Source organism: Calothrix sp. CBUCES-K 9914, from assembly GCF_059640475.1.
In genome coordinates this window covers 1-57,671 of record NZ_JBXXZH010000026.1, presented here as the reverse complement: position 1 = coordinate 57,671, position 57,671 = coordinate 1, and the positions used below count along the sequence as shown (strand labels likewise).

The window sequence follows — 57,671 nt, the reverse complement described above, 5'->3', positions numbered from 1 at the left end:
AATCGCGCGGTCAATACACATCGAAAGCGTGCGAACAAAATCTTCCAACCGCGTATTCAAACCAGTTTCCCCATTAATGCGCCCGTGGGAAAACCCACTGCCCATATGAACATCAGAAAGATGAAGAATTTTAATCATAAGTTAGGACGTAGGGTGTGTGACGCTATAAAAATTATGAAATAAAACTAACGATTTAGTAGCGTCACGTACCGAAACAAGATAAAAATCGTAGGTTGGGTTCCGAAGCAAAATAAATAGCCAAAAAGCATAGTAAAGAAATTTTAAGTGATTCTAGATATATAGTACGTCTTATAATAATATATCTATACCAAATTACTCTTATATGGAAATACGATTTAAATTTCATCCAGATAAAGCTGTTCAAGCTACAGCGATACTTTTAAAATCTCACGGAAAACCAATGCCATGCCTAAGCTTGCTTAAATTGCTTTACATAGCAGAGCGCACAGCATTGGAACGACTAGAGCAACCAATCATTGGTGACAGGTATATTTCCACACATAACGGGCCGATACTCAGCCATATTTACGACCTTATAAAAGGAAAAAAGGTTGGTGGGGCAAACGAAATATGGTCAAAATATATATCCTCTGTATCGTCATGCCATAAAACTCAGCAAATTTCTGATGATTATACAGTCTGCTTACTTAATGAACCAGGTGATGATGAATTATCAGAGGAAGAAACAGAAATTTTGAACGAAGTCTATACAAAATATGGACAAGTTAGCTTTGATGATTTAGGAGAGATAAAATATTTATTCCCAGAGTGGAGGAAACCACATAGTAGGGCTTTACCAATTAACATTGAAGAAATTCTCAAAAATCTAGGAAAAACAGATGAAGAAGTGATAGAAATACGCGAAAATTCAGAAAGAGAGCAATATCTAGACTGGGTGCTAAATGGACGATGAAACTTTTTCTATAAATCTTGGAGATGCATTTCTTATAGAAACACCACCAAATGGAATGCATTTATATATTGCGATTATGCCTTTAAGTGAGAATAGATATTTATTCGTTAATGTCACTAAAAGAAAACCAATATCTGATACATCTTGTATTATAAAGCCTGGGATGGCTGTTCCAAGCTTTATAATCCAAGAGTCAGTAGTTGCTTATAAGTTTGCAAGAGAATTTGAGTTAGAGGAAATTAGTAGCTTAATAGAATCAGGCACTTGTGAATACAAAGGTGTAGTATCACCCAATATCTTATATAAAATTCAAATTGGCGGCATATCATCAAAACAAATTAAAAACAAATATAAAAATAACCTTAAAAAATTCCTAGACATAAGTGAGTAATTCATATTTTTTATGTATAATTGCTACAAAAAGTAACCTAACTTATGTTTGCTCTGAATAAAATTTATGAAAACAGTTTAAGTAGGTGGGCGCCAAAAAAGTCAACTATGTTAAGATATATAAATACTGAGAATGCATCTACAAGGTGGTTTGTGTATGGGCGCGCGTTTAAGGGTATTCCTAACTCATGAGCAAGACAGGACTTTGCTAAACCGTAAGAATTCAGGATGTACCACAGAAAGTTAAAGACAGAGCAGAAGTAATCAGGCTAAATGCACACGGTTGGTATGTGGAGAACATAGCCAGCCACTTTGACTGGAACGAAAAAACAGTAAGAAAAGTTTTGAATCAATGGAATAATCAAGGTTTAGAGGGTATGAAGGGAATTACCTGGTCGAGGGGGAAAACCGAGGTGGAAAGAGGATGACATAGTATTTTTAGAAGAATGCCTACGAATAGAACCACGTACATACAACAGTTCCCAGTTAGCTCTCAGGTTAAAAACAGAACGTAACGTGCAATTGAGTCCTGACAGGTTAAGACGGGTACTCAAAAAAAGGGGAGCCAGTGCGTTGGGCGGCTCTGCCGACTTGAAGCAACTGGCGTGGTCGATTGGAAGCGTGCTTTGAAATTGTCATAAAGGAAAACAAGACCCGGTAGCGCGCGCGAACAAGCAAGCAGACCTGGATATGTTGGAATTAGCTGCTGCAAGTGGTGAAATCGATTTAAAGTATCTGGATGAATCAGGGTTTTGTGTGTGGAGCGAGCCTGGTTACACTTATTACTTTAGAGGTGAGCAAAAACGCTTAGAACAAACAAAACGTCGTGGTCGTAGATTAAGTATTATAGGGCTTCTTCAACCTTTAATTAGTTTTGTTTACGGATTAATTATTGGTGGCGTTAACCGTAAAACTTATATAGAAATGATGGAGCAAGAAGCCCAAGAAGCACAACAAACGGGGCGTACAAGGGTTATTGTCCAGGATAATCGACCAGTACACCGAAGCCAAGAGGTTCAACAATTGTGGAAAAAATGGGAGAGTCAGGGTTTATACATATTTTTTCTACCAAAGTACTGCTCAGTTCCGGAATCCAATTGAATTGGAATGGCAACACATAAAAAAAGATGAATTATCTGGTCAAGCATTTGATGATGAATTAGACCTTGCTTACGCTGTTATAAATGGCGTTCAAGCTAGAGGGGAAAAAAGCAATCACAGTACACGGCGTGTAAAATTTAACTCTAAGCCATCAGGTTAAGATTTTGTTACATAACGGAAAATTTTGGCGCCCACCTACTTACACAACTTACAAAATCAGAGGTAGAGTCTTGAGTAGAGACGCGAAATGTCGCGTCTCTACACCCCAGAATTAATGACACAGACCAGTAGTTATGCTCGTCAACTCCTTGTGGAAAAGCACACTTTATTAATTGGTAAGTGCTGACAAGATGTGATGGAATTGTTTTCTGCATAATTTAACCTGTTACTAACAGCCTTTGTGTACGAGTGCGGTTCGTTACATCAACACAACTTTTGACAAATCCGAAACAGAGTGGTACATATCAACCCTCACTTGTAACAATAACTCATCCGTTACATCCGTTGTATCCGTTGCAAGTTGGTTGTGTTGGGTTACGCTGTCGCTACACCCAACCTACAATTTACAATTTTAGAAGAATAATTCTTTTATACCTTGGCTGCCAATTTCTACTGCTAATGCGGCTAGTAGGAAGCCTAAAAGCTGTGTAATAATCACTTCACCTTCGGCGCCTATCCATTTATCGATATTGTTGGCAAGTCTTAAAATTAACCACGTGACAAACATTGCCGCAATAATACCAACAATAACGCTTACGTGTGGACTCGGTGACTCCGCCATTAATAACATAACAGTTGTCAGTGTTCCAGGGCCTGCCAGCAATGGTAAAGCTAGAGGAGTAATTGCAATGTCACGTTCCTTTTCAACTACAGGTGTATCTAAATCACCTTGGAGCATCTGTAGGGCAATCAACAGCAGCAGTAATCCTCCAGCTACCCGTAGTGATGCGAAGCTAATGTCCAGATAACTTAGTATAAACTTTCCACCAAACGCAAAAAGTAATAAGACAAAAATTGCGACTGTGACAGCTTTATCAATAATTTTACTTCTCTGCCCTGCCTCCATCCCCTTAGTCAGCACCAAAAGTATCGGAATATTACCTACAGCATCTGCCAGCACAAAAACAGCAACGAAGGTTTTGATTAAAATTGACGTATCCACTATATTTACCGATATTATCAGAGGCTCTATAACAAAATTAACTTAATTTTACCTGTTATAAATCCCCACTTTTCCATCTAGAGAGCGACTTTTTGAGTGATGATAGTAGTTTGATCACAACCACGTGTGTTATTTGACTGTTGTTAACTGAATCTATGAAGTCTTATTTAGCCGCCGCTATTCAAATGACCAGTGTGCCCGATGTTCAAGCAAATTTGGCACAAGCAGAGGAATTTATTGATTTAGCTGTAAATCAAGGCGCCCAACTGGTGGGTTTGCCTGAAAATTTCGCGTTTATGGGTGAAGAAAGTGACAAACTTCGAGCCAGTGATTATATCTGGCAAGAAACTGAGAAGTTCCTCAAAACGATGGCACAACGCTATCAAATCGCTATTCTGGGCGGCGGTTTCCCTGTTCCTACCGATACTGGTAAAGTTTACAACACAGCAGTGCTTATAGACTCCAACGGGCAAGAACTAAGCCGTTATCGTAAAGTTCATCTTTTCGACGTTAATGTACCTGACGGTAATACATATCGTGAGTCTAGTACAGTAATGGCTGGTAAGGAACTACCCGAAGTTTGTTCGACAGAGAAACTTGGTAGTATTGGGCTTTCAGTTTGCTACGACGTTCGTTTTCCTGAACTTTACCGCTACCTGTCCCACCAGGGGGCAGATATTTTGTTTGTACCTGCTGCGTTTACCGCGTTTACAGGAAAAGACCACTGGCAAGTTTTACTGCAAGCGCGCGCTATCGAAAATACCTGTTACATTATTGCCCCTGCTCAAACAGGTGTTAACTACGCGCGGCGCCAAACGCATGGACATGCAATGATTATTGACCCGTGGGGCAGCATCTTAGCTGATGCTGGTGAAAAACCAGGTGTTGCCATCGCAGAAATTAACCCATCTCGACTCGAACAAGTGCGGCGCCAAATGCCCAGTCTTCAACATCGAGTGTTCATGTAAGTAGGGTGTGTGACGCCACCAACAATTTTGAAACGAAGCTAAAATCTGGTAGCGTCACGCACAAAAAAAAACAAAAATATAAACATTAGTAACCCTCAATTATCAATCAAATAACAACTAATTAAAAATCTTTTAAAGAAATTGGAAAATTTTGCGCTGTTCTCAATCTTTTTAATCACAATAGAAGCATATAACCCTAATTTATTGCAAAAGGTACTATCAATTGAGGACTCGAATTATAGTCTTTTTTCTAACTGTAACTCAGTGCTTTCTTGTAGGCTGTAATCTCCGAAACCAACCTCAACGGCGCCCAGAAACCGACCCATTCTCCACGCAAGAACCGTTTCCAAGTCCAACCAGAACCGACACGGAACGTGATAGAGAGGGCACCAATACTGAACGCGGTACAGGAGATACAGAGCGCAACAGAGACAGCAATACAGAACGCAGTCGCTCTGGAGATAGTGAACGCGATAGAAACGGTACGGAACGTAATAGAGATGATAGAGAAAACAACAATACAGAACGCGAGAGAGGAGGGGAACGTACAAGACGAAAAAGAATTCACTGCGCTAGTTTTATTAATCAACCTGGAGCTTGTCAAGCAAATGAAATGAATTTACAGGCACCACAACCACAAGTAGAGAAAAAGTAATTTATATTACACATTTTGTAGAGACCGAATATATTCGGTCTTCTCTTGTTGACTACATTTCGTAACACTTAAGCTGTTCTTATGTTTGTTTTTGTTCATCCTTAACTGTAGAATCTTAGGGTATTAACGCCATGTTTATACATCAGAGTAATCGAGCTTACAAAGCCGAAATCCTCTGAAAAGGAAGTATGACGTTTTTTTCGCCTTCTTAGTAAAGAACGGTCAACCTAGTGATGCGAATAGCTTTAAAAATCTCTATGGTGCAGACGTTGCATGTCACCGAGCGTTTTGGGGTCTTAGTAAAACAGGAGTACCAAAAATTGGCGTTTCTACCAAACCCGTTGATTCTGCCAATTTAGCAATTATACTTACCAAAGCTGGATTTCAAGACGCTGTGATGTTAGACTCCGGCGCCAGTACTTCTTTAGCGATGGAAGGAAAGTCATTAGTAGGTTACACTCCCCGTCCAGTACCCCATGTAGTCGCATTAGTACCCACATCACTATCATTAACAAACTGTACAATAGTATTATTTTAATACATTTGTAGGGTGGGCATTGCCCACCCTACAAATGTTCAAAATCCTAAGCTCCCATTCCCGAATATCGTTTCAAACCCTGGCGCCACAAGATTCTATTTAAACCCAAAAATAATAGCGTCCAACCAATAGTCATAGAAAACCCTCTACCGATATCAGTAGGTAAACCCACTATAAGACTTACAGGAAAATCTATTAAATAAGGAAACGGAGTACACAAAACTGCTGCACGCACTGCGGGTGGAAAAACTTCTAAAGGAGCAATCATCCCAGATAAAAACAAAAAAAACAAATACCAGAAACTTTCCACAGAACTCGCACGTTCCGTCCAAAACGCCAGCATTGCAAAAGTATATTGAATTAAAAACCGCAAAGTAAACGTCAGCAGTATTGACAGTGTAAATAGCAGAAACTGTGACCAGCTAGGTATCCAAAAAGCCTGTGGATACAAAACAAAAAATAACAATAGCAAAAAAATAGCAAAAGGCATACGAGCCGCACGTTCAGAAATATGTGAAGTTACATGATGCCATACTGGGTCAATAGGTTGTAATAAGCGAGGTGAAAGTTTACCCTCCACAACTTCGCGCTCAAACTCCCACACGACCCAAACAACTGTAAACTGTCGAACAATGAACACCGCAATAAAATAACGGGCAAAATCAACAGGTGACAAACCAAATTGCCCACCTTGTGCAGCTTGCGTCCACACCCCCATTAATATAATGGGTAGTGAACCCGCTAACACCCACAATATCAACTCCGCGCGGTATTCCACCGTATAAGCGTAATACACCCAAAGAAAAGTTCTTATTTTTTTCCAAATCCAATTCATAAAAATATTGGGTAAAGGGTAAAAAAACTCTTAACTCATAACTTACAAGGTACTTAGAAGGTGCATGACGCTACTAGATTTACGCTTCGTTTTAGATTGTTGGTAGCGTCACGCACCCTACTATCGAATGGCACTTACTTAAGCATTTTGAGGCGCCAACGCGCATTGGGTAGGGTGCGTGAAAGCTATTACTATCAAGGAATGTAACGCCAAATACAGTGCTTTCACGCACCATTAATACGTTAAGTAAGCAACATTCCACCCTACTATCTTTTAACTCAGCACTCAGCACTCTATACGACTCCTGCTTGAAACACCCTACCTATAACTTCTTCTACAGGTGGCTCACTAACGGTCAAATCAATTACTTCTAAATCTGATAAGAGCCGCGATACTGTGCGCGTTAGCTTTTCCTGCTCAACAATAAAACAAGCTGAACGACCTTCAACAGTTTTGACATCGCCGTAAAATTTCAGCTTTTCCTTTGATATTTGGTGTGCTAATTCTACATGTACCTCGCGGTATGGTGCAAATCGTTCGAGTAGTCCATCCAAGCTACCATCGTACATTAAAGCACCTCGATGTATCATAATTACTCGTTCACACAAAGCAGTAATATCTGCCATATAGTGACTAGTTAATAGTACAGTAGCTTGATAGCGTCGATTGTACTCGCGTAAAAAGTCTCGCACTCCCACTTGTGCGTTAACATCAAGTCCTAAAGTCGGTTCATCTAGAAATAAGACTTGGGGACGATGTAACAGTGCAGCGAGCAACTCAGCTTTCATTCGCTCACCCAAAGACAACTTCCGCACGGGTTGAGTTAACTTCCCCTCTAACGACAGCATCTCAGTTAACTCTCCTACCCTTAGCAAAAACTCATGGTCAGAAATACCATAAACAGCAGCATTAATTTTTAACGAGTCGAGAGCAGGTAAGTCCCACAATAACTGCTGCTTTTGCCCCATTACAAGTGTAACTTTCTGCAAAAATTCTTCTTGGCGCCGAAACGGAACATATCCAGCAACTCTCACATTGCCACTAGTTGGGTGAACTAGTCCTGTAAGCATTTTCAGCGTCGTAGTTTTTCCCGCACCGTTAGGTCCCAAAAATCCGACAACTTCACCTGGGGTAATTTCAAACGAAACGTTTTTAACAGCTTGAATTTCCCGGTAAGTGCGTCGGAAAAAGTGGGATAATGTGCCTTTAATACCTGGTTCTTTGACTGCGACGGGGTAAAATTTGCTCAAACTATGAGCAATGATCATAGACATATATTTATAAAGTGTGGTAATGCACAAGCACCTAGGTCGTGTATAGGAAATACTAATATATTATTTAGGATTATTGATACAATTCTCTGAAATTCTTCCAATTTACATATTCTCTCTCAATATTTCTTCTGCTTTTGGGGAGAAGCAATATTACACGTAAGATGCTATCGTTACATCTTAATAATTTTTAACATTCACGGATTGTAGGTTGGGTGAAGCGTATAGTGTCCAACATAAACTTTCTTATAGCAATCCGTTTAAGATTTATAAAAAATTCTATCCGCGTAGAGGTCGTAATAAATGTGGCGGATATGGGAATAATAAATAATAAATACACTCTTAGGCTTAGTTAAAAATGTTTCATAAAGGCAATATGACACTTTTGTTTATACTGCTGTTAATATTTATCGGGTTCGGAGATAGCTTTTTGCCAAAACCTTTGAGTACAGCAAGTTATCAAACGCGAACAACGATAAATAACTTGGTTATCGGCATGTTTCCAGCATGGCGCCCAAAAACAAACCCATATAAAAATACACAAGAAGCTATCGAACAAACAAATAAGTAGAAAGTGCTGAGTGCTGAGTGCTGAGTGCTGAGTGCTGAGTGCTGAGTGTCAATTCTTAACTCCTAACTTTTAACTCCTAACTTTTAACTTGACTCAGCACTCAGCACTTTCGACTCAGCACTCAGCACTCTTTATTAGGCTTTTTTCAACCAGCTAAACATCGCGCGTAAGTCTTTACCAACTTCTTCAATGGGGTGTTCTGCTTCTCTACGACGCATTGAGGTGAAACCAGCTTTACCTGCTTGGTTTTCCAAAACGAACTCGCGCGCGAACTGCCCAGTTTGAATTTCGGTGAGAATTTTCTTCATCTCAGCTTTTGTTTGGTCGTTGACGATGCGCGGACCACGAGTATAGTCTCCATATTCCGCAGTATTCGAGATGCTATCACGCATCGTCGCTAAACCACCTTCGACTACTAAGTCAACAATAAGCTTAACTTCGTGCAAACACTCAAAGTACGCAAGTTCAGGTTGATAACCTGCTTCTACCAAAGTTTCAAAACCAGCTTTGATTAAAGCACTCAAACCACCGCAAAGTACAGCTTGTTCACCAAATAAGTCAGTTTCGGTTTCTTCACGGAATGTTGTTTCTAAAACTCCCGCACGTGTTCCACCTATACCTTTTGCATATGCCATTGCTTTATCGCGCGCTTGTCCGCTAGCGTTTTGGTACACCGCAAACAGTGCAGGTACACCTTGTCCCTGCTCATAGGTACGACGTACTAAATGTCCCGGTCCTTTAGGCGCCACCATTACAACATCTACATTGGATGGTGGTACAACTTGACCGAAGTGAATATTGAACCCGTGAGCAAAAGCTATAACATTTCCTTCCTTGAGGTTTGGTTCAATTTCTTGTTTGTAAACACTTTTTTGAACTTCATCGGGCAACAGTACCATAATAAAATCTGCTGCCGCCGCCGCATCCGAAACATTCTTAACCGTCAAACCTGCTGCTTCAGCCTTTGCCGCTGACTTACTACCCGGATACAGTCCAACAAGCACATCCATGCCACTGTCTTTCAAGTTTAAAGCGTGAGCATGACCTTGTGAACCATAACCGATTATCGCAATCGTTTTTCCAGCTAAAAGGTCTAAATTTGCATCTGTGTCATAATACATCCGAGCCATAGGTAGCGTCTCCAGTCAGCAAGCACCTGTTTATTTGCAGACCTTTCATCTTACCGCAAAACTATGACCAAAGAGTAATTATTTTCTTTCTTATAGACAGGACTTACGCAACTGGCACATAAAAATCGTAGGGTGTGTGACGCCACAAAAAAACTTCAACGTAGCTATAAGACCTGTAGCGTCACGCACCGACTCTCAATTGTGACAATATCGTAAGTCCTGATAGATACTTATTATTTTGTACTAATTCAAAGATTACCTACTATAAACCATCCTAGTGGTTCGTGTCATAAAATTTTGGGGGGTTTGTAGCATAGGTGTCTCGCCTGTGCGTAGGTTCAGGCAAGATGCCTAACCTACGGGTTATTTTATATACTACCAAAACTTATGACATAGACCACTAGTGATAAATGCAGCAAAATTCTAAGTTAACTTAGCTTATAACTATTGTGTTCCTTACTACAATAATTGCTTTATTCTATTTAAATCAAATACAGGTAGTCATTACTTATTCAATCAATATTTAGGTGCCAATTACGTCTGCAAAAAATCGTTCGGATGAACGAGTGAGTAATAAGAAGTAAAACTACTTAACTTGCACCTGCAACGGTTCTAGCTCTATTAACTTTGAGTGTATATCCCATCCACTCTGTACCTAATAACGCACTAATTGCTGCCATCTCTTGACTATCTGTCTCCATTTCTACAATCGCAAAGCCCCTCTTCTCTCCTGTTTTCTGGTTTGTAGATACTAAAATTCTCTTAACCACTCCATACTTTAAAAAAACTTGTCTAATATCATTATCTTCCACTTCATGGGATAGATTACCAATATAAACTGACATGAGATACCTCCCAAGTAAAATCAATTTTATTTAGGTAAATATTTACACTCTTGTCTTACTTAGATGTTGCTGACAAAAATGGTTTAATCCAAATTATTAACAAATATAAAAAAAACAAATTACTGTTTTTACCTAATTAATTAAATCTTATCAGTAAACTGACAAGTTAATTGTAAACAAATGTAAACATTTCTTGTTTATGGGCAAGGTAGTTGTAATACCTTCCCACTAGACGTTAAGAAGCGGTTTCTTGATCAAGAAGTTGAATTTCGGCTTCTGATAATTTAATATTACCCGCGCGCGCTGAGTCCTCAATACTAGAAACTTTACTGGCGCCAGGTATCGGTAAAATACATGGTGACTTGGAACGTAACCACGCCAAGACAATACCATATACTGATACGTTTTTATCTAAAGCAAGTTTACTGATAATAGAAATATCTTGCAAATCTGAATGTCGTCTCCGACCACCAAATGGACTCCACGGTAAAAAAGCCAAGTTTTCTTGTTGGCAATATTCTAAAACACCATCATACTCAGGTTGGCGATACCAAGGACTGTATTGATTTTGTACAGAAACAATATCTACAACATCGCGCGCTTGCTTAATTTGGTCAACGGAAAAGTTAGAAACTCCAACAAATTTAATTAAACCAGCATTAACCGCTTCTTTAGCTGGTTTTAATGACTCTTCTATCGAGTATTCAGGGTCAGGTGAGTGATATTGCCAAATATCAATAGGTTTATTACCACCCAACGCTTCAAAGCTAACGCGAATGGTTTCACGTAAATGTTGAGGGTTGCCATTACGAGTCCAGCTTTGGTTTGGACGCATTAACCCACCTTTTGTTGCAACAACAACACTACTCGTATCACCACTGTAGGTTTGTAATGCCTTACAAATAAGTCTTTCATTATGATGCTTATCAGATTCGTCTTTGCAGTATGAGTCCGCAGTATCAATAAAAGTAATGCCTAAATCTAAAGCGCGATGGATAACTTCTATTGATTGCGACTCATCCGGACGTTCGTATACTGACATCGGCATGGCGCCTAATCCAATTGCACTAACTGTAATACCTGTTTTGCCTAATTGTGTTGTTTGCATAAAGGGAAATAATTCACTTTTTCTAATCTCTACGACACATCATCATCAAAATCTTGAGATGGTGTACTAGTATAGTACTCGATTACTTTTTCAACAGGAAACTGATTTGATGGAACTTCGGAGCGCGCTTTCAAACCTAAAGCTACCTGTACTTCGTTCCAATCTCCTAGTAAGTAAGTAGAAACACATTCGGCAGCAAATGCTTGTTCAATAATAGGCGCCGCTTCAACTGCTTTCAAATCAACCAGTTCACCAACTAAAAAAGCATTCGTATCTTCGTCATTATCTGTAAATTTATTTAATAAATTTGTGATTATAGAAACACATTGTTCACGAGTTTCAGGATAATTTTGAGCAATACTAGTCAAAGCTGAAGCAGCATCCGCGCGTTCATAAGCATGGTGAGCGGAATCTATTATATACGCTTTGAGTGGTTCAATCGCAGCAGGTCCAATTGCTCCTAAGACACCAGGCAACTCAGAAATTATCAAATCATCTTCATCAAATGTTCCAAATAAATTAATTAACGGTTCAATGGCAGACTCCGCGCGCAGTTGACCCAAAGCTCTCATAGCATGTACTGGCGCCCAAAGAAGGAGATTTTCAGCATCGTCTGTGACTATTGATAATTCTTCGTCACATGCCATACGTATCAAGTCAGGAATATGCTGTGAAGTAAAGCCTAGTTCTTCTACATAGTTGGGTATTTGCTTACTTTCACAGCAATCACCATAACTAAGTAACTTGTCTACAGGAGAAGGATAAGTTTGTGTCATATTTCTTCTATCTTTTGCTCCTTGTTGTTTTCATTATATGGACAGGCAGGATGCCTGTTCCACAAGATAAGTATTAAATAAGCATTAAATATCAAGCTTTTTTGTTTCTTAAATGGTAACAACAACTATCTTAAGGTAGATAAACCGCCATACTAGCATCAGGTTTATCTATAATTAAAGGTTAAAATATGATTTATAGGAGTGGGATTTTAGCTACTGTATTGAGTGGAATCGTTATAAGTAGCTGCTCTGCTGATAATGCAGCTAGCGAGTCATCAGTGGCGATGCGTCAAAACGCAGCAAACGAAGTAGCAGCTACACCAGCAACACTAGCTAGTAATACAAATGATACAGCGCAAACGGTTAAGAAGGCGCCTGTAAAGGTAAAATCACAGCTAATCAAAAAAGCCACAATGAGTTTGGCTGTAGAGTCTGTTGATAAAAGTATTAATGAGATAACACAAATAATTGAAAAACGCCAGGGTGATTTAATTAAACTTGCTCAAAACCAGCCGCTGGACGAATTAGCGCGTTCAAGTGCATCAATACAGTTGAGAGTTCCGCAAAATGCCTTAGATGATACTCTATCTGAACTTGCTAAACTAGGAATTGTAAAAAATCGTAGCATTACCGCAGAAGATGTTGGGGATAGAATAGTCGATTTTCAGGCACAATTGGCAAATTTGAGAAGAACTGAAGCAAACCTTCAAAAAATTATGGATAAAGCTGGTTCAGTGCGTGATACCTTAAGCGTGTCACAGGAACTTAGCAATGTTCGTGACTCTATCGAACGAATTGATGCTCAGTTAAAGAATTTACAAAATTCAGTCAGCTATTCCACTATTTCCTTAAATATAGAAGCAGCTGTCTCAACCAAAAACCCACAGCGTGGTTTTGGGTTGCAGATGCAAGAAACTTGGAATAAATCAACTAACTCAATGAGTCGGTTTAGTATTGGGTTGGTGAAATTAGCTATTTGGCTGATGGTTTATAGTCCATATGTATTTATTATTGCTCTTGGTATTTACGGCTTTAAGCGTTGGCAAGCAGCAAGAACAGGAGCCAGAAGCTAATTTGAGTAATAACTCACCCTTGTATTAATATCGAGTTGACCATTTGTTATTAAACATATATTTTTCTCAACCGCAAATAATAGTAACCATTTTTAGCCTACGAAGGTAGGCTTTGTTCCTATAGCCCCACCCTTCTAGGGTGAGTGAGAGTATATCGTAATACAATGTAATTGGCGCCGTAAAGAGTGGAGGTTAAATTAGAGATATATAATTTGCCATTTTGCGCTCATTCATGAGTACGATGCCATTTGCTAACCAAGGATATAGAGTAATACGTGAACTCGGTTGTAACCTCAACGGAGGTCGTGTAACATACTTAGCTGAACGTATAAACACTGAGGGAAAAGTCGTTATCAAGGAATTTCAATTTGCACGTTCGCTTCTTCAAAGTTGGTCTGGTTTCAAAGCATACGAACGCGAGATACAAGTTTTACGGGGTTTAAACCATCCCGGAATACCTTGCTATCTAGACTCGTTTGAAACTCCATCAGGGTTTTGTATGGTGCAGGAGTATAAAAAGGCTCAGTCTTTATCGGCGCCGCGAAGTTTTGCTTTTGATGAGATTAAGCAAATAGCAGTTTCATTACTATCAATTCTTATATATTTACAAAACCGCATCCCACCTATCTTACATCGCGATATCAAGCCAGAAAATATTTTAGTTGATGAGTTGCTTAATGTTTATTTAATTGATTTTGGCTTTGCTCGCATTGGTAGTACTGATGTGACTATGAGTAGCGTTGCTATGGGAACTTTAGGTTTTATGGCGCCAGAGCAAATATACAACCGTAAATTAACTTTGTCTACCGACTTATATGGTTTAGGGGCAACATTAATTTGTTTACTGGCAGGCGCCAAATCAACGGCGATGCATACTTTAATAGATGAAGATGGGTGTATTGCTTTTAAACATTTAGTTCCTCAGTTGAGTTCAGGCCTTATTGAGTGGCTTGCAATAATGGTTCAGCCAAAACCTCAAAACCGTTATAAAGATGCCAGTGATGCACTTCTGGCACTAAAACCGCTTGATGTTGTTCCTTTCTGTGTAGCAAAAATTGATAAGACAGAACTAGAATTTACGGCTCGGCAAATTGGTGAAAAACTTACACAAACGATTACTATTATTAATACCAATCCAGAAACAACATTAGTAGCTTGGTGTGAAGTGGCGCCTCATACTAGTGACGCTCCCCACACACCTCATAGTCATGAATGGATTGATTTTGCGCTCAGACACTTTAATGGTGAGAAAATTCTGTGTAAAGTTACAGTTGATACAAGTAATTTAATGGCAGATAAAATATATCATCGTCAGCTATTATTACATACAAATTCAGCGGTTGAAACTGAAACTATTCAAATAAAAATAAAAACTGCGACCTTACCAATAATTGAATATAAACAACCATACGCCTCAATTTTATTATTATTTGTGACTTCGGGTGCAATGGCGTGGACTGGTGCGGCAGTTGCGGCTGTTATTGCGGCAGCATTAATGACGGTTATTGGTGCAGGTATTGTTGTTGTCGATGATATTGTGTTTGGGGCTGCGGTTGCGTCTTTAGTTGGTTGTTTTTTGGGTATTGCAGCAGGACCAATTTTTGGAACTTTTTTATCTGTAATGGTGGCAATTGAATTTTGGTGTATAACTAAATCTGGTGTAAAAAGTGTACCAGATATTGGTCAAATTATATTTATACCAAAGCTTAAGAAAGGATTTAGATTGCCAATAGGTCTTGTAATTGTCGTACTTACTGCTTTATTTGGTTCTTGTTCAGGTTTAGTATTAAAGACAGGCATAATCAATTTTTGGGTACTATTGACAATTGCGTCAACTGGTTCTAGTTTAGCTGCACTTTTAATTTACCTACCAATTTATCGGCGCCGACTCGTTGCCAAGTATCGAAAGTCACAAGATAGCCTAATAAAACCGTGAATTCAAGAACTTTTTGGCACTCTGAATTGTGTAGATTCCAAATTTTGTACTGGCGATGACGAAATGTTAGTGCATAGGGATGCCAAGATATGATGAGAAGCGTATTTAACTAAGACATGCCAGAACTACGCCATTCGATAACTCATCACTACCACGAACGAACTAAGTACGACCCCGATACTATAGCGTCCAAAAGCCACGAATTGGATTGGTCGAAGCAACCTGTACCATTTAAAGAATATAAAATTGGTACAGTTTTTGACCTAAAGCCGTATATCCAAGAATCTGGCGATTACTCCATTAATAATGCGTCGGACTTTGATACCCCTGATGCTTCCACTGTTGCATGGTGGCGCCGCTTATCACGGTTGCTATTTTGCAGCTACGGTTTAACAGCCAGAATGCCATCGATGGGGAGTGCAGTATTTTTACGGTCGGCGCCGAGTGCAGGCGGTTTATATCCAGCCGAAGTATATTTAGTTTCGCGAGGAACACCGTTATTACCTGCTGGTTTATATAACTACCAGTCACGAACGCATTCGCTGTTGCAATTTTGGGAAAGTGATGTATGGAAAACTTTGCAGGATGCTTGTTTTTGGCATCCTGCTTTAGAAGCTACTCAGTTTGCCATCGTCATCACAGCAGTTTTCTATCGTTCAGCTTGGCGTTATGAAGATAGAGCATACCGCCGAATATTTCTTGATACTGGACATTTATTGGGAAATATTGAACTATCTGCTGCGATGAATGACTTTCGACCCCACCTTATTGGTGGTTTTGTTGATCAAGCAGTCAACGATATGCTTTACGTTGACTCCTCGCAAGAAGGCGCCACGGTAGTTATTCCTCTAGCTGACTTACTCGATATCAAACAAAATTTACCAGCTGGACGCACAGCTTTACCATCTGCAACAGAAACCGACTATCCAAAAATTCCAGATGGAGAGCTGCTAAAGTATGTTCATACTGTTACCCAAATTCTGCCGGGTACAACAGGTAAATTAAATTTACCCGAAATCAGGCAAAAAAAATCTATCGAAGACAAATATAAGTTTCCCTTCTGTCAAAAAATTTCAACATTAACAACACAAATCGATTGGGGGGATAAACTTGATAAACTTTCTTCAACAATCCTCAAACGTCGTTCTACAAGGGCTTACAGTGGAGATGACTTAACTTTAGACGAATTAAAATCATTACTAGATTTTACATACCAACCCCAGCATTATATAGACCAAGAACTAGATATCTCTCCAGATTACTTCGACTTAAATTTAATACAAACATTTATCGCAACTTCTGGGGTAGAAGGACTTGAAGCTGGTTGTTATTACTACGCACCTGCTTCGCAAGAGTTACGACAAATTCGCTTTAAAAACTTCCGTAGAGAATTACATTTTCTCTGCTTAAGACAAGACTTAGGACGCGATGCATCTGCTGTAATTTTTCATACAGCCGATTTAAAAGCCGCGATATCTCAGTATGGCGATAGAGTTTACCGCTACTTACATATGGACGCTGGGCACTTAGGACAAAAACTAAATTTAGCAGCTGTCCGTTTAAATATAGGAGTTAGCGGTATTGGTGGATTCTTTGATGATAAAGTCAATGAAGTTTTGGGTATTCCTCAAGACGAAGCTGTATTGTATGTCACTACAATAGGGCGCCCAATGTAAACATTTTCCATTTTGTGGAATGGGCATCCTTGCCCATTCCATATTAAGACATTTTGATAAACATAGATTAAACTAGCGCATGTCAAACTAACGCGCGTTCCAAATGTCTCTAAGACGAATTTTCATCACTGCCTCAGTGCTATTAACCACAGCCTCAGTCACAACTAGCGCTTTTGCCCAAAGCAAAGGCACTCCCGGTAAATTTGATTTTTATGTACTAGCCTTATCTTGGTCTCCTGACTATTGTGCAGCCAAAGGAGACAGTGACCCATCTCAATGTAAACAAGGAAAAAAACTAGGTTTTGTTTTACACGGACTGTGGCCGCAATACCAAAAAGGATATCCCGCAAGCTGCACCACAGAACCATTACCAGAAGCAGTTCAACAGCAATTTCCCAATCTTTATCCTAGTGCCAAACTCTACACTCACGAATGGGAAAAACACGGAACATGTACAGGCTTAACCCCAGCACAGTACTTAACACTATCAAAACAAAAGAAAGATTCAGTAACAATTCCAACAGCCTACATCAAACCAAGTAAACCCTTCCGTACTACTATAAATCAACTACAAAACGACTTTGTTGGCGCCAACGGAGCATTCACAAGTCAAAGCATAGCCCCTTACTGTTCAGGTTCCGGACGCTTCCTACAAGAAATCTTTGTTTGCTTTACCAAAGACGGCAAACCAGGCCCTTGCAGCGCAGAAGTTCTCAAACGTTCACAAAAAAGTTGCGGTCAACCAGACTTCCTAGTACGCAGCGTTCGCTAGAATATAGACCGTAGGTTAGGCGTCTCGCCTGACCTCAAAAATATGGTATTGGGCGAGTTACCCCTCGCAGCAATGGCAAATTTGTCTTGACTTTATTCGATAAAAGTCAATTTGCAGTTCAACCCAAAGACTTCAAAGCTGTTTTCAGAAAAGATAGCTATGCTTATAAGTTTGGCTTAAGATAAATCCGGCATTTTAGAGAAATTGCCGGATAATTATTTGTCTAGTATTTACTGTATTTGATGGGTTGAAAACAGAGAACGAGAAATTTCCAGGCGCCGACCATACTTACACTATCGAGACAATGACGCAAGACCGTCGTGCAATTCAGCTAGGTACTAGCCATCACCTTGGAACAACATTCTCACAAGCTTTTGACGTTAAGTATTTATCTGCCCAAGGCAGTTTAGAATATCCATTTGCAACAAGTTGGGGTATAAGAACCCGTCTTATTGGCGCTATGATAATGGCTCATTCTGATGACCAAGGATTTATTTGCCCTCCTCGTGTTACTCCATTACAAGTTGTTGGCATCCCAATTTATAAAACAGACGATGATAAACAAACTGTTTTATCTAAATTTGAACAATTGCAACAAAAATTCAGATTAATTGATAAATTCTCATTCCGAGTAGACGCGCGTGATAACTTAAGTCCTGGCTTCAAGTTTAATGACTGGGAGTTAAAAGGCATTCCACTTCGTCTAGAGATTGAATCCAAGGATTTGGCAAATGAAAGTTGTATCTTAGCAAGACGCGATACAGGGGAAAAAATTAATGTACCACTTGACCAATTAGAAGAACAAATACCTGAAATATTGGATTCTATTCAAAACAGTTTGTTTAGAAAAGCTCAAGAATTTCAGCGTCAGCATACTAGGTGAAAACTCTTGTTTCAATGATAGTCGCCGTTCTATCGAACAGGTTGCAAAAACTTTGTATCGTACAGACCCTTTGAAAGAGAAAAAAATTATAGCTATTACTACAGCTTTTGAGAGTGTAGGAATAAAAGTTTGAAATATTAAGCCATGTAGGATAGGCATCTTGCCTGTCCTACAAATTAACGGACAGGCGAGACACCTATCCTACGACTAATTCTTCACCACGTCTATATAACTCCCGCGCGTACTCTGTCCATGTGCCTTGTCCCCAATATCGAAAACAGCTAGTTTGCAACAATAAGTTATAAAGTAGTGCTTTTTGGTAATCTTCGCGTTGTGTTACTGATGCATCTTGTTCAACTAACTTGTCATATTTTTGGTGAAACAACGCGCTAAGTTTATTCATTGGTTCGAGTACATTCTCATACCCCTTAACCCAACTTAAATCATTCGTCCATGAGGCGCCATCAATATGAAACTGATTATCATTTGCTTTTAATTCTTGAATTGCATTTGCTACAGTTTCCGGTGTTACACTATTCACGCGCTGCCATATTTTATGTTGTTGTACAGCTTGAATTTCTGGATAATTATCTGGGTTGGCGCCTGCTGCCTCAATTAATTCTAGATACTCAGTACCATTCATTGCCACAGTTCCGGCATGATTATTACCAGCATCCCTAATTTCGTGATAAATTCTGAATAAATCACGGGGATATTCATTCATCATCACACCCCCATTCTCACCATCGGCAATTTGTGTGACATTTGAAGGAATACTAATATTACCAACTTGCTGTTTACCACGTCCTTTCGCTTCAAAGTAAGGTTGCATTTGGGCAACCAGTTTTGTATCCGAACCTTGAGTTTTAATTAGTGCAGTAATACTAACTGTTTCACCGTGAGAATTACGCGCGACTAACTTATTGGGAATATACTTTTGGTCATGATGCAAACTGGCGCCATCTAAACGTTCGACTGAATGCTCTTGCACCATTACCCATTTATACCCGCATTCCTTCAAAGCTTTTACGTACTCATATAAAGTATCCGGATGATTAGGTAAATGCATTTCGGGAGGAGAAAATCCTTTTACCCGCTTCAAAGCATCGTACCCGAATATTGCGGCAAAATAATGCTGCCAAGCTTGAATATGTAATTTGATGTCAGGAATAGGAGTAGAAGGAATAACCGCATGACTCCACATCGTACCCAACCATTCCACGTAAGGTTGATACTGCACATCGCAGGTAATGCGCTTGAGAGTATCGATAATGTCGGTGTGCTGCTGTCGTAAACCCCAAAGTAAATTACCCGAATAGTCGAGCATAATACGGGGGTTACATCCTTGGGAAATTAATTCTGGAATAAAATCACCCATACGTTTATAACACCAAGCGAAAACACCCGCATTATGGTTGTCCCCATCATGGGGATGTTCAAACATATGTTGAAGATTACTGATTAATTCACCGTTGAAACCTGCGGGGATAGTGGGTTGGTGCATATGAAGCGCGCAGGCAAACCCAGCATTAATATTTTCGAGCCGTAAATTCGTTGTATTCAAAAATACAGGGTTATTGTGGGTTGTAACTAAATGAATTTCTGATTCCCAACCGCTAATGTTTGGTAAACCGAAACGAACATCATCAAGTTTAGGGAGGGGGGATGAAATAGTAGCAGTCATTCCATATGTCCTGTAGAAGCTTACTCATTTTGACCCCATGATTGCTGTTATACCAGAAAGTCACTAAATAAATTAATAACCAAACTTTGCTCCATATTATTAATTCTGGTGGGTTGTCTATATAATACGTCTTCCAACGGTGTCACTCCTGCAACCACTTCATGTGATTAAATTTGGGGGGTAGGCGCCTTCCTTGAAACTTTGTTAGCTCTTACCTCTGCGAACTCTGTGTATCTGTGGTAAAAAATATATCATCAAAATTAACTATATGAATTTTGAATCAAGCGAAAAGTAAAATTTTTATAAATTTACGAGGATTTTGTCACTACTATGTCACAACTTCACAATTATGCTGCATGGTATAATCCATAAGGAGACAAATCAATGGCGCCTCAAAAAGAATCAACTATTCCCGATACCTTACTTAATGAATTCAAAACTTGCACCCAGTTGCATTTCAATGGCAAGCTTGAAATTGAATTTTGTACAGGGCATAAGTTTTCTTTTTACTACCGTTTAGGACGCATTGTGTAGGCAAGTGGAGGCGCCCATCCACTTCGACGCTTTAGCCGAAACATGGCGCAATATTGCCCACAGATTAATCTTGATACAATCCAATCGCAAACGCACAATCAAGATATAGAACATTGGGATTATTTAATCCTAGAAGCTTTGTATAAAAACCAAAAAGTTAAATGTGAGCAAGTAATTCAAATTATTTATAGCACAATCGGTGAACTTCTATTTGATTTAACGCAGCAAACAAGCTGTCATATCAGTGCTTGTCAGCGCAGCAAAGAGGTAATTTTAGAGGCGCCAATGAGTCTTTCTAGCACAATGGTGTCACTCGAATATATATTTCAATCGTGGCATTCCTGGTCAGAAGCTGGTTTAGCAAGTGTTTCTCCTGACTTAGCACCTATACTACGACAAGCAGAACAACTTCAACACGTAGTTAATCCAGCAGTATACGATAAATTTGTCAAGTTGATGAAAGGTAAATATACACTGCGTGACTTAGCAGCAAAAGTGAAGAAGGATGTATTAGCTATCAGCCGTTTTTTACTTCCTTATATTTCGCGTGGGTTTGTCGAATTAATTAAAGTAGAAGATTTTCGTTTATTTACAAAAGAAACTAAAAATATTTCCATCCAAACACAATCATCAAAAACGCCATTAATTGCTTGCATCGATCATAGTCCTAGAGTTTGCTGGCTTATGGAACAGATTATTACTCATCACGGTATGAATTTTGTTGGTATTCACGACCCTTTGAAAATCACATCAACTTTAACTGAGCGTAAACCAGATTTAATATTATTAGATTTAAATATGCCAGTTATCGACGGTTATGAAGTTTGCGCTCAAATCCAACGTATTTCCAGTTTAGCTAAAACACCTGTCATCATCTTAACTGATAATGATAGTCTTTTTAACCGGATACGCACGAAAGTAGCTGGCGCCAATGATTTTATGAGTAAACCTGTGGAAGCTCAAAAAGTGATGGATATGTTACGCAAGCATTTATACTTTGAAAAGACATCACTTCATGATTCTCCAATAGTACCTAAATATGAAATAAGTTATGTTTAATCTTAATTTAAGATTCCCGACTTCTTTAAGAAGTCAGGAATCTAACCACCTGTAACGCAAAGGCAAAAATTTATTGGACGCGCGTCCTTAGCTGGTGCAAATGATTTTATAAGTAAACCCGTGGCAACCGACAAAGTTATTCATGTAGTACACAAATATTATATTATTCATGCAACATCACTTCATAACTCTCCAACAATACCTAAAGAGTGAAGTGAGTTATGTTTAAGTAGTATTTTAATTCTAGTTGCATAAACCATAAAAGCCAAACATGTAAACGTTTAGATAAGTAAGGATAAAAACTTACACAAAGATTAAACACATCATGTTTGTGAGATTTACTATGAAAAAGTTAGCTATTCTCGGTTCTGCTATTGCATTCTTCTTATTGTGTAACGTTGCTACCCATTCCAAAGCAATGGCTCAATCTACACAAAAACAAAATACTAATACGGAGCAAGTTGCTGAATCTACCAACACATCTGAATCTGAACAGGAGCAATCAACTGATACCGAACAAGAAACAGACTCATCCACCAAGAAACCTGAGTCTAAAAGTAATGGCGGGTGCTAAAACCATTCTTTCAACATTTCAATAATTTTAAACTCAGGATTTTCTCTATGATTCATCATATCTCGATTGCGGCAAATCAACCGCAACACGTTGCCCAAATTCTTGCTGAACTATGCCAAGGACATTTCTCGGAGTTTCCCAATCATCCCGGATGCTACATTGTTTTACCTTTAGATTCACATGGAACAATGATAGAAGTACTAACATCAGACTCTGAATTTACACCCCTTCAGGTCGATGGAGAAAATAGTTTGCATCAAAATCCCTATCCTTCTAAATATAACGCCTTTCATGCGGCAATTTCAGTTCCAACTTCTTCTGAGCAAATTCATGAAATTGCAAAGCGCGAAAGTTGGCATGTTAAAACATGCGACCGTCAAGGATACTTTAGTGTTATTGAGGTTTGGATTGAAAATAAACAGTTGCTGGAGTTTCTATCTCCAAAAGAAGCGGCTCAATATCTTGCTTTCATGCAACCGCAATCGTTAAAGCAGTTTTTATCAGAAGCAGCACCCTCTAGGAGCTAAAGAAGCTCGTTCAAACATTTCAGGACTTACGATATTGTCACAATTGAGAGTCGGTGCGTGACGCTACAGGTCTTATAGCTACGTTGAAGTTTTTTTGTGGCGTCACACACCCTACGATTTTTATGTGCCAGTTACGTAAGTCCTACATTTCAATCTTTACTTGAAAGCGCGCCCAAATATAGTTAGCATTTCGCCTGTATAAGGTCAGATTCCCGACTTTTTTAAGAAGTCGGGAATCTTTAGGTGTTTAATGGTTAAATCACTGATGGCTGTAAGGGGAAGACTGGGATATGCAGGCGCCAAAATACATTCTGGCATTGGATTTAGGTACAACAGGGAACCGCGCGTTCGTCTTCAACGCTGACGGTAATATAGCAGGTAGTGCTTATAAAGAACTTACGCAGCATTACCCACAACCTGGATGGCTAGAACATGAGCCATCAGAAATTTGGAATGATACCTGCTGGGTTATACAAACAGCAATAGCAAATTCCCAAGTTACCCCTGCACAAATTGGCGCTATCGGACTTACCGTCCAACGTGAAACTTGCTTGCTATGGAACAAAACCACGGGAGAACCGCTTCATAATGCCATTGTTTGGCAAGACCGACGCACAGCAAGTTTTTGTTACGAATTACAAGCACAGGGCTATACTCAAGAAATCTATGACCGTACTGGTTTAGTTATCGATGCTTATTTTTCGGCAACCAAGCTCAAATGGTTACTAGATAATGTTCAAAATATTGATATTCATAATACTCTAGCAGGCACTATTGATACATGGATACTATGGAAATTGACGAATGGGAAAGTCCATGCGACTGACCATAGTAACGCTAGTCGAACCATGTTGATGAACTTACCGACAGGCGCCTGGGATGAAACGTTATTAAACTTATTTCAAATTCCTGTAGACATATTACCTAAAATTCAACCCAGCTTAAGTCACTTCGGTGTTACTGATACTAATATATTGGGAGTTGAAATTCCCATCACAGCTATATTAGGCGACCAACAAGCTTCATTATTCGGTCATGGCTGTTCAAAACCAGGTTTAGTTAAATGTACTTATGGAACTGGTAGCTTTTTAGTAGCACACACAGGCTCACAAATCATTCGTACATCGCAGCAACTTATCTCTACAGTAGCTTGGACACAAAATAATTCCTATAATTCAAATCATTCATTTGATATAGGCTATGCCCTGGAAGGTAGTATGTTTACAAGCGGCGCCTGTATTCAATGGCTACGCGATAGTCTTAAACTCATTAAAACTGCCGCTCAAACTGAAACAATGGCAACGAGCGTTACAGATAATGGGGGTGTATATTTTGTCCCAGCATTAAGTGGGTTAGGGGCGCCTCACTGGAACATGAGCGCACGGGGAGCATTTTTTGGAATTACAGGTGCCGTAAAACCTGAACATATGGTGCGTGCTGTCTTAGAAGCAATAGCTTACCAAGTTAAAGAAGTTGTAGAAGCAATTAACGCATCATCTACTATACCTGTACAGAAATTAGCAGTAGATGGAGGCGCGTGTAATAATAATTTCTTAATGCAATTCCAAGCTGATATTTTGGGAATTCCGATAGAACGTCCGGTTGTTCGTGATACAACAGTGCAAGGTATTGCTTTTGCAGCTGGGTTATCTATAAGTTTGTGGGATAGCTACGAAGTGTTAATCCAAAAGCGTCAAATAGACCGTGTATTTGAACCAGGTGAAGGAAATTTAAATAATTTTGTAATATGGCAAAAAGCTGTTGAGCGTGCGAAGCATTGGGCAAACTAACTGACAACGGATGTAGCGGATGTAATGGATAAGCTTATAATTCATCCGTTACATCCGTTGTATCCGTTGCCAAGTTCACCACAAGTTTAATTGATTAGGTTGAGTATTTAATTGATTCCAAGGTAAAGCTGGAATTTTGACGTTACTTTCTTCTAATAGCTTTTGAAAATACTGCGCGTTACCAGGAGAGTGTTCTTCAATAGGACAGTGAACAAAAAAGTAAATTTGTTTTCCTTGCTGTAACCAATTTTGGATTTGCGCTACCCACTCTTCCATAAATTGCTGGTTCATTTCTAACTTCGGGTGTGAAATAAACCGAATTAAACTGAAAGGCGCCGTAATACTAAACTCTACGGGTAATTGAGGTTTGCGTCGTTCTGACTCCAACTGTGGGTCATCATCTCCAGTATAAATGGGGCGGGTATCTAATAATACTCTGCCAACTCCAAATCTTTCTAAAAGTGTATTTAATTCTATTTGATCAACTTCTCTAAACCAGTCGCGATGACGAACTTCAACAGCTAAGGGTAATTTTGTTTGCTGCCAAGCTTCTAAGAAAATTTCTAAATCATCAATAGACTTTGGCGCATAGCTTGGTGGTAGCTGTGCGAACATTGGTCCCAAACGGGCACCTAACGGTCGCATCCGTTCTGCAAAATCTAAAGCTTGATTAATATAAGGTTGTAATAATCCGTTATGAGTAACATCGCGCGGTAACTTCGGGCAAAATTTAAAACTAAGTGGTGTTTGTGTTACCCATCGGGAAACAGTTTCTTGACTAGGTACCGCGTAAAAAGTCGTATTACCTTCTACTGTAGTAAAACGCTGACTGTACAAGTTAAGAAAATCAGCATTGCGAGTACCTTCGGGATAAAATTCCCCTATCCAACCCTTATATGCCCAAACAGCGCATCCTAGAAAAAAACTCACGGCAAATATTTGTGAATAAATTACTAATATAATAGCGAGTAAGGTGGCAGCCTTTTCAATGCGAACTAGTGAACTAGTGCAAAAATTAGATAGTCTCCAAGAAAAACATAAATGGTTGACAGAACCGCTTTATTAAGTGAGTGATGCAGTTAAGAAGATGCCATTTTTTGATTGGCTGAGTCGGATAGAGAGTCCCTTAGATTTCAAACCCGCAGCAGTCCAGCTTTTTTATCAAGAGCAAGCACAATGTCAGAAAGACAACCCTTAACCGTTGACTTTACCCAAGAAGAGCAGGTTTTGCAGATTTTGCCGCGCCCATCGCTGCGATCTAGCGAGAACTTAGGGTGGAATGGTATTTATGTTCAGCAACATCAACAGCCTGCTTGGGAAACGCCCGAATATGTTCACACGAAGCATATGCTTCTGGTTCACAACCCTGCTCTCACTACCAAAGTAGAACGTTGGTTTGATGGACGTAGGCAACAAAAGCGATTTGGAGGCAGCAATAATATCGCGATTGTTCCCGCAACGGTTTTGCATCAAGCTAATTGGAATCAGGAAAGTTCCTTTTCTTTAATATTTATTGAACCCAATCGCATAATTCAGGTTGCACATGAATCAATTGTACACAGTCGCGTTGAGCTGATTCCTCATCATGCTATGCACGATCCCTTTATTGACCAAATTGGGCGATCTCTCACAGCAGAGCTAGAATCTAACAACCAGTTTAACAGCAGTTTATTCGCTGATTCGCTCGCAATCGCACTTTCGATTCATCTATTAAGGCACTATTCAAACTGGCAGCAACCCCTGCGCGAATATACTTCTGGACTGCCGCAGCGGAAATTACAGCAAGCCATAGAATACATCAATGAACATTTAGTAGAAAACCTGTCTATTGAAGCAATTTCTGATGAGTTAGAGATGAGTCAATACTATTTTTCTCGGTTATTTAAGCAATCAATGGGTATGTCACCATATCAATATGTCATGCAACAGCGAATTTTGCAAGCAGAATCGTTGTTAAGAAATACTTCGCTCTCGATAGCAGAGATTGCCTCTAAAGTTGGCTTTTATAATCAAAATCAACTTACAATTCAATTCCGCAAGTTCACAGGCACAACGCCCAGCAACTACCGCAAAAAACTTTGATAACAAGCGGAAGTTTAGAGCAAGATTCTGATAAATTTAGCAGGAATCGATGAACAATCTTAATTATTTATTTAGATGTTATAAATTAGGATACAGTATTGCTAAATTACACAAATGTTCTAGGAGCTTAAACTCAGATTGGGTGGTTACTTGTCTCCAGAAGTCTATTAATCCTTGCTCATACTCACATAGAGAACCCATGACAAAAGTATTAATTGTTACTACAAGTCACGATCATTTTGATGGAGCCAATCTCCATTCAACTGGCGTATGGATGGAAGAATTTGCCCTACCTTACTTGGAGCTATTGAGCAACAGCATTGAAATGACTATCGCAAGTCCCAAGGGCGGAGAAATGCCTGTTGACCCACGTAGTCTTCCCACTTCAGAGCAAGAAAAAGCTTGGCGAGGCGCCATCGAAGCTTCAAAGCACACGGTTAAGTTATCAGAGGTAACTTCTACAGACTTTGATGCCATTTTTCTGCCCGGTGGTCATGGTCCAATGTTTGACCTTCCAGACAATCCATATTTACAGCAATTACTCAGAGAGTTTCATGATGCCGGAAAAATAATTGCGGCTGTATGTCACGGGCCTGTTGGGCTGGTCGGTGTAACGCTGTCGGATGGAACGCCACTGGTTAAAGATAAAGTACTAACCTCTTATACCAACTCAGAAGAAATTGCAGCAAAGCTTGACAAAGAGATACCATTTATTTTGGAACAACGTTTGCGTGAGTTGGGTGCGATTTTTATTGCTCATGAAAACAAAGCAGATCATATTGAGCGAGATGGAAAACTGATTACGGGACAAAATCCCAACTCTAGTGCTAGTATCGCCCGTGCGATTGTTACTGCTCTCAATCATCAACTTCCCAGCATTTTTGATGGCATTCCAGAAGTAATTGTGCCAGCCCAAACAATCGCAGAATTTCAAGTCAACACCTTTTTGGAAAATATTGCCATCGACCCGCATGGAACAATATTTGTCACAAGCTATGAGGAAGGCAAAATCTATCGTATTACTTCAAGCGGTGAACGTAAGGAGTTTGCCAGCATTAATGGCAATGTTGCAGGTATCGTTGTTGATCGTACAGGAAATATAATTGTTGCTGCTTCTATCGAGAACAAAACACCTGCCATCTTACGCATTAATTCAGCTGGAGTTGTAGAAACCCTAGTGATGTTAAACGACGCGATTTTTTTGAATGGCATGACTCATTTAGAAGGTAATCGCTATCTAGTTGCCGATTCCTACAAAGGTGTAATTTGGGAGATAGATGCGAACACCAAGCTTGCCCATATTTGGTTACAAGACAATCTCTTAGCCCGTTCAGACACAAGCAACCCTGTTCCGGGCGTTAATGGAATAAAAATATACAACAACTCACTATTCGCTTCCAACACGCAGCGTCAATTGTTAATTCGCATTCCTTTGACAGAGAAAGTTACACCCGGAACGCCAGAAGTCTTTTTAACCAATATTAACCTAGATGATTTTGCGTTTGATACGTGTGGTAATCTTTACGGTGCAACGCATTTTTATAATAGCGTAATTCGCATATCCCCCGAAAAGCAAATCACAACAATTGCCTCTTCAGAACAAGGTATGGCTGGCAGCACAGCATTAGCATTTGGTCGAGGTAAGGACGATCTCACAAATATCTATGTCACCACAAATGGAGGGATGTCGCTGCCGCTTCCAACGGGAGTGGAACTAGCCAAGGTTGTGCGTTTAGATGTAGGTATTGAGGGACTTAATAACTTAATATAAGGAGAATCTAAAGATGCGCTTTGCAATTCAATGTGTCTTAGCAGAAAACGTCAATGAAAAGCGACTAGCTTTGAGACCGACTCATCTCAAATATCTGGAGGCAAACAAAAACAGAATTTTTTGTGGCGGTCCAACGGTAGATCGAAACGGTCAGCCCGAAATGATGCTGATTATTCTTAATGCTCTTGATTTATCATCAGCCGAAGCTTTTATCGAAGCAGAGCCTTATAACCAATCAGGAGTGTTTGAACAAGTAACCATTCGCGAATGGCGACAAGTATTACCAGAGGCTGAAGCAGGCGCCCTTTTGCAAGAAATTAATCGCTCCTAAAAATCAAACATTACTTAAAGTTGAAATTTTTTGAGAGTAATAGGGGTGTATTTGGGTGTAGTGATTGTTGGGGTGCGCCAGTTTGCCATACGCACACCCTTTGCATTGGCAACTGGTCTTACCACACGTGCGGTATCAAGCGCCGCCGAGTGGACTGCCGAGCCCGTAAGGCACCACCGTACTTTTAGAAGCGATAACCGACGCCAGCTTGTAAGCTTACTGCATCAGCAGAACTATTCTTGTACGCATCAATACCCCACTTGGTATCACCGTAAACAACGACGTTTTTAGCAACTTCAGATTCGGCACCAAGAGTTACAACAGGAGCGTTTTTATTTCCAAGTTGGCTGGCATAACCTTCGTTGGTTTGGAACGAGTAACCACCACCGACATAGACGTTAGTATTTTTGGCAACAGGTGCGTCGAGAGTTACCATTGGGATGAGTGCCGTTGAGTTACCACCAAACAATGCGGCGCCACGAACTGAAACTTGTGAATTAGGAATCGCGTAACGTCCTTGTACGTTACCACCAAATGTTGCCGCGTCATCTTGTTGACCACCATTGGTAACACCTGCCGAAACACCGACGCCAACATAGCTACCGTTCATTCCTTTTTGTTGAAGTTCTACTGGTTGAGCCGAAGCAATACCTGCTGAAACAAATATAGAAGAAAGTGCAAGGGCAGCAGTAGCAGTTAGTTTTGCGAATCTCATATAAATTATCCTCACGCTTGGAGAATGCTTAATCTTTATATATATAGGATCGCTTTTTTTACGAAACTTAACCTCACACTCATCGGTCATTCGAGCAGGTGAAAATAGCTTCACCCAGTTGGATGTGGCGCCGAAAAAATCTACAAGCTATAATATTAGTGAAACATTAAGATAAAAATCAAAATAAAAAAGAGCAAATGTAAATATTTACTCTCCTTGAATATATTAATTCAAGCTAAACTTATTGACTGCTTAGAAGCGATATCCAACGCCAGCTTGTATGCTTAATGCATCTCCAGAGCTTCTTTTGTATGCATCAATTGCGTACTTTAAGTCTCTGAACAAAACAACGTTTTTACTAAGAGCAGATTCTCCACCAAACCAAACAGCACCACGTACAGAAACAGGAGCATTAGGAATCGCGTAACGACCTTGAACGGCGCCACCTAACGAAAGCAGCATCATTGCTACGTGCACCATTGGTAAGACCTGCGGAGGCGCCTACACCGATATAGCTACCAGACATTCCTGTATCAGCAGAAGCAATCCTAGCCGATAGAAAAGCAGATGTAACGAAAGCTACAGATAACGCAGAAGCTACTAGTCTCATACTGACTCCTCGCTAGGGTTATTTGTCATCAATGCTTACGCATATAGTAATAAATTAAACCTAGGCATGGATTTATATACTGTTGCAAGAATATGAATTTTCAAAAAATCACCCGATTGGGTGAGCTAATAATATAGGACGGGCAAGGATGCCCGTTCCACAAGATGTTCCACAAGATATTAAGTGCATCCCATAAGAAGTTCATCTGAACTATTTTTTGAATATCCGTTGTCGCATTTTTACGACAAACCTATTGATTTCAGGTATTCTCATGACAGCAGCAATGGCGCCAAATACAAGGGTGCCAACTAAACCTGCTACCGATAGCTGAAATAGAAGAGTAAGTAAAGTTTGTTCACCGATTAGAAATCGCTGCGTAAGTTGGAGGGTGGCGAAACTTGAAATTCCACCAGCAACACTCGCAGCAGTTAAACCTAATATTGGTAAACTCCACTCTAACCACGGTAAACCACCAATTTTGCGGTCAAGTAAATACAACAGCATTAATGTTGAACTTAAGTTTACCCCTACGGTTGCTAGTACTAAGCCAGGGGCACCAAATGATCTGATGAAAATCAAATCAAGGGCAACATTTAGGACAATATTAAATAAGCTAATGCGAAATGGCGTATTCCCATCACCTAAAGCATAAAACACCCGTACTAAAACATCACGTCCAAGATAAACGAACATCCCGGCACCATAAGCAACCAGCAGTGAAGCAACTAAATCAGAAGCTTTCTGGTCGAATGCTCCTCGCTTATATACTAAATCTACTATGGGTTGGGATAAAGCAATCATCATTGCGCCTAAAGGCAACATTGTAAATGCCGAAAGAATCAGTCCTTGACGAATGCGCTGCTTTAATTCACCCCAGTCTTGAGGGTCAGTAAGACGAGAAAATATAGGTAGTAAAGGAACTAAAACAATATTAGATATTACTCCTAAAGGTGTTTGAACAAGTAAGTTGGCATAGTTCAATCCAGAAGCGGCGCCAGGAATATAAGAAGCAAATATAGAATTAATCTGCCAATTAATATAAAGCATTCCAGAGGAAAACGTTGCTGGGAGCATGATTTTCATAATTTCCCTTACCCCTGGTTGATTAAAGTCAAACCGCAGACGCAATCCACCCATTCCAACGCGCGCTTGTGCTACAAGTTGGACTGCCCATTGCAACACAGCACCCGCAGTTGTACCGACTGCTAAAATTGCACCACTATATATAACATTTTCTGCTGCGTAAATATTTTTTCCTAACTGCAATCCCAGAAATCCGACAGCAATGACAACCGTAATACTCGATAGTAAAGGGCTAATCGAAGGCAACCAGTATTGGTTAGCAACGTTAAGCGTACCAAAACCAATACCAATTAGCCCTGCTAGCACTGCTATCGGTGCCATAATTTGAAGCTGTCGGGTTGCAATTGCTTTAATTAATTCTCCATCTGAACGTTGGTCTAAACCAGGTGTTGTTAAATCAATTAGATTCCCGGCAAAAACTACCAGCAAAATCGTGACTGCCAAAAGCACGACACCTACAAGCGTCGTCATTGTTTCGACCAAAGGTGCTGCTTCTTCTTTCTTCCGCTTCGCTAAAACGCTGACAATTGCGCTATAAAACGGACCATTGATACCCCCCAGTAATATCAGTAGAAATCCGGGGACGATATAAGCGAAGTTATAAGCTTCAGCAATTGCGTCTGTACCAAATGCGGCGCCAATAGCGACTTGGCGCACTAATCCTACAACTTTGCTAATAATTGTAGCGGCTGCTACAATTCCAGCGATTCCAGCGAGGGAGCGAGTTACTTTTTTTTGTTCTTGTGACACAAATAATACCCGAATCTTCAAGAGACGGCGCTTATCTGTTGAACATTTAACATGAAAGTGACTATTCTGTCAGGCAAATTTTAATCAATTATTCAGCATTACCATCGCGCGATCCTTATCTACATCCTAAACTATCGCGCGTTGATATGCCTGTGACTGGGTTTACACCGTCTGCACGTTCGCACATCAAGTTTACCTGGTAACGGTCTATAAGCGCATTACTAAAGTCGGCGCCAGTAATATCAGCATCGAATAACCTGCTACGGGTCAGTGTTGCGTCGGTGAATATTGCGTTTTTAAGGTTAGCGCTGTCTAGAGTAACACGGTCTACCAAGGCGCCTGTCAGGTTTGCTCCTTCCAAATTAGCTTTGAGCATTACACCTTTAGTAAACATCGCATTCGTTAAGTTGGCACCTTTGAAATTAGTGCCACGCATTTCTGCTGCTACAAAGTTTACACCTACTAAATCAGTATTCGAGAAATCGCGGTTTTCTAAACTGGCGTTGTTGTAGTTAATTGTATTGATTTGTGCATATCCTGGCTTGGCATTAAATATTACTAATAAACATGCCAAACTCAGTATAGCGATGAGAGTGAGAATACCACGTAAAAGTTTTTTCATATCTGTAGGCGCGAAGTCCTTAGTACGAGCATCAAAATTAATGACGTACAGTAATAGTAATAAAAATCCCTCCTAAATACAAATTGGAGGGAGTTATTTTCATACTTTTGTAAATTAATATCGTTTTACATTTAAGATGTACGTTAATTGATGGTGCGTAACGCGCTAATCGTTCTTCGCTTCGTAGGAAGATTGTTGGCGCGCGTTACACACCCTACTTCCAATCTTTACCGACGCGAATTGTAATATCAGATTCGAGGTCACCTGTAGCAGCAACTTCGACGTGACCCAGACCGAGAGCTTTTTTAACTTGTTCGCCTAGCTCTCTGTCACCTCTTTGAACAATAATCTGTGTTTCGCGAAGGGTGTCTGACCAGTCGGTAGATGCGTAAGCTTTAGCAAAACCTTTTTGTTTAAGAGTACTAATAACTTTTTCGGTTACTCCGGGCTTCTTTGAAGCATTTTGAATAGCAACTTTTAGGTTTGGTATAGGTTTAACGATAGGTCGCATTCCCGCAATTCCAACACCTGCATAATCATTTAACAGTTTAACTTGTCCGGTTAAGTCAATCCAGTAGCTGTTAGGGTCAGCACTTAAACGGCTAAAAATACCGGGCAAAATCGTCATTTGAAAATTATCGCGCTCTAAGTTGGAGGTGAAATTGACTAATGCCATCATTTCTTCCAACTTTAAATTTGTATCGAAGTACTTTCGCATAACGCGGATGAGTTGCGGTAAACGAGGCGCTACTGTGGGACTCGATAATTTTTCGCGTAGTGCCATTAATAACGCTTGCTGACGCTGGACGCGCGGTAAGTCTCCGCTATTGGTTTCACGGAAACGCGCAAACTCTTCAGCTTGCTCTCCATTGAGGTTTTGCCAACCTTCGACCAAGTTTATTGTTAAGCGTGTGGAACTGTCTTTGTAGTTCATTGCTTGCGGTACAAATACCTCAACTCCACCTAACTGGTCAACTAGCTGACGCAAACCGCTTGTGGAAATACGAATATAACGGTCGATAGGAGCATTATTTAAAGTTCGGCTGATAACGCGGTTGGATAGTACTGGACCTCCTTGAGCATTTGCTTGCGATACTTTGTTCAAACCCTTTTCAGGAATGGAAATCATTGTATCTCTCGGTATTGACAGTACACGCGCGGTTTTATCTTCAGGGTTTAGCCGAACTAGCAGCATTGTATCGCTTTTTCCAGCAAAACTTTCCGGGGAACCATCCACGGTTCGCGGTACGGGCTCAATACCCATGACTAAGATGTTCATCGGACGAGTCAGCTTATATTGCGAAATATTGCTCCACAAATCTGCTGGCAACTGCGTTTTCTCTGATTCTTTACCAGACAGTTGTAACTCATCATCAGCATGGTCAACAGTACTCCATAAAGGAGTCCACAACGCTAATGCCGATACCATCAACCCAGATAAAGTCATTCCAACTGCAATGCTCAGTATCCAAAATAACCAACGAGGTATCGATAGACCTAGCCGCTGATAAAGCTGGCTAGGAATCGAGGCTGTTTTTCTCACCGGATTTTGAGTAACATTATCTGAATAATTTACCGTCCCATTACGGGATTGTTCTGAATCAGATGGTGCTTCTTGATTCTCTAACCAATCAGTATCTTGATTTTCTTGATTTTCTTTACGTTCTACTTTAATCACGACTTTCTCCCCACTCAACCAAACGCCGTTTACTACAACTGGAGGAAACCCCAGCTTTAGCAGTGGCCACTCCCTTAAGGCTATGTTAATGCAAGCTTTTAAACTTGCCAGTGGAAAAGCTTACAGTACACACTTGTAATGTTTTAAATTTAGGTTTGTTGAACAATATGAAGACAGCATTCTTTCCTGTAATCCTTGCTGGTGGTAAAGGTGAGCGTTTTTGGCCCCTAAGTCGCCTGAGCCGACCGAAGCAATTTTTGTGTCTCGATGGTACTGACCGAAGTCTTTTACAAGCTACTGCCGACCGACTGCTTAGTTTAGCTTCTGGTTGGGACAACCTGTGGGTTATTACTTCTAGTCTGTTGGCACAGGGTGTTCGTGACCAATTAAGCGAACTGCCATCAAGTAACTTACTTGTTGAGCCAGAGGGAAGAGACACAGCAGCAGCAGTTGCTTGGACTAGCTTAGAAATTGCGCGTCGCTACGGAGAAGACGCGATAATTGGCTTTTTTCCAGCAGACCACTGGATTGCTGACCACTCAGTGTTTTCACACACTATAAATGCAGCTTCCCAACTAGCAGCAACCACAGATGCAATTGTGACGTTGGGGATCAAGCCAACGTTCCCTTCAACTGGTTACGGTTACATTGAACAAGGCGAAAAAAGTGGTATCATAGATGACTTGCCAGCTTATCATGTGAACCGCTTTACTGAAAAGCCTAATCGTGAAACTGCAGCAAACTTTTTATCTACGGGTCGTTTTAGTTGGAACAGTGGCATGTTCATTTTTAGAGCTGGTGTTGTCCTTAAAGAACTACGCGCGTATGCTCCAGAAATTATCGAACCATTGGAAAAAAACGGCTCACAGATCTATCCCCAACTGCCTAAAAAGAGTATAGACTACGCTTTAATGGAAAAGACAGGTTTAGCATATGTATTACCTGTAGAATTTGGTTGGGACGACCTTGGTGACTGGAATGCGATCGAAAGGCTTCTTAAAAAAGCAGATGCACCGAATGTTGAACTTGCTACCCATGTCGGTTTAGATACGAAAGGTGCCGTTGTTTATGCATCAAATCCAGATGATGTAATTGTTACAATCGGACTTGAGGATGTAGTTATAGTACGTGATGGAAATGCTACCCTTATCGTCAAAAAAGACCGTACTCAGGAAATAAAACAAGTCCTCAATACTCTAAAAAGTGATTCTAAATTTAAAGAGTTACTTTAATTTAGTTATGAGTCCTGAGTGCTGAGTTATGAGTGCTAAGTTTTAAGTTGTAATTCGATACAGACACAATTAAAAGTGTTTCTACTCAGCACTCAGCACTCAGCACTTTTAAAACTGTTGGCAGAGGCAGAATGTACCTTTTTTTAGTATAACTTAACTATCTTGAGAAGTTAAAAGTTGAGATGCGCGGAGCCATGAGTCATAAGTTATGAGTAAGACTCAGCACTCAGCACTCAGTACTCAGCACTCCTAACTCTTAACTCCGCGCCTCCTAACTTTTAAAATTATGTTTATTACGCAAACAGTTCCTCGTCAACGTGAAATAGTCGAAGTTCTTCTCCGCAATGGTTGGGACTATATGCGGCGCCTGCTTACAGGTGGTAAACCAGAAGACCCGCAACTTCCGACACCAGCTGTATTAAAGAAAATTCTTATAGACCTAGGACCCGTTTACGTAAAACTCGGTCAACTAATGTCAACTCGTCCTGACATTTTAAGTGCTTCCTACATTGAAGAACTTTCAACTTTACAAGACGAGGTTCCACCTGTAGCTTGGTCAGAAGTAGAAATACTTATCCGTAAGCAACTAAAACGTCCTCTCGAAGAATCATTTAAATATATAAATCCTGTCCCAGTTGCCGCTGGTTCAATTGCTCAAACGCACCGTGCGACTCTTATTGATGGTCGCGAAGTTGCCATGAAAGTTCAGCGTCCTGGTATTGATGCTACTATCGCTCAAGATATCGCTTTGATTCAAGGTATTGCCGATTTAGTCGCGCGCACAGAATTTGGACAAAACTACGAAATTAAATCTATTGCTGAGGAATTTTGTAAAGCTCTTGAAGCTGAACTTGATTTTACGCGCGAAGCTAGCTTTACCGACGAACTACGTCGCAATTTGTCACAAAGTAAGTGGTTCGATACCACGAAACTTGTTGTTGCTGAAATTTACTGGGATTTAACGACACCCAAGATAATGGTGATGGAATGGCTCGATGGAGTTCCTTTACTATCAGCACAAATTGACACTGAGCATGAAGGTAAAGACCCTGTTACAGTACGTAAGGAAATAACAACTTTATTATTCCGCGCGTTTTTCCAACAGCTATATATAGATGGCTTTTTCCATGCTGATCCCCATCCGGGAAACTTATTTTATCTACGAGATGGTCGTGTTGCGATTTTGGATTGTGGCATGGTTGGGCGCCTTGATCCCCGCACTCAACAAATTCTTACAGAAATGTTACTTGCGACAGTTGACTTAGATGCACAAAGATGCGCGCAGTTAACTTTACAACTAGCCGACTCAACCCAGCCAGTAATTCTGTCGCGACTAGAAAGCGACTATGACCGGATGCTGCGGAAGTATCATAACCTGAACGTTGCCCAAATCAACTTCTCACAAATCATTTACGAAATTCTCCAAGTCGCACGAAATAACAAAATTCGCTTACCCCCGAATATGGGTTTGTATGCCAAAACCCTGGCAAACTTAGAAGGTGTCGCGCGTGGCTTTAATCCTGAACTTAACTTTTTCGATGAAATCAAACCTTTACTTACAGACTTATTCCGGCGCCAATTACTAGGAGACAGTCCATTTCGTTCGTTGTTACGTACAGCACTTGACCTCAAAAGTCTCTCTCTCCAATCGCCCCGTCAAATAGAACTACTATTAGACCGAGTAACATCAGAAACATTACAGTGGAATATCTCTTTACGCGGATTAGATGGCTTACGTCGCACAATGGACGATGCAGCCAATCGACTCTCATTAAGTATCCTCGTAGGTTCACTAATAATGGGCGCCGCAATTATTTCCACAAAAGCACAAACCGTACAGCTATCACTGCTAAATAATATTTTATTCGCTGCTGCCAGCTTATTAGGTTTATGGCTTGTTTTCAGTACATTGCGTGCTGGAAGAAGGAAGTGAGTATGGGACGGGCAAGGATGCCCATCCCACAAGATGTCTATTAGTCTATGTCATTAATTTTGATGAGTTGTAGCACAAAGTCACAGATGTGCAGTCAAAATGTCACCTTACAACAGGACACCATTTTGCTTGTGCTGCCAATTAAACGTTAATCAAGGGTACTTCTATTATAAAAGTTTCTCTACATAAGTAACGGGGGGCGAACGCCGCCAGTCGGAGGCTCCTAATAGACTCATCCGAACACCTGAAAGCATGAATGAAGATGGCTGTTTCATCTAAAAACTCCTACAACCTTTATTTGTAACAATAAATTATCCGTTACATCCGTTGTATCCGTTGCAAAGATTGAGATTGAGGAGAAGTAGTATTATTCCTCTGTGGCATAAATAAAGATACAAAGGCTAGTAAAATTGCTAATAAACTTCCAACACCAATGAAAAGTAACTTTTGATTTGTTTGTGCTTGATACTCATCTACTTTGGCAAGACGGTTTGGAATGTGTTCTAGTTGCTGCACTGTATTTTGCTTAACTTCATTGATTGAAGCTTTTGTGTTATTGAGTTCTGATTCGAGACGGTTTAAAGATTGCTGTATTTGTTTCTGATTATTAGCTACATCTTCTAAACGCTGCTCAAGTTTTGCTTCAAGTTCTTCTTGATAGCGTTTTGATTCGGTTTTTATATCGGTTTGAATATTTACTAAGTTTTGATGTGCTTGATTATTTAAATTTTCAACGTGATGATTCAATTCTTGTTGAAACTGAGTAAAATTTTCTAGAATTTCATGTTTTAACACAGTAAACTCTTGTTGAAGAGCTTCGTAGTTGCGAGTTACTTGTTCAACTGCATTTTTAGATTCGTCTTTTATGTCTATTGACAATTGACGTAATTCATACTCTGATTTTTTAAATTGCTGATTTAATTCTTTCTGGAATTGAGTAAAATTCTCTATAATTTCTTGCTGCAAATTAGTAAATTCTTCGTTAAAATGCTCATTTGCTGAATTTGCTTGCTTGATTACATTTTTTGATTGGTCTTGCAATTCTGTTGCAGTCGCGCGTGATTGTTCGATGAATTCAGTCAGCTGTTTATGTTCAACTTGTAATTCTTTATACTTTTGTGAAAATCCTTCAAAATCAGTTTGAATTTTAGCTAAATCGTTTAAAGCTTCAGATGATTCTTTAAATTTCACGCGATAGCCCGCTAACTCTTGCTCTAAGCTTTTTAAAAAATCTGTCATTTTTTTATCCTCCATTAAAATTAAAATTTTGACGCAAATGCTTGCCTGATGTCGCTTATTACTGGCTTCACGCGGACAACTTCATCACTAATTTCATTCAACTTTCTAATTTGCCATAATAGCATCAATGCATGGTATTGTATTGAATCAATACCAAATTTATTTTCTGCTTCTTGGAATAGAAACATAAATCCTTCTTTATTATCCCAGCGTCCGCCACGTTGAATTAGCCAATCAAAAGCTTGTTCTGGATATATTAAGGCAGCTTCTTGATAAAACATTAAAATATTATCGTTCTGATACCCTTGTTTTATACCTTCATGAAATCCAAAGTTTAAATAATCAAAAGCTATTGTTTCTCTACCTTTACGTTGTCGAGCTAAAGTACCAGCTAGATACAGTGCTGATAAGTTAGTGGGGGAGCGCTCTAAAACATTAGTAACGCGCGCAAATAGTCCGGCAACGGCGCCACGGTCTATAGTTTTATTCAAGACCTCAATAATATTCCGTCTATCAAATTCCTCTAAAATCTGATTAATTTGTTTACTAATATCATCAATTTCAGCTTCTTCTAGTAAAATATTTGCGGTATCTGCCTCAAACTTCAAATTAGGATTACAAACATCACAAAAACCACATCTATAATTTTTATTCACTAAATTTTCGACATAATCAAAAATACTTCTGATTACAATGCGACGACAAATATTTTCTTTATGGCTGTTTGCATACTCTAACTGGTTAAACAGCATTTGATAACGCATTCGAGGAATAGTCTCATAAATTCGCCCTAAAAGAATCTCTAAACTAGCTCTTAAAACTTCGTTACTTATTTCTTGTATCCAACTACTGAGATAATCGTAGTTATATTGACCGTCAGCATAACTAAGAGGAGACTTTTGATTTAATATCAACTCAATAGCATCAGGTTGTATTTGCTCAACAGTTTTAAGGACAGCAGTGCGTATTGCAACTGGTAAAGTGCCTAATGGTTCTTGTTCAGTAATACCAAGAAGTGTTAGTCCAGATAAATGATAAATAAGTTGCCATGACGATAGAGCATTCAAAATTGATACACCCTCCTAAAATCTAGTAAGTTGTAAATAATAATTAATTTAAGATTTTGATTTGCGTTTGCCGCGCTTGACTGACAAAATGTTTGAGTGGCGCCACTGAAATATTCCTTTCTAGTATTGTATATATTAATAAGGTTTTTGTGCGTGATATTTAGATGTATTTCCTCAAACATGAAAATAAATAAATTGCTTACCAATATTATTACTGGTATTGGCTACTTGTTCGTTACATTACCTGTATTAGCTGAATGGAAACCTAGGACGGTTGTTCAGGGTGTATATTCTGGTATACAGCAAATTCACGGTTATCAAGCTACACCGAAATTAATTTGGGATGTACCTAACGGCGCCAGGGGAGGTTGCGGTAGAATTTACGGTAGTCATTACTGTGTTCGTAATCACACAGTGTATATAACTAGGCAACATATACGTATGGCATATCAACATGGAGATGCAGCTTTAGCTTATATTGTGGCACATGAATATGCTCATGCAATGCAAACAGCGTATGGGTTTCAGCCTAGCATTACACCTATTTCCGAATTACAAGCAGATTGTTTGGCAGGGGTTTATATTGGATTAATTCCAAATATTGAGTTTGATAATAGAGATATTCAAGAAATAGCTTCATTTGCGTACCGTATTGGTGATTATAATTGGCACAACCCACAACATCACGGTACTCCGCAACAACGTGTAAAAGCTGTTGTTTTAGGTATGCAAGCTTCGCAGCGAGGGAAAAATGGTGTTAAAGCTTGTTTAAGATAGTAGGGTGCGTGACGCTATAAAGGAATTTCAACGTAGATACAAGACCCGTAGCGTCACGCACCAACTCATGATTGTGACAGTCTTCGTTAGAAAATAAGGCACCATCATAACTTATTACCCAGATGCTACACCCAAAGGTTCCGATTGTAAAAGATAAAGACTTCAAACAATCCAATTATGCACTTATTTATTCTTTAAATAGATAATTGTAAATAAATTCAACATGTAACAAAGTGTAAAGTTAAGAGAAAAGCTTGATTTGACATGGGTTTGAGCTTATTTACCAAAATAAACATAGTTATATTTTTAACACTAACTTACTTGTCTTCATTATAAATTCATGAATAATTATAACTTTCATAAAGTTATAATTATTGCTTCATGAAAGCTTTATATAAGTGCTTATACCTAAAAAGTATAATCATTCTAAACTAGTCTAGAGTTAATTAGGACATTTACAATGGTCATAATAGGTACTCATAAATTATTAAGTGGCAATCCGATTGTACGTAAAATAGCGTGCATCACTGGTATAAAAAGGCCAGCTTCACCACATTATGTCGGTATGAAATTCTTTCAAGAGAATTCAACGTGGACATTAGATATAGAGCGTTGTCCCTGTGACCTGGAGTTCATCAGTTATATTAAGGATTCAAATATTCAGGGCAAGAGCATCTTTCACTTTGGTACAGGGGTACACCATATTGTTGGACTAGAAAACCAAAAATCAGATGTACCAAATGAAATTATCGGAATTACAGCAGCGGCGCCAGAACACCAAGCATACGTCAAATTAGTGCTTCAAAATCCAGAGTTAGCAAAGTATTACAAAGTTATCTTCGCGGATATTTACACATTGACCGCTAACAGTTTACCAAGCTTCGATATTGTTAATTTATTCCATTTATGTGAATTCTACCTACCAGAAAACAGTAAGATTACTCATCAAAACGATGAATCTTTACTGGAACTCTTCACTAACAAACTCAATCCTGATGGCAAGATAATATTTTATAGCGGCTCGGCTGCTTGGGGACGCACGCAACCTATCATCAAATCGTTTGAAGAAGCAGGTAAAATCAAGAAGGTTGATGAGTATAAAAGCTTACTGATTTATACCAAAGCTTAAATATACTGCAAACGGGTAAAATATGGACTTATGTCAAAGTCTGGAGAAATGTTGCCCGACAGTGCTTTGCCTGGAAGCTTGTAAGCGGCTTGACGGAATTTCGATTATTTTGTCACAGACCACTACTGGTTCATGTCATTAGTTTTGGTGTGTTGTAGCATATCTGTCCCAGATGTGCGCTCTTGTCAGGCAAGACGCCGTGAGCCGACCAGAACTATTGACACAGACCACTACTTATATATTATCTAAATTTGGGCGCCTATTAATCCAGGGTTTTGCGGCTTCAAGTTGTGCAGCAAGACGAATTAAAGTAGACTCAGCAGCAGGTTTTCCGATGAACTGTACACTCATTGGTAAACCTTTACTATCAAAACCAACAGGAATTGCAATCGCAGGTTGACCAGTGGCGTTGGCAGGAGGACAAGGCGCCACCCAATGTAAAATATGGTCAAAAATATCTTCAGGACTCAAATGTGACCATTCACCAACACGGATAGGAGAATGCAGAAAAACTGGCATTAACAAAACATCAAAGTTGTCAAAAAAGCTAACAATCTGCCGTGAGACAATTTGCATTACTGCAACTGCTTTGAGATAGTCAACAGCGCTGTCGGTTTTTGAGAGTAACCAACGGTTGAGTGGTTGCAATGCTTCTGCTGGAATACTTCCTGCGGCAACACCGTTACGCCATATAATCTGAAATGGTTCAATTAAGCCGCTAAAATCGGGGCATTTTTCTTCTACAGTATGTCCTAGTTCTTCGAGTAATTTAACGGTTTGTAGAACTGCTTGCTTACAAGTTGCATCAGCTTCACCGATAGGTAAAAATTGTGTGGAGAAAGCTACTCGTAAAGAACCTGGTTGCTGTTTACTAGCTTCAAGAAATGAACATTCAGGACTCGGCAAATAATAAGGGTCTCCTGCGACGTTACCTGACATCACGTCAAGAAGTGCTGCTGCATCTGCAACTGTTCGGCCAATAGGACCATTTGTCGCGATGCCATGAAATTTATCTCCAGCAGGCCCTGGTGATACCCTACCGCGCGATGGTTTTATACCAAATAATCCACAGCAAGCAGCAGGTCCACGAATTGAACCACCTCCATCTGATGCTTGAGCAATGGAACATAACCCTGCAGCAACAGCAGCAGCGGCACCACCACTTGACCCACCGGAAGTATATTCAAGATTCCACGGGTTACGTGATGGTGGAAAACCCGTAGGTTCAGTGTAAGGAAAAGAACCTAGTTCTGAAGTAGCAGTTTTACCAAGAATGATGAAGCCGGCTTGCTTAATCTTAGCTATGGCAACATCATCGTATTTAGGAATATTGTTAATTAATGCTTTAGTTCCGTAACAACAAGGTATACCAGCAACTGAGTTGAGGTCTTTAGTTGAAATTGGAACGCCAAAGAATGGAGGTAAAGTAGTAGCATTTGCCAACGCTTCGGTTTTTGCAGTCGCATCAGCGATTGCTTGCTCTGCTGTAACTGTAAAATAACATCCAAGCAAAGGATTTAAACGCTTAATTCGTTCTAAGTACATTTCTACTACTTCTAATGGCGAAAGAAGGCGCCGACGAATCAAGTTCGCCATTTCAAGTGCGGGGGTAAAAGCTAAATCCAATGCGTTCATCGTCATCATACCGAAGCGCAAGCCTTGTTTGTATCTAAAAATTGATACCTATTTGTGTAAGACTCCTATTTTAATCGAAGTTATTGATTTGCAAACTAATCTTTATATATCTATCAAAGCATTTACTGTGTGATTAAATTGGGGGTGATTTGCAACGGATGCAACGGATAAGTTATTGTTTACAAACGAAAGTAGGGTGTGTGAAGGCTACTAAAATTTTGAAACGAAGCGCAGTGCTAGTAGCCTTCACGCACCTACATAAACATTCACTTTCTACCCAGCCAAGGCGGACATGAAGCAGTAGTACAAAAAAATGGCGCCTGCTTTTATCTATAAACAGTACTACCTGTTTACTCAACCAGTAGTACCATTTGATTGGCGCCTAAACGCTTTTATCCATAAACAGTGCTACCTGTTTACTCAACTAGTAGCACCAGTAACGGTTAGTAACTGGCTTCTACTGCTAAATCTTCAGTAAGATTAAAGTATTTTTTAAGACACAAGAGACGACTTGAAATACTTCTCAAATTCTTTATGTAATATATTTGTGTTACAAATTGAATTCTCTAATTGAATTTTTGAATATATAGTTACTATAAATTGCTTGAACGATGAAAAGAAGTTGACTGCACAGGCGAGACGCCTGTGCTACAGGGATTATTCGTTCATTTCTTTTAATGTTGCTAATGCTGATGGAGACAAACGACTGAGGTAGCGGAATATCCAATATTTGAATATGGTGTCTAATACAACTGGGAAGGTAGCAATAAATAGGAATATGGCACTACGGTTAGCAGGTAAACCTAAATGCTCTGCCATCCCTTCTAATAAAACTTCCCAACCATGCGGTGAGTGGAAACCTACGAAGATGTCGGTAAATAAAATAATCAGAAATGCTTTGGCACTGTCACTCAACCCATAAACCACATCGTCCATAAATGCTTTGAGAATTGCGATCTCGCGCTTACTTGTTGCAACTACAACTGCAAATGCTATCAGTGAAAAAATATCGGCGAAAACGTTACTAATTGCATTGTTGCTTTTATTTCTAAATTCTTCAGCTATCTCAATTGCTTTCTCTTTAACTTTTTCTGCTATATTTTCTGGAGTTAAGGTCGGCGCCTTCATGATAAAGCTTTCAAACTTCAGTCCCCGTTCATATATTTTCAGTTCTTCAAGCGCTTCATCCTCCATTTCGGTATTGATGAATATATGCGACTTGTTTTCACCCCACGCGCGTTCTACTACCGGACTGATGAAAAATTGCTTAGTTAGCAAATGCGTGATTAATGGTATAACTATTAACATTACTAAGAATTTCACTGAAGCTTGAGTTCGTTTTCGCGAAATTCTAAAATTCTTTACGTATTTCTCTTCTGCTTCAGGTGCAAAATCATCTCTGAGTCGCTTAAAGGTTCTTCCTATCGACCGTGGCAAAATTCCCGTTTTTTGTATCACGGGTTTAACTTGCATATTATCAGCATCCTGGTCTTGCGCTTTTTGCCTCTTGATAGGTTGCTGAACTATTTGAGGTTCAATTTGTGATGTTGGACTAGTAGTATTTATAATACTTGTAGTATTTGCAGTATCTGTGGGAATAATCGAGCTTGATGTTATAACTTCATCGTCTTGAAGGTACTTGGAGACTATTCCATCAATATACTTCAGTTTTACTAATATTTCTTGTTCAGGTATTTTGCTGACAGAGCGACTTAATCTAAATTCAACAAGTCTAATTCTTACAGTATTTAAATTATTATTTAATGTTGTCTGCCAATAATTCATAACGCTGTTGGAATAATCAGCAGATTCCAGAGATATTTTTTTGCCGCTAAAGTGTTTGTTTTCGATTTCTTGAATTTGCGTTGCTGCTTGATATGCGCCGTTTAACGCGCGTTCTGGTGTATTGGTAAACCATTGAAAGGCATAACGCCAAAAGTGTGTTATCTTATGGCGTAAAGTACCTGTATTTTTTGCCATCGAAGAAGACTTCAACGCCATAATATTATAGTGCTGTTTTCACATAGTTAGTTCACATGTCAGCTTTTATTGTAGAACATACTATTTTATTTTTGTCAAAATAATAGTGACGCTGGTAAGGTGCGTGACGTTAGCAATAACTGCGCTTTGTTGCGAGAATGTTAGTGGTGTCGCGCACCCTACATTATACTTTACTGAGCGTGAGCGCAAATCAGTGGGTTGAGTACGGGGAAGGGACGATTTTCCAAAGGTTTAAACTGACTGATACTAGCATCGTAAGCAAAAACCTCCCCAGTCTCGATTTCGTAAATCCAAGCATGGAGAGTTAGTTTACCGCCGTGAAGCTTGGAACGGATGATTGGATATGTTTCCAGATTCTCTATTTGTGTTAGTACATTTTGTTCGATAGCAATTTTTAATAGTTTTTCATTTGAACAACCTTCATAGTTGTCCAAAACTAGGCGCCGAGTTGACTCTGCGTGATTTTTTAACCAGTCATATACTAGTGGCATCTGTTGAGCAAGATTACCTATTTGAAGTAATCCCCGCATTGCACCACAGTGTGAATGACCACAAATTACGATATCTTTTATGCCTAACGCTCCGACTGCGTACTCCATAGCTGCACCTTCTCCACTATTCGAGGCGCCGTAAGCAGGGATAATATTACCTATATTACGAACAACAAATAATTCACCGGGTTGGCTTTGGGTGATTAAACAAGGGTCAATACGAGAATCAGAACATGTAATAAATAATACTTCTGGAGATTGACCTTGAGATAACTGCTCGAACATTTCACGATGAGACACGAAATAAGTATCGTGAAACTCATTCAGTCCTTCTATAATGCGTTTTATCGGCACAACTAAATTCCCCTTAATTACGATATGTCATATAAATTCACTGATTACTTCACCTCAGGCACTCTAATTTCCGTAAAATTTACCAATGAATATGTATTTATGAACGCTCCGAAGAATGTCCATGAACAGTGTAACTAATGCACAATCCATTTGGCATCAGAAATAATACATACACCACTGTATTTCTTAAGTATAGGCTTAATTTCTCCAACAACTTCTTTTTCTTTTTCTTGATCACAAGTACTGATTATATAAATATTGGTTGCTGCTGAGTTGTCGTTCGTCATCAATAACTTCTCCTCTGTCTCCTGTACCAGCTTTATCCAGAATTTTAGATACTTGTTTGAGTTCAAGAGAGTTCGTAATAATTTCGATACGTTTGATTGCTTCCATTTTTTGCTTTCGATTATAAATTTTCTATCTCGGCGAAAAAAGTAGCAATAGCTACAGAAATTTGAATGTTTTTAAATTCCGATTCCTATTGCTTTAATAATATTCATGTATAATGGAATCCCAATAATAATATTGAACAGAGAATTCTTTATCCTCATTACTTTTGAGAAATATTCTTACTAGCACAATTCAAACAATAATTGCAGGAGATTGCATTAATGCTAATGCAGCAACCATGTGTCCCCCAGGAGTTAGGTTAAGAACCTTGAGAAACGATTGAGCAGTTATAAAAGTCACAGCACTAATTGAACCATAGTAGCAGCAATGTCCGAGTGGTTGAGAAATCTCTAAATCAGATTTTAAGAAAATCGCCAACATTCCTAAAAAGAAAAATAGTACTGGCGGATTTAATATGTTTGAGAGAATGAGACTTGTATTCACTTTTAACGCTCCAGCTAGTTGCATCAATATATTTAAAAAACTTTCAATATAGACTGCACTCGTAGAAAGATTGAGAGTAACCTTTCGAGGGTGCCTTGTTTAAATTTCAAGCATTCTGCTTTATGCACATGGTAAATACCGCACTTTTAAAACTGTTTACGTATTTATTTATACTCTTGCCTCAATAATTACTAGAGTATTTTCTATAGTTAATATTACAAAATATTAACATTTGTAAGCAAATATATTCAACAGTTATGAAGTTGATGTGAAAATTGTATGTCAATCTCATGACATAATGACTATAAAATGTATTATAGATAAAAAAAATTTCAATACGTAAATTAGAAGAAATGGCTACAGTGATTACCGCAGCTACTGAATTCGGCTTAAATTCATCTAGCTGATTGTAATCAAATGTAGCTGATGCTACTTAATATCAACATTTGAAGGGTGCCCATTATTGCCAAATATATCTTCTTCATGTATTGCAGCATCTTCCATCTCGTTAACATAACCACTACGTGCGTTTGGAAAAGCATCGCAGTAAGGTACATAAGGCTTGATATCAAGAACGGGAGTTTGGTCAAGTAAATCAATTCCTTCGATGTGTAAAACTAAGCCATCTATTTTGAGGAGTTTAGGCGCCGATAAACCAATGGGGTTAGGACGATGAGGAGCGCGCGTAGCGAGTGTACCGCGTCGAACCCTTGCCCCGCGCGGTAAAATAACAGTTGGGTTCCAGTGGTGGTTAAGATGTAACCATGAAATTACCCAAATCCGCTCAAACCCTTCGATATCTTTAAGCGCAATCGTGGGTATGATATCGGAGAAAAGCTCGATTTGGGCGATAGCAGGCTGGTAATTTGCAGGAACACTACGAAGCTGTGACTGTCGAGGTGTACCATGACGTTCTTTGTAGGGAGAATGTACAACCCCAATTGAACGTAAAGTTATATCACTTGGAAACGATATAGATTGAATATAATCCTTGGGCGGAAATTTAGCCATATTCATTATAATCTTTTTACCATGTACAACTATAACTATTTACAAGCACCCAAATTGACATCTTACACCTTTAATCAGGGCGTAGGGTGGAATGGCACTTACTTAACGATGTTTATGGTGCGTGAAAGCACTGTATTTTGCGTGCTTATTGATTGATAGTAATAGCTTGAAAGCACCCTACCCCAATTTATTGGCTCCTCAAAATGCGTGAAATAGCACCATTCGGGCGTAGGATGTGTGAAGGCTACGAAAAAACTTCAACTAACATTACAAGACTTGTAGCCTTCACGCACCAAACAAGAATTGTGACTGTTGGTTATGCGGCGCCCCAAATTTGATTTTTCCCGTCACCAAGTAAGGTTTAACCATGCAAGAAAACGAAAATAGTGGACGAGAGTTTTATGATGCTGTTGTTCAATCTAATGCAAACGCAGTCAAACATTTGACAGCAAGTACAGTTTATGCTCTAAATGAATGAAAACTTGTAAAGCTATTAGCAATTACAGACTTCATTAACTTCATAAACTCATTTCGCAGTTTCACTGCAATAGGGTTTTCTAGCTCACCCATACGTCCAGACCGTAATGACTGCTCTACAATTGATTTCACGCGCGTCCATCTTTGTAACTCATACTGCTTGAAAGCTCTGATAATATCATTGGACTGTTGTAAGCATTTGGTAATAACTAGCGCGTCTTCCAATGCCATACACGCTCCCTGTCCTAATGTTGGTAACATTGGATGTGCTGCATCACCTAATAAAGTGATATTTCCTTTTCCCCAAGGTCGTGATGGTACACGGTCATATAAATCTGTTTGGATAATAGTAGCTTTATCGGTAGCTGTTATTAACTCTGGAACTGCGCGAAACCAGTCTTGAAATATTACTTCTAATTCTTGTTTCTGTCCTTGTTTCGTCTTAGCTGCTGCATACCAGTACATTCGATTGTTACCCAGCATCATAAAACCAAACCCTTTCCCACGTCCTAGAAATTCATGAATATAGCCAGGGCGATATTGATTAGGTATGTAATTAGTTAAGCCACGCCATGTAGTAAAATTACGGTAAATTGGTGGACTATCACCAAATAATGCTGCCCGTACCTGTGACTTTAAACCATCGGCGCCTATTAAAGCATCACCTTCATCGTGTAACCCAGATTTCATATAAACACGTACTTTGCAGTCATCTTGCTTAAATAGCTCGAATGTTTGACCTAAAGTGAACTCACATACATCGTTATTCCATAATAGTTTGTGCAAGTCCGCGCGATGAATACCTATAACAGGTAACTCAAACTTATCAACAGAGACGTTGACTAACTCTTTGCCGTCCTGGGTATTGAATTGGTAATTTGTTGTTAAACAACCATTACGAACTGCATCTTGAAGTAAACCTAATTCCTTAAGAACGTGAGTGGCATTTGCCCATAATGCAATTCCTGCTCCCACTTCTTTTAATTCTTGCGCGCGCTCGTAGACCCTTACATCAAACCCTGCACGATTTAATGCAAACGCAGTTGCGGCGCCTCCTATTCCACCACCAATTATGATTATTTTCTGAGTTTTTGCCATTTATTTGACTGACTTGTCAGTTTGTTATTATTAATCAAAGCAAGTTTTCGGTAAGTTTGTCAACTGACTGTTTGGTCTACTAAATTTTGTTTGTAACCAACAACCATCCGTTACATCCGTTACATCCGTTGCAAAAAAGGTTATACTAACTGACAGTCTGTTAGATTTATAGAAACTGTGCCGCGCAGAGCAAAAGCAGATAAGTCAAATACGAAACAAGTTCGGGATGCGGAAGCTACTCAAGCTGTAATTTTGGCAGCAGCAGAGGGGGAGTTTGCTGTTCATGGTTTAACTGCTGCTAGAACTGAAGCTATTGCTGCAAAGACTGGTGTGTCAAAATCAATGATTTACTACTACTTCAAAGATAAAGAAGGTTTATATCAAGCTGTTTTAGAACGTTCGCACGCGAATTTACTACATGTTACTCAACAATTGGATTCTGAGCTAGAGCTTTTGGCGCCTTCCGTTGCATTGGAGAAGTTTCTAGTTGCATTACTTGAGTGTGTGTCGCAAAACCCTAAGCTGCCGACGATAATGTTTCATGAGGCTGTTCAAAATCAAGGAAAGTACTACAAGTTTAGTAGTTCTGTAAATATAGATAAAACTTTAATGAAGATTTTAGATCGAGGTGTTGCAAGTGGTGACTTCCGACAGCTTGATTCTTTCCAAGTAGCGATCAACATTATGGGAACTTGCTTATTTTACTTTATAGGCGCCGGAAATATTCAGCAACATCCCCAAGGTCGGCGCCTGTTGAGTAAAGCAATGTTGGAGCAGCATATTACAGAAGCAGTTGCGTTTACCTTAGCAGGTGTAAAGAAACCGGGTTTGTGAAATCAAGATATTTTGATGTGTATATACACAACACATAAGTGCTGTTTATGAAGCGTCACAAACCACAATAATTAAATTGGCCTTTGTGGTTCATTCCTCCTCTTTGTACAGACGTGATTAAGCGCGTCTATACGTGTCTCTGTGGTAAAAAATAATGACTGCACAGGCAAGATGCCTATGCTACGTATTTAGCTTTTTCATCCCACCAAAAAACATTAACCAAATTACAACTACAACCCAGTGAATAATTACTATAACAAATAAAGAACCTGTAAGTACATAAGCAATTGTACAAGCAATTCCTAGTAATGCGGATAAACATAAAAATACACGATTAAAAAACGTTTTACTGGCTTGTTTATAAAAAGTACTGGCATTAATGGGATGATAAATTATATATAATATTAAGCTCAGTAATGCCCATAATGTCCAAGTTAACCAATTTGTTATTTCAATGGGGTGACGAAGCAGTAGGAGACGAAAGAATAATTCTTCTGAGATGGCAGGAAGAAATAAACATCGTAGTACTAATAAAAGTTTATCTGTATAGTTAGCTGACCAGATTTGTAATTGTAAAAATCCTGATTGTAGTCCGATTGGAAGAGCGATAATACCGTAAACTAATAATATTGTACCTAAAAATAACCAATCTTGCTGTGTGGGAATTTTTAAAGATGCTAATACACGATTGAGTAATATCGGTAGTGGAGATATTTCTGTGAAGGGTATTTTTATTTGTCCGAATAATATAGTCGGTGCCAGTGGTAATATATCTGGTTGCCATCCACCTATTTGATTTGTTCGTAATATTTGTAAACTGGCGCCATGCTTTAAAAACATTGTAGCTAAGTCATCATGTACTTGACGCGGCATTATAGTTCGCCATGTTGTTAAACTAGCCCAAATACTACTGTCTCGAAATACTCCTGTATTTTTACCTGTATTAGTTCCCGAAAGTACTCCAGTACTGCTTTGCCAGTCTTTACGTACTATACCTAATGGTGCTAGTTGTTTATCTAGTTCTTCACCAAGTTCAACAAGTTGCTTCCAACGTAAAGTCTGAGGGTCATTCTTGTGGGCGCCCAACCAAGTTTGAATTTGTGGTGTAGCTGCGACTTGGTTTCTAATTGCAACTATTGTGGCATAAAGTGCTTGGGCAGAGTCTTGTACACAGGACGTTGCAGGGGATACGGTGGCGCCACCTGTACCATCACCTACACGGTATCGTGCCATCATGACTTGAAGCTGCTGCTGTAATTCGTTTAATGGTGATATTTTAATGCCATCAAAATCATAATCTTTTGTAACCGGGTCAAATTTAATTAAAATATCTGAAACTGGACGAGTATACATCCAACCACGTTCTAAATTGCCCATATAATCTGCCCATGTATGAGTTCCAGCGATAATTCCATCTGGGTTATGGGCATATACTTGATGATATTTAATGTCGAAACGTAATTCATTTGTGAAACTGTCACGAATAACTCGTGCTACTCCAAAAGCAAAGTGTCCGGTAATAGTAAAAGGAACACCTAGTGCTTCTTTTTTGCGTCCACCGATACCACCAAATGAATGTAAAACAATAGCTTTGTCGTTTTGTTGCCATTGATATACACCTTGTGAAGAAGCAACGGGAGCTTTTGAAGTAGGAAAAGCTGGGGGAGTAAGTAGGGTAAGGGAGTCTTCAAATCCTACTAGTCCTCCTTGATATGGCAGGCTTGAAGCTGATTTTAATACATCAGAATTTAGGAGTACTGTGTTAATCTTACCCTTTTGTGCTGGTGTTCTATGCCAATGTTGGGTTTTTATATAGTCTAGTGCAACGTTTTCGTTCGTAATTAATTTATTGGGCTGAACTTGGAACAAACTCCTAGGTGCGAGTGCTTGGACTGTAAATACACCTTTTTTATCTCTTGCACCGTAAATATACCACCCATCTTTACCTGCGGGTGATTGCTCTATTAATAATGGTGTTGAACTTGATATATTACGTGTATCTATAACTTGTCTTGGAATCCTTATCGTACCTTCGGTGTTGTCAAAGTTTCCCGATGCTGGGTTATAGTGTGCGACTCGATAGTATTCGGGAATAGATTTTGATCTATTTTTTGAGCTATTTAATGATGTATCTGGCTCGATGATTTTGACTAAACCATAAAATCGACCAGTTGCTAAAATTGGTTCGCTCGCGATTTGTAATACTACTGTTCCTACACCTTCAGTGATAACTGTCGCATCATTTAGAGTCACTATTACATTATCATCAGGACGGGCGCCTGCTAAAGAACGCAATACACCAACATTACGAACACCATTTAAACGAGTTGGGTGAAGATTACCGTTTCGTTGACTTTTTATGGTGTCGGGTGTGAAATTTACATCGTGCGTTACTGCTTTAACGTAAGAAAGTACATCTTTATCATTTTTCCATTCCAAGCGGACGATTTTTCCAATTAAGTTATTTGCCTTGCTTGGTGCGTGTTGTACTTCCATCAATACCCAATCACTACCATCTTGCATTTTTTCTGGTGCTGGTAAAATTAATCTTCCCACCCAGGCGCCTGTTGGTCGATATAAATTACTTGATGCGTTTGAAGTGATAGGATAAAAACTAGGTTGACTAAAATCTTGTCGCGCACGTATTGCATAATCACTTTCACGTTGAACTGTCTGCTGTTGTCGAGGGTAAAATAGTAAGATGCTGACAGCAGTTAGAATTAGTACAAATAAAAATAATACAATTTTGAGTCTGGTTCGACTCGTTTTATATATAGCCACAAAGCCAAAATTTTATTTATCATCAAAATTATACCTACAGTTGGTTCAGTAGCAACGAGGCTGATGGTATATAATTTGTCTTTTGGCGCCAAATCAGAATGTTATGGAAATTACAATATTTCATCAACTAGAACAGTAGCACCTTCATAAAAATCGATGCTGATAATGCTTGAAGTCCAACCACTGTCCCGTGTATCACTGTGTCGTCCTAACTAATGTACCACCAATAGCATACACGGCATCATAACCAATCCTTTCAGCCCAAATTGCAGCATCAGATTGTTTAGCTTGCAAACGACGACTGGTTGCTAGTAAATCATTGCCTATCTCATATTCACCTGTTTCAACATTGATGGAGATTAGTTTTCCAATATTCTCTTGCGTCTCAACTTTGGAACGAATATCCTTTTCGTATAGCTCTTTATCGCGCTCTATAATTATTATATTACGAATTATAAAATGCCTGCCTTTGTGCTAAACTGCCTAATTGCAAATCTATAGTTAAAAATTCTCCAATATCGTCGGGTGTATATCTAGTTGCTAACGAAGCGCGTCTTGCTTTCAGGTTGGCAACTTCGGTATCAAGAATAGCACTAACTACTGGGTTGATTACTTCTTTGGGATTTTTTGGTGTGATGGATGCAACTCGGCGCCATAATGAGCGAATCTGATTTTCTGTAAATACCACAACCTCAGCATATGGAGTATGATATGCTTCGAGCAAGGAATTTTTAATTTCTAATGCAGCAATCTTGGAAACGAGCGCTTCTGTAACTATATTGCTTATAGCAGCGTTACTTTGTGGCTGAATTTCGTTGATACGGTTTCGTAGTGCCGCAATACACTCGTCAATTTCTTGTATAGTTTGATTGCTCGAAGTACGTTTTACATCTAAGGTTGCTCTTTCAACTTCCAGGTTTGCCAACTCCCTAAGCAATACATCAAGTTTGGTTTCTGGTTTAGAATTACCGTTTTGTAAAGAACGCTGTACTAGCATAATTGCTTCGCGCGCGAATGCTGGTTGAACAAGCGCAAACGCTGGAACTGTTACAGCTGTCATCCCTGTGACTGCTACAGCAATAATTGCCGCTTTGATCTGCATGTACTGCTGCGGTTTGGAGTAAAGGACTAATTTCCCTGGTTTTCTCTTCGGTCTACGTACTAACATCTTAAAATTTTAATATAGGTTTTTTTTACTATATATATGGATACTTCGCAGTGTAATCCGGAAATATCCTGTTTTATTTGACTATCTGCATTTACTTAACAGGCGCCAAATGTTTCCCATTCTAGCGTCCATTCTCAAGAAATGCGCGTTTGATTATGTCATATAGCTTTATATCCAACGCCTTTATACAAATATCCCGAAACCTTGGGTTCATTTTCCAAGTAAAATTCCTCTAATTTCACATTTTGGAACTGGTTTTCAACAAGTTGGCGAATATTGCGATTGAAATGACAGCCATCCGCGATAATTTTCTGTAACGGTGTCAAACGGTTTTGCCACACTTGCACTTTTGGTTCCCGACTCAACCCGTGTTCAAGAAAATGAAATCCTCCTCCTGGTTTGAGTACACGATAGACTTCCCTAAGTGCTTGCTCAACATTCGCAATACTACATAGTGTAAATGCACTAGCAACATTGTCAAATGAATTATCGTTTAACCAGCTATTCTCTATACAGCAACAAAACTTAGGGGAATGTTAATGGATGAAAAAGAGTACTGGCAGGCAGTTGTAGAAAAGAATCAACAATATGATGGCGTATTTTTTTTCGGCGCCCGTTCGACTAAAATATATTGTCGTCCCTCATGTTGCGCGCGCTTACCCAAACCTGAGAATATAGTCTTCTTTTCAAATTGCACAGCAGCAGAAAGTGCTGGTTTCCGTGCGTGTAAACGCTGTCATCCAAATGAAAGTTTTGTGTCAGACCCACATATAGAATTAATACGGCAAGCTTGTAATTTTCTCACAGCGCAACTGGATAACCCACCAACGCTTGATGAGCTAGCACAGAAATTTAGTATAAGTCAGTATCATTTGCAACGTACTTTTAAGCGTCTTGTAGGTATTACTCCAAAACAGTATGCAGAAGTGCAACGCTTACAACGCTTCAAGAAAGAATTAAAAGAAGGTGTAAATGTTACAAATGCATTATATGAAGCTGGTTATACATTGAGTAGCTGTGTATACGAGCAAGTAAATTCAAAGTTAGGAATGACACCTAAAAATTATCAACACGATGGTAAAGGAATGTTTATTAGTTATACAGTTGTTTCATCTTCACTTGGTTATTTATTAGTAGCGATGACCGAGAAAGGTGTTTGTGCTGTAAAGTTAGGAGATGATGCTGAAAAATTAGAACTTTTGTTGCAAGCTGAATTTAGAAAAGCAGAAATTCAGCGTGATGATACTGCACATCAAGAATGGATACAAGCAATACTCGTATTTATTGCAGCTGAACAACCGCATTTGAATTTACCTTTAGATATTCGTGGAACTGCATTTCAAATCCAAGTTTGGCAAGCTTTACAGAAAATACCTTACGGAGAAACACGCACTTACCAAGATATCGCGCGCTCTATTGGTACGAATGCTGTACGCGCGGTGGGAAGTGCATGTGGCGCCAATCCTGTGGCATTAATTATCCCGTGTCACCGCGTTTTACGTTCGGATGGTAGTTTAGGTGGGTATGAGTGGGGGTTGGAGAGAAAACGGAAATTATTGGAACTGGAAAAAAAGCGATTGGTATAATAAAGGTGTTTATGCGAATTACAGATATATTCGAGCTTTTGTTGCTGTCTGCACTTTGGGGTGGTTCTTTCCTATTTTTACGGATTGCGGCGCCTGTTTTAGGGCCAGTTTGGTTAATCGAAGCGCGCGTTTTACTTGCTGGTTTGGTACTACTATTATTTACTGCACGTCTCGGTCTTCTGGATGAAATCCGCTCTAATGCAAGAAAGTTAATAATTGTTGGATGCATCAATACGGCTATACCTTTTGTACTATTTGCATTTGCATCAACGCTGTTACCTGCTGGTTACACTTCTATTTTGAACACAACAACACCGCTTTTCGGTATAGTTGTAGCATCCGTATGGTTGAAAGAGAAGCTAACATTCAATGCTATTGCAGGGTTTGCGCTAGGTTTTGGTGGAATAATTATCTTGGTAGGTTGGAAAAGCTTTTCGCTAACTCCATCTTTTATAAGTGCTTTCAGTGCAGCAATTATAGCATCATTTCTTTACGCAGTTTCGGCATCGTATACCCGAAAGTATCTACAAGGTGTGAATTCGTTTGTTGTATCAACGGGTAGCTTATTAAGTGCAGCCATTTTACTTATACCTTTATTACCGTTTACCGTTCCTGTTCAGGCGCCTACGACCAATGTACTATTAGCTGTGATTGTACTTTCTCTACTATCAACAGCTTTCTCTTATATTCTATATTTTCAATTGATAAGTAATATCGGTTCAACAAAAACACTTACCGTCACTTACCTAATTCCCATATCAGCAATGTTTTGGGGTGCTTTGATTTTAAAGGAAGATATTACACAATCTATGATTTTAGGATGTGTATTAATTTTACTGGGTACTACAGTCGCAAATGATTTGTTAAGAGTATTCCAATTAAAAAAATATCCCAAATAAATTCATGTAGGATAGGCGTCTCGCCTGTCCTACGGGATAATTGATTTCTTGGATTACTCTAAAAGTTTTTACTACCCTGCTAGTAGAACCTTTTTCAATAACTATAATAAAATGAGAAGTAGGAGGTTTTACCATTTTACCATGACAACTGCTCAAGAAATTTATACACATATTCTTCGTACTTTACCACCAACTGAGCGATTGCGTTTAGCAAATCTTATTCTTAACGATTTAGTTGACCAAAACCTTTCTATAATTGACAAAAGTGATAGCTGGACAGAGCAAGATCAAATTGATGTAACAAACTTTTCTTTGCAATACGCTACTACGATTTCCCCTGAAGGTGAGGAGATTTTTGAGTGACGACGTTTAATTCTGGTGATGTGGTCACAGCTTATTTTCTTTAGTTTTATAGTCACTTTGCCAGCCTCAGCAAATGTGATAGTTATTGGACAATTATCAGAACATGATTGGAAAGAAGTTCGTGCTTGTGTGAAGACCGCGCTTGCTGAATTAAATAATTTATCTGCTCCGTAGTTAATGTGTTAAGTTTTGCTAGTTTCTATAATGTGACTGCACAAATCTGCTACTGAATTAATAGCTACTTAAAGTTTGGAACGGGCAAGGATGCCATTAGCGTCAAGTTAAGCTAAAACCTACTACGTCACCTCCAATTCGCAATTCGCAGTTC

60 protein-coding genes and 1 pseudogene (1 of these 61 running past the window's edge) are annotated in these 57,671 nt (G+C 39.3%); 31 read left to right on the top strand and 30 right to left on the bottom strand.

Annotated elements, in window-relative coordinates; translation table 11 throughout:
- A protein-coding gene (sbcD, locus tag AC2JBO_RS08605) for an exonuclease subunit SbcD (RefSeq protein WP_496953219.1) crosses the window boundary here: on the bottom strand, nt 1–138 show its beginning. It extends 1,170 nt beyond the left edge of the window; only the first 138 of its 1,308 coding nucleotides appear in the window; it begins with the start codon at nt 136–138; its stop codon lies off the left edge, out of view.
- A gap of 205 nt (nt 139–343) precedes the next feature.
- On the opposite strand from sbcD, the gene AC2JBO_RS08600 reads away from it, so the two are divergent.
- The 5 genes from AC2JBO_RS08600 (at nt 344) to AC2JBO_RS08580 (ending at nt 2,585) form a co-directional block, all read left to right on the top strand.
- On the top strand, nt 344–934 hold the full coding sequence (locus AC2JBO_RS08600) for a Panacea domain-containing protein (protein ID WP_496953218.1): 591 nt from the start codon (nt 344–346) through the stop codon (nt 932–934).
- Nucleotides 924–1,325 (top strand): hypothetical protein, encoded by a 402-nt coding sequence (locus AC2JBO_RS08595; protein ID WP_496953217.1) that lies wholly within the window; start codon nt 924–926, stop codon nt 1,323–1,325. Before AC2JBO_RS08600 ends, AC2JBO_RS08595 begins: the two co-directional genes overlap by 11 nt.
- Nucleotides 1,326–1,545: 220 nt before the next feature.
- Nucleotides 1,546–1,752 carry a helix-turn-helix domain-containing protein gene (locus AC2JBO_RS08590; protein ID WP_496953222.1) on the top strand — a complete coding sequence of 69 codons (207 nt, stop codon included), beginning with the start codon at nt 1,546–1,548 and terminating at the stop codon, nt 1,750–1,752.
- Between the two features lie 262 nt (nt 1,753–2,014).
- Entirely contained in the window at nt 2,015–2,425 is a 411-nt protein-coding gene (locus tag AC2JBO_RS08585; RefSeq protein WP_496953216.1) for a transposase, read from the top strand.
- 1 nt (nt 2,426) lies between these two features.
- Complete coding sequence (locus tag AC2JBO_RS08580) at nt 2,427–2,585, top strand: hypothetical protein (RefSeq protein WP_496953215.1); 159 nt, start codon at nt 2,427–2,429, stop codon at nt 2,583–2,585.
- 7 nt (nt 2,586–2,592) lie between these two features.
- On the opposite strand, the gene AC2JBO_RS08575 is transcribed toward AC2JBO_RS08580, so the two are convergent.
- Nucleotides 2,593–2,799 carry a hypothetical protein gene (locus AC2JBO_RS08575; protein ID WP_496953214.1) on the bottom strand — a complete coding sequence of 69 codons (207 nt, stop codon included), beginning with the start codon at nt 2,797–2,799 and terminating at the stop codon, nt 2,593–2,595.
- 197 nt (nt 2,800–2,996) lie between these two features.
- A complete protein-coding gene (locus AC2JBO_RS08570) occupies nt 2,997–3,587 on the bottom strand; it encodes a MarC family protein (protein WP_496953213.1) in 591 nt (196 codons plus the stop codon).
- A gap of 155 nt (nt 3,588–3,742) precedes the next feature.
- Here AC2JBO_RS08570 and AC2JBO_RS08565 point away from each other — a divergent pair, with 155 nt between their 5' ends.
- The 3 genes from AC2JBO_RS08565 (at nt 3,743) to AC2JBO_RS08555 (ending at nt 5,748) form a co-directional block, all read left to right on the top strand.
- Nucleotides 3,743–4,555 carry a carbon-nitrogen hydrolase family protein gene (locus AC2JBO_RS08565; protein ID WP_496953212.1) on the top strand — a complete coding sequence of 271 codons (813 nt, stop codon included), beginning with the start codon at nt 3,743–3,745 and terminating at the stop codon, nt 4,553–4,555.
- Between the two features lie 223 nt (nt 4,556–4,778).
- Nucleotides 4,779–5,210 (top strand): hypothetical protein, encoded by a 432-nt coding sequence (locus AC2JBO_RS08560; protein ID WP_496953211.1) that lies wholly within the window; start codon nt 4,779–4,781, stop codon nt 5,208–5,210.
- Nucleotides 5,211–5,604: 394 nt separating this feature from the next.
- Nucleotides 5,605–5,748, top strand: a complete 144-nt coding sequence (locus AC2JBO_RS08555) for a hypothetical protein (RefSeq protein WP_496953210.1) — start codon at nt 5,605–5,607, stop codon at nt 5,746–5,748.
- Nucleotides 5,749–5,794: 46 nt separating this feature from the next.
- Here AC2JBO_RS08555 and AC2JBO_RS08550 read toward each other — a convergent pair whose 3' ends face one another.
- Nucleotides 5,795–6,583 carry an ABC transporter permease gene (locus tag AC2JBO_RS08550; RefSeq protein WP_496953209.1) on the bottom strand — a complete coding sequence of 263 codons (789 nt, stop codon included), beginning with the start codon at nt 6,581–6,583 and terminating at the stop codon, nt 5,795–5,797.
- Nucleotides 6,584–6,876: 293 nt separating this feature from the next.
- On the bottom strand, nt 6,877–7,857 hold the full coding sequence (locus AC2JBO_RS08545) for an ABC transporter ATP-binding protein (RefSeq protein WP_496953208.1): 981 nt from the start codon (nt 7,855–7,857) through the stop codon (nt 6,877–6,879).
- Between the two features lie 373 nt (nt 7,858–8,230).
- On the opposite strand from AC2JBO_RS08545, the gene AC2JBO_RS08540 reads away from it, so the two are divergent.
- Complete coding sequence (locus tag AC2JBO_RS08540) at nt 8,231–8,425, top strand: hypothetical protein (RefSeq protein WP_496953207.1); 195 nt, start codon at nt 8,231–8,233, stop codon at nt 8,423–8,425.
- A 134-nt stretch (nt 8,426–8,559) separates the two neighbouring features.
- On the opposite strand, the gene ilvC is transcribed toward AC2JBO_RS08540, so the two are convergent.
- From ilvC to AC2JBO_RS08520, 4 genes are all read right to left on the bottom strand, one after another.
- A complete protein-coding gene (ilvC, locus tag AC2JBO_RS08535) occupies nt 8,560–9,555 on the bottom strand; it encodes a ketol-acid reductoisomerase (RefSeq protein WP_496953206.1) in 996 nt (331 codons plus the stop codon).
- Between the two features lie 590 nt (nt 9,556–10,145).
- Nucleotides 10,146–10,400, bottom strand: coding sequence for an RNA recognition motif domain-containing protein (locus tag AC2JBO_RS08530; RefSeq protein ID WP_496953205.1), 255 nt, complete (start codon nt 10,398–10,400; stop codon nt 10,146–10,148).
- 235 nt (nt 10,401–10,635) lie between these two features.
- The gene (locus tag AC2JBO_RS08525) at nt 10,636–11,508 is read right to left on the bottom strand and encodes an aldo/keto reductase (protein ID WP_496953204.1); all 873 of its coding nucleotides are present in this window, start codon (nt 11,506–11,508) and stop codon (nt 10,636–10,638) included.
- 29 nt (nt 11,509–11,537) lie between these two features.
- Nucleotides 11,538–12,284: a DUF1186 domain-containing protein gene (locus AC2JBO_RS08520; protein WP_496953203.1), complete on the bottom strand. Its 747-nt coding sequence runs from the start codon at nt 12,282–12,284 to the stop codon at nt 11,538–11,540.
- A 188-nt stretch (nt 12,285–12,472) separates the two neighbouring features.
- Here AC2JBO_RS08520 and AC2JBO_RS08515 point away from each other — a divergent pair, with 188 nt between their 5' ends.
- The 5 genes from AC2JBO_RS08515 to AC2JBO_RS08495 all read left to right on the top strand — a co-directional run bounded on the left by AC2JBO_RS08515 (nt 12,473) and on the right by AC2JBO_RS08495 (nt 18,624).
- Nucleotides 12,473–13,357, top strand: coding sequence for a DUF4349 domain-containing protein (locus tag AC2JBO_RS08515; protein ID WP_496953202.1), 885 nt, complete (start codon nt 12,473–12,475; stop codon nt 13,355–13,357).
- Between the two features lie 232 nt (nt 13,358–13,589).
- Nucleotides 13,590–15,293: a serine/threonine protein kinase gene (locus tag AC2JBO_RS08510; RefSeq protein ID WP_496953201.1), complete on the top strand. Its 1,704-nt coding sequence runs from the start codon at nt 13,590–13,592 to the stop codon at nt 15,291–15,293.
- 116 nt (nt 15,294–15,409) lie between these two features.
- Nucleotides 15,410–16,969, top strand: a complete 1,560-nt coding sequence (locus AC2JBO_RS08505) for a SagB/ThcOx family dehydrogenase (RefSeq protein WP_496953200.1) — start codon at nt 15,410–15,412, stop codon at nt 16,967–16,969.
- 103 nt (nt 16,970–17,072) lie between these two features.
- Nucleotides 17,073–17,741, top strand: a complete 669-nt coding sequence (locus AC2JBO_RS08500; RefSeq protein WP_496953199.1) for a ribonuclease T2 family protein — start codon at nt 17,073–17,075, stop codon at nt 17,739–17,741.
- Nucleotides 17,742–17,988: 247 nt separating this feature from the next.
- The gene (locus AC2JBO_RS08495) at nt 17,989–18,624 is read left to right on the top strand and encodes a His/Gly/Thr/Pro-type tRNA ligase C-terminal domain-containing protein (protein WP_496953198.1); all 636 of its coding nucleotides are present in this window, start codon (nt 17,989–17,991) and stop codon (nt 18,622–18,624) included.
- A 196-nt stretch (nt 18,625–18,820) separates the two neighbouring features.
- Here the strand turns inward: AC2JBO_RS08495 and AC2JBO_RS08490 are convergent, their stop codons facing one another.
- Nucleotides 18,821–20,308 carry a glycosyl hydrolase family 57 gene (locus AC2JBO_RS08490; RefSeq protein ID WP_496953197.1) on the bottom strand — a complete coding sequence of 496 codons (1,488 nt, stop codon included), beginning with the start codon at nt 20,306–20,308 and terminating at the stop codon, nt 18,821–18,823.
- Between the two features lie 384 nt (nt 20,309–20,692).
- Here AC2JBO_RS08490 and AC2JBO_RS08485 point away from each other — a divergent pair, with 384 nt between their 5' ends.
- From AC2JBO_RS08485 to glpK, 5 genes are all read left to right on the top strand, one after another.
- Nucleotides 20,693–20,842 carry a hypothetical protein gene (locus AC2JBO_RS08485; protein ID WP_496953196.1) on the top strand — a complete coding sequence of 50 codons (150 nt, stop codon included), beginning with the start codon at nt 20,693–20,695 and terminating at the stop codon, nt 20,840–20,842.
- A 42-nt stretch (nt 20,843–20,884) separates the two neighbouring features.
- Nucleotides 20,885–21,901, top strand: a complete 1,017-nt coding sequence (locus AC2JBO_RS08480; RefSeq protein WP_496953195.1) for a response regulator — start codon at nt 20,885–20,887, stop codon at nt 21,899–21,901.
- Between the two features lie 343 nt (nt 21,902–22,244).
- On the top strand, nt 22,245–22,475 hold the full coding sequence (locus tag AC2JBO_RS08475; protein WP_496953194.1) for a hypothetical protein: 231 nt from the start codon (nt 22,245–22,247) through the stop codon (nt 22,473–22,475).
- Nucleotides 22,476–22,522: 47 nt separating this feature from the next.
- Nucleotides 22,523–23,002, top strand: coding sequence for a hypothetical protein (locus AC2JBO_RS08470; protein WP_496953193.1), 480 nt, complete (start codon nt 22,523–22,525; stop codon nt 23,000–23,002).
- A gap of 290 nt (nt 23,003–23,292) precedes the next feature.
- Nucleotides 23,293–24,792, top strand: a complete 1,500-nt coding sequence (gene glpK, locus AC2JBO_RS08465) for a glycerol kinase GlpK (RefSeq protein ID WP_496953192.1) — start codon at nt 23,293–23,295, stop codon at nt 24,790–24,792.
- A 75-nt stretch (nt 24,793–24,867) separates the two neighbouring features.
- On the opposite strand, the gene AC2JBO_RS08460 is transcribed toward glpK, so the two are convergent.
- Nucleotides 24,868–25,722 (bottom strand): DUF72 domain-containing protein, encoded by an 855-nt coding sequence (locus tag AC2JBO_RS08460; protein ID WP_496953191.1) that lies wholly within the window; start codon nt 25,720–25,722, stop codon nt 24,868–24,870.
- Nucleotides 25,723–25,968: 246 nt separating this feature from the next.
- On the opposite strand from AC2JBO_RS08460, the gene AC2JBO_RS08455 reads away from it, so the two are divergent.
- From AC2JBO_RS08455 to AC2JBO_RS08445, 3 genes are all read left to right on the top strand, one after another.
- Nucleotides 25,969–26,874, top strand: a complete 906-nt coding sequence (locus AC2JBO_RS08455; protein ID WP_496953190.1) for a helix-turn-helix domain-containing protein — start codon at nt 25,969–25,971, stop codon at nt 26,872–26,874.
- 199 nt (nt 26,875–27,073) lie between these two features.
- Entirely contained in the window at nt 27,074–28,645 is a 1,572-nt protein-coding gene (locus tag AC2JBO_RS08450) for a DJ-1/PfpI family protein (protein WP_496953189.1), read from the top strand.
- A gap of 13 nt (nt 28,646–28,658) precedes the next feature.
- Nucleotides 28,659–28,976, top strand: coding sequence for a YciI family protein (locus tag AC2JBO_RS08445; RefSeq protein WP_496953188.1), 318 nt, complete (start codon nt 28,659–28,661; stop codon nt 28,974–28,976).
- 184 nt (nt 28,977–29,160) lie between these two features.
- On the opposite strand, the gene AC2JBO_RS08440 is transcribed toward AC2JBO_RS08445, so the two are convergent.
- The 6 genes from AC2JBO_RS08440 to AC2JBO_RS08415 all read right to left on the bottom strand — a co-directional run bounded on the left by AC2JBO_RS08440 (nt 29,161) and on the right by AC2JBO_RS08415 (nt 34,434).
- Nucleotides 29,161–29,691, bottom strand: a complete 531-nt coding sequence (locus tag AC2JBO_RS08440; protein WP_496953187.1) for a putative outer membrane beta-barrel protein — start codon at nt 29,689–29,691, stop codon at nt 29,161–29,163.
- Nucleotides 29,692–29,943: 252 nt separating this feature from the next.
- Nucleotides 29,944–30,156, bottom strand: coding sequence for a hypothetical protein (locus AC2JBO_RS08435; protein ID WP_496953186.1), 213 nt, complete (start codon nt 30,154–30,156; stop codon nt 29,944–29,946).
- Nucleotides 30,104–30,301, bottom strand: a complete 198-nt coding sequence (locus AC2JBO_RS08430) for a hypothetical protein (RefSeq protein WP_496953185.1) — start codon at nt 30,299–30,301, stop codon at nt 30,104–30,106. Before AC2JBO_RS08430 ends, AC2JBO_RS08435 begins: the two co-directional genes overlap by 53 nt.
- A 210-nt stretch (nt 30,302–30,511) precedes the next feature.
- The gene (gene murJ, locus AC2JBO_RS08425; protein ID WP_496953184.1) at nt 30,512–32,134 is read right to left on the bottom strand and encodes a murein biosynthesis integral membrane protein MurJ; all 1,623 of its coding nucleotides are present in this window, start codon (nt 32,132–32,134) and stop codon (nt 30,512–30,514) included.
- Nucleotides 32,135–32,249: 115 nt separating this feature from the next.
- Nucleotides 32,250–32,756, bottom strand: coding sequence for a pentapeptide repeat-containing protein (locus AC2JBO_RS08420; RefSeq protein WP_496953183.1), 507 nt, complete (start codon nt 32,754–32,756; stop codon nt 32,250–32,252).
- 214 nt (nt 32,757–32,970) lie between these two features.
- Nucleotides 32,971–34,434, bottom strand: coding sequence for an LCP family protein (locus AC2JBO_RS08415; protein WP_496953182.1), 1,464 nt, complete (start codon nt 34,432–34,434; stop codon nt 32,971–32,973).
- 167 nt (nt 34,435–34,601) lie between these two features.
- Here AC2JBO_RS08415 and AC2JBO_RS08410 point away from each other — a divergent pair, with 167 nt between their 5' ends.
- Nucleotides 34,602–35,666: a mannose-1-phosphate guanylyltransferase gene (locus AC2JBO_RS08410; protein WP_496953181.1), complete on the top strand. Its 1,065-nt coding sequence runs from the start codon at nt 34,602–34,604 to the stop codon at nt 35,664–35,666.
- A gap of 286 nt (nt 35,667–35,952) precedes the next feature.
- Nucleotides 35,953–37,599: an ABC1 kinase family protein gene (locus AC2JBO_RS08405; RefSeq protein ID WP_496953180.1), complete on the top strand. Its 1,647-nt coding sequence runs from the start codon at nt 35,953–35,955 to the stop codon at nt 37,597–37,599.
- Nucleotides 37,600–37,917: 318 nt separating this feature from the next.
- Here the strand turns inward: AC2JBO_RS08405 and AC2JBO_RS08400 are convergent, their stop codons facing one another.
- Both AC2JBO_RS08400 and AC2JBO_RS08395 read right to left on the bottom strand, forming a co-directional pair.
- The gene (locus AC2JBO_RS08400; RefSeq protein WP_496953179.1) at nt 37,918–38,838 is read right to left on the bottom strand and encodes a hypothetical protein; all 921 of its coding nucleotides are present in this window, start codon (nt 38,836–38,838) and stop codon (nt 37,918–37,920) included.
- A gap of 20 nt (nt 38,839–38,858) precedes the next feature.
- Complete coding sequence (locus AC2JBO_RS08395) at nt 38,859–39,905, bottom strand: hypothetical protein (RefSeq protein WP_496953178.1); 1,047 nt, start codon at nt 39,903–39,905, stop codon at nt 38,859–38,861.
- 180 nt (nt 39,906–40,085) lie between these two features.
- Here AC2JBO_RS08395 and AC2JBO_RS08390 point away from each other — a divergent pair, with 180 nt between their 5' ends.
- Both AC2JBO_RS08390 and AC2JBO_RS08385 read left to right on the top strand, forming a co-directional pair.
- The gene (locus AC2JBO_RS08390; RefSeq protein WP_496953177.1) at nt 40,086–40,682 is read left to right on the top strand and encodes a neutral zinc metallopeptidase; all 597 of its coding nucleotides are present in this window, start codon (nt 40,086–40,088) and stop codon (nt 40,680–40,682) included.
- 565 nt (nt 40,683–41,247) lie between these two features.
- Nucleotides 41,248–41,811, top strand: a complete 564-nt coding sequence (locus tag AC2JBO_RS08385; protein ID WP_496953176.1) for a hypothetical protein — start codon at nt 41,248–41,250, stop codon at nt 41,809–41,811.
- A gap of 234 nt (nt 41,812–42,045) precedes the next feature.
- Here the strand turns inward: AC2JBO_RS08385 and AC2JBO_RS08380 are convergent, their stop codons facing one another.
- Nucleotides 42,046–43,446: an amidase gene (locus AC2JBO_RS08380; protein WP_496953175.1), complete on the bottom strand. Its 1,401-nt coding sequence runs from the start codon at nt 43,444–43,446 to the stop codon at nt 42,046–42,048.
- Between the two features lie 313 nt (nt 43,447–43,759).
- On the opposite strand from AC2JBO_RS08380, the gene AC2JBO_RS08375 reads away from it, so the two are divergent.
- On the top strand, nt 43,760–43,924 hold the full coding sequence (locus tag AC2JBO_RS08375) for a hypothetical protein (RefSeq protein ID WP_496953174.1): 165 nt from the start codon (nt 43,760–43,762) through the stop codon (nt 43,922–43,924).
- Nucleotides 43,925–44,103: 179 nt separating this feature from the next.
- On the opposite strand, the gene AC2JBO_RS08370 is transcribed toward AC2JBO_RS08375, so the two are convergent.
- The 6 genes from AC2JBO_RS08370 to AC2JBO_RS08345 all read right to left on the bottom strand — a co-directional run bounded on the left by AC2JBO_RS08370 (nt 44,104) and on the right by AC2JBO_RS08345 (nt 49,712).
- Nucleotides 44,104–45,426: a proton extrusion protein PcxA gene (locus AC2JBO_RS08370; protein WP_496953173.1), complete on the bottom strand. Its 1,323-nt coding sequence runs from the start codon at nt 45,424–45,426 to the stop codon at nt 44,104–44,106.
- Nucleotides 45,427–45,617: 191 nt separating this feature from the next.
- Nucleotides 45,618–46,292, bottom strand: a complete 675-nt coding sequence (locus AC2JBO_RS08365) for a carbonic anhydrase (RefSeq protein ID WP_496953172.1) — start codon at nt 46,290–46,292, stop codon at nt 45,618–45,620.
- Nucleotides 46,293–46,526: 234 nt separating this feature from the next.
- Nucleotides 46,527–46,685 (bottom strand): hypothetical protein, encoded by a 159-nt coding sequence (locus tag AC2JBO_RS08360; protein ID WP_496953171.1) that lies wholly within the window; start codon nt 46,683–46,685, stop codon nt 46,527–46,529.
- 189 nt (nt 46,686–46,874) lie between these two features.
- Entirely contained in the window at nt 46,875–47,126 is a 252-nt protein-coding gene (locus tag AC2JBO_RS08355; RefSeq protein WP_496953170.1) for a sodium-dependent bicarbonate transport family permease, read from the bottom strand.
- A gap of 429 nt (nt 47,127–47,555) precedes the next feature.
- Nucleotides 47,556–48,137: a tRNA (N6-threonylcarbamoyladenosine(37)-N6)-methyltransferase TrmO gene (gene tsaA / locus AC2JBO_RS08350; RefSeq protein ID WP_496953169.1), complete on the bottom strand. Its 582-nt coding sequence runs from the start codon at nt 48,135–48,137 to the stop codon at nt 47,556–47,558.
- A 459-nt stretch (nt 48,138–48,596) separates the two neighbouring features.
- Complete coding sequence (locus tag AC2JBO_RS08345) at nt 48,597–49,712, bottom strand: FAD-dependent monooxygenase (RefSeq protein WP_496953168.1); 1,116 nt, start codon at nt 49,710–49,712, stop codon at nt 48,597–48,599.
- A gap of 177 nt (nt 49,713–49,889) precedes the next feature.
- Here AC2JBO_RS08345 and AC2JBO_RS08340 point away from each other — a divergent pair, with 177 nt between their 5' ends.
- On the top strand, nt 49,890–50,546 hold the full coding sequence (locus tag AC2JBO_RS08340; protein ID WP_496953167.1) for a TetR/AcrR family transcriptional regulator: 657 nt from the start codon (nt 49,890–49,892) through the stop codon (nt 50,544–50,546).
- Nucleotides 50,547–50,726: 180 nt separating this feature from the next.
- On the opposite strand, the gene AC2JBO_RS08335 is transcribed toward AC2JBO_RS08340, so the two are convergent.
- The 4 genes and pseudogenes from AC2JBO_RS08335 to AC2JBO_RS08320 form a co-directional block, all read right to left on the bottom strand.
- The gene (locus tag AC2JBO_RS08335; RefSeq protein WP_496953166.1) at nt 50,727–53,327 is read right to left on the bottom strand and encodes a CPBP family glutamic-type intramembrane protease; all 2,601 of its coding nucleotides are present in this window, start codon (nt 53,325–53,327) and stop codon (nt 50,727–50,729) included.
- A 195-nt stretch (nt 53,328–53,522) separates the two neighbouring features.
- The gene (locus AC2JBO_RS08330) at nt 53,523–53,783 is read right to left on the bottom strand and encodes a hypothetical protein (RefSeq protein WP_496953221.1); all 261 of its coding nucleotides are present in this window, start codon (nt 53,781–53,783) and stop codon (nt 53,523–53,525) included.
- Nucleotides 53,773–54,429: a hypothetical protein gene (locus AC2JBO_RS08325; RefSeq protein WP_496953165.1), complete on the bottom strand. Its 657-nt coding sequence runs from the start codon at nt 54,427–54,429 to the stop codon at nt 53,773–53,775. Before AC2JBO_RS08325 ends, AC2JBO_RS08330 begins: the two co-directional genes overlap by 11 nt.
- Nucleotides 54,430–54,653: 224 nt before the next feature.
- Nucleotides 54,654–55,004, bottom strand: a pseudogene (locus AC2JBO_RS08320) (class I SAM-dependent methyltransferase); the annotation flags it as partial.
- 30 nt (nt 55,005–55,034) lie between these two features.
- Between AC2JBO_RS08320 and ada the strand changes: the two are divergent.
- The 3 genes from ada to AC2JBO_RS08305 all read left to right on the top strand — a co-directional run bounded on the left by ada (nt 55,035) and on the right by AC2JBO_RS08305 (nt 57,343).
- Nucleotides 55,035–56,081 carry a bifunctional DNA-binding transcriptional regulator/O6-methylguanine-DNA methyltransferase Ada gene (gene ada / locus AC2JBO_RS08315; RefSeq protein WP_496953164.1) on the top strand — a complete coding sequence of 349 codons (1,047 nt, stop codon included), beginning with the start codon at nt 55,035–55,037 and terminating at the stop codon, nt 56,079–56,081.
- Nucleotides 56,082–56,092: 11 nt separating this feature from the next.
- On the top strand, nt 56,093–56,980 hold the full coding sequence (locus AC2JBO_RS08310) for a DMT family transporter (protein ID WP_496953163.1): 888 nt from the start codon (nt 56,093–56,095) through the stop codon (nt 56,978–56,980).
- Nucleotides 56,981–57,121: 141 nt separating this feature from the next.
- Nucleotides 57,122–57,343, top strand: coding sequence for a hypothetical protein (locus tag AC2JBO_RS08305; RefSeq protein WP_496953162.1), 222 nt, complete (start codon nt 57,122–57,124; stop codon nt 57,341–57,343).
- Nucleotides 57,344–57,671: the final 328 nt, after the last annotated feature.

Coding starts and splice junctions, on each gene's coding strand:
- glpK (WP_496953192.1), top strand. CDS start 23,293: ATGCAGGCGCCAAAATACATTCTGGCATTGGATTTAGGTACAACAGGG.
- AC2JBO_RS08420 (WP_496953183.1), bottom strand. CDS start 32,756: ATGAAAAAACTTTTACGTGGTATTCTCACTCTCATCGCTATACTGAGT.
- AC2JBO_RS08520 (WP_496953203.1), bottom strand. CDS start 12,284: ATGACACAAACTTATCCTTCTCCTGTAGACAAGTTACTTAGTTATGGT.
- AC2JBO_RS08435 (WP_496953186.1), bottom strand. CDS start 30,156: ATGATGCTGCTTTCGTTAGGTGGCGCCGTTCAAGGTCGTTACGCGATT.
- AC2JBO_RS08480 (WP_496953195.1), top strand. CDS start 20,885: ATGGCGCAATATTGCCCACAGATTAATCTTGATACAATCCAATCGCAA.
- AC2JBO_RS08500 (WP_496953199.1), top strand. CDS start 17,073: ATGTCTCTAAGACGAATTTTCATCACTGCCTCAGTGCTATTAACCACA.
- AC2JBO_RS08485 (WP_496953196.1), top strand. CDS start 20,693: ATGGCGCCTCAAAAAGAATCAACTATTCCCGATACCTTACTTAATGAA.
- AC2JBO_RS08310 (WP_496953163.1), top strand. CDS start 56,093: ATGCGAATTACAGATATATTCGAGCTTTTGTTGCTGTCTGCACTTTGG.
- AC2JBO_RS08530 (WP_496953205.1), bottom strand. CDS start 10,400: ATGTCAGTTTATATTGGTAATCTATCCCATGAAGTGGAAGATAATGAT.
- AC2JBO_RS08540 (WP_496953207.1), top strand. CDS start 8,231: ATGACACTTTTGTTTATACTGCTGTTAATATTTATCGGGTTCGGAGAT.
- AC2JBO_RS08510 (WP_496953201.1), top strand. CDS start 13,590: ATGAGTACGATGCCATTTGCTAACCAAGGATATAGAGTAATACGTGAA.
- AC2JBO_RS08410 (WP_496953181.1), top strand. CDS start 34,602: ATGAAGACAGCATTCTTTCCTGTAATCCTTGCTGGTGGTAAAGGTGAG.
- AC2JBO_RS08600 (WP_496953218.1), top strand. CDS start 344: ATGGAAATACGATTTAAATTTCATCCAGATAAAGCTGTTCAAGCTACA.
- AC2JBO_RS08360 (WP_496953171.1), bottom strand. CDS start 46,685: ATGGAAGCAATCAAACGTATCGAAATTATTACGAACTCTCTTGAACTC.
- AC2JBO_RS08385 (WP_496953176.1), top strand. CDS start 41,248: ATGAAATTCTTTCAAGAGAATTCAACGTGGACATTAGATATAGAGCGT.
- AC2JBO_RS08370 (WP_496953173.1), bottom strand. CDS start 45,426: ATGGCAAAAAATACAGGTACTTTACGCCATAAGATAACACACTTTTGG.
- AC2JBO_RS08595 (WP_496953217.1), top strand. CDS start 924: ATGGACGATGAAACTTTTTCTATAAATCTTGGAGATGCATTTCTTATA.
- AC2JBO_RS08455 (WP_496953190.1), top strand. CDS start 25,969: ATGTCAGAAAGACAACCCTTAACCGTTGACTTTACCCAAGAAGAGCAG.
- AC2JBO_RS08430 (WP_496953185.1), bottom strand. CDS start 30,301: ATGAGACTAGTAGCTTCTGCGTTATCTGTAGCTTTCGTTACATCTGCT.
- AC2JBO_RS08525 (WP_496953204.1), bottom strand. CDS start 11,508: ATGCAAACAACACAATTAGGCAAAACAGGTATTACAGTTAGTGCAATT.
- tsaA (WP_496953169.1), bottom strand. CDS start 48,137: ATGGCTAAATTTCCGCCCAAGGATTATATTCAATCTATATCGTTTCCA.
- AC2JBO_RS08375 (WP_496953174.1), top strand. CDS start 43,760: ATGGCGCCTGCTTTTATCTATAAACAGTACTACCTGTTTACTCAACCA.
- AC2JBO_RS08440 (WP_496953187.1), bottom strand. CDS start 29,691: ATGAGATTCGCAAAACTAACTGCTACTGCTGCCCTTGCACTTTCTTCT.
- AC2JBO_RS08550 (WP_496953209.1), bottom strand. CDS start 6,583: ATGAATTGGATTTGGAAAAAAATAAGAACTTTTCTTTGGGTGTATTAC.
- AC2JBO_RS08450 (WP_496953189.1), top strand. CDS start 27,074: ATGACAAAAGTATTAATTGTTACTACAAGTCACGATCATTTTGATGGA.
- AC2JBO_RS08505 (WP_496953200.1), top strand. CDS start 15,410: ATGCCAGAACTACGCCATTCGATAACTCATCACTACCACGAACGAACT.
- ada (WP_496953164.1), top strand. CDS start 55,035: ATGGATGAAAAAGAGTACTGGCAGGCAGTTGTAGAAAAGAATCAACAA.
- AC2JBO_RS08325 (WP_496953165.1), bottom strand. CDS start 54,429: ATGCAGATCAAAGCGGCAATTATTGCTGTAGCAGTCACAGGGATGACA.
- AC2JBO_RS08380 (WP_496953175.1), bottom strand. CDS start 43,446: ATGAACGCATTGGATTTAGCTTTTACCCCCGCACTTGAAATGGCGAAC.
- AC2JBO_RS08445 (WP_496953188.1), top strand. CDS start 28,659: ATGCGCTTTGCAATTCAATGTGTCTTAGCAGAAAACGTCAATGAAAAG.
- AC2JBO_RS08545 (WP_496953208.1), bottom strand. CDS start 7,857: ATGTCTATGATCATTGCTCATAGTTTGAGCAAATTTTACCCCGTCGCA.
- AC2JBO_RS08515 (WP_496953202.1), top strand. CDS start 12,473: ATGATTTATAGGAGTGGGATTTTAGCTACTGTATTGAGTGGAATCGTT.
- AC2JBO_RS08305 (WP_496953162.1), top strand. CDS start 57,122: ATGACAACTGCTCAAGAAATTTATACACATATTCTTCGTACTTTACCA.
- AC2JBO_RS08470 (WP_496953193.1), top strand. CDS start 22,523: ATGATTCATCATATCTCGATTGCGGCAAATCAACCGCAACACGTTGCC.
- AC2JBO_RS08405 (WP_496953180.1), top strand. CDS start 35,953: ATGTTTATTACGCAAACAGTTCCTCGTCAACGTGAAATAGTCGAAGTT.
- AC2JBO_RS08345 (WP_496953168.1), bottom strand. CDS start 49,712: ATGGCAAAAACTCAGAAAATAATCATAATTGGTGGTGGAATAGGAGGC.
- AC2JBO_RS08475 (WP_496953194.1), top strand. CDS start 22,245: ATGAAAAAGTTAGCTATTCTCGGTTCTGCTATTGCATTCTTCTTATTG.
- AC2JBO_RS08390 (WP_496953177.1), top strand. CDS start 40,086: ATGAAAATAAATAAATTGCTTACCAATATTATTACTGGTATTGGCTAC.
- AC2JBO_RS08490 (WP_496953197.1), bottom strand. CDS start 20,308: ATGACTGCTACTATTTCATCCCCCCTCCCTAAACTTGATGATGTTCGT.
- AC2JBO_RS08575 (WP_496953214.1), bottom strand. CDS start 2,799: ATGCAGAAAACAATTCCATCACATCTTGTCAGCACTTACCAATTAATA.
- ilvC (WP_496953206.1), bottom strand. CDS start 9,555: ATGGCTCGGATGTATTATGACACAGATGCAAATTTAGACCTTTTAGCT.
- AC2JBO_RS08565 (WP_496953212.1), top strand. CDS start 3,743: ATGAAGTCTTATTTAGCCGCCGCTATTCAAATGACCAGTGTGCCCGAT.
- AC2JBO_RS08400 (WP_496953179.1), bottom strand. CDS start 38,838: ATGACAGATTTTTTAAAAAGCTTAGAGCAAGAGTTAGCGGGCTATCGC.
- AC2JBO_RS08585 (WP_496953216.1), top strand. CDS start 2,015: ATGTTGGAATTAGCTGCTGCAAGTGGTGAAATCGATTTAAAGTATCTG.